This window comes from Nonomuraea sp. NPDC052129, from assembly GCF_040680095.1.
GTDB lineage: Bacteria > Actinomycetota > Actinomycetes > Streptosporangiales > Streptosporangiaceae > Nonomuraea.
In genome coordinates this window covers 1-46,212 of the sequence record NZ_JBFAVX010000056.1, presented here as the reverse complement: position 1 = coordinate 46,212, position 46,212 = coordinate 1, and the positions used below count along the sequence as shown (strand labels likewise).

General features: G+C 69.4%; 48 protein-coding genes. 28 read left to right on the top strand and 20 right to left on the bottom strand.

Annotation, left to right across the window (positions count from 1 at the left end; translation table 11 throughout):
• The first annotated feature begins 96 nt into the window (after positions 1 to 96).
• The 3 genes from AB0L53_RS57125 to AB0L53_RS57115 are packed head-to-tail and all read left to right on the top strand — an operon-like array spanning position 97 to position 3,420.
• A complete protein-coding gene (locus AB0L53_RS57125) occupies positions 97 to 1,035 on the top strand; it encodes a SagB/ThcOx family dehydrogenase (RefSeq protein WP_364014830.1) in 939 nt (312 codons plus the stop codon).
• Positions 1,032 to 2,063, top strand: coding sequence for a TOMM precursor leader peptide-binding protein (locus AB0L53_RS57120; RefSeq protein ID WP_364014828.1), 1,032 nt, complete (start codon positions 1,032 to 1,034; stop codon positions 2,061 to 2,063). The genes AB0L53_RS57125 and AB0L53_RS57120 overlap by 4 nt, the downstream gene beginning before the upstream one ends.
• Entirely contained in the window at positions 2,056 to 3,420 is a 1,365-nt protein-coding gene (locus AB0L53_RS57115) for a YcaO-like family protein (protein ID WP_364014825.1), read from the top strand. Before AB0L53_RS57120 ends, AB0L53_RS57115 begins: the two co-directional genes overlap by 8 nt.
• Before the next feature lie 119 nt (positions 3,421 to 3,539).
• Here the strand turns inward: AB0L53_RS57115 and bla are convergent, their stop codons facing one another.
• The 3 genes from bla to AB0L53_RS57100 all read right to left on the bottom strand — a co-directional run bounded on the left by bla (position 3,540) and on the right by AB0L53_RS57100 (position 7,460).
• Positions 3,540 to 4,484, bottom strand: a complete 945-nt coding sequence (gene bla / locus AB0L53_RS57110) for a class A beta-lactamase (RefSeq protein ID WP_364014823.1) — start codon at positions 4,482 to 4,484, stop codon at positions 3,540 to 3,542.
• Between the two features lie 107 nt (positions 4,485 to 4,591).
• Positions 4,592 to 6,640, bottom strand: coding sequence for a prolyl oligopeptidase family serine peptidase (locus AB0L53_RS57105; protein WP_364014820.1), 2,049 nt, complete (start codon positions 6,638 to 6,640; stop codon positions 4,592 to 4,594).
• A gap of 7 nt (positions 6,641 to 6,647) precedes the next feature.
• The gene (locus tag AB0L53_RS57100; RefSeq protein WP_364014817.1) at positions 6,648 to 7,460 is read right to left on the bottom strand and encodes a MerR family transcriptional regulator; all 813 of its coding nucleotides are present in this window, start codon (positions 7,458 to 7,460) and stop codon (positions 6,648 to 6,650) included.
• A 789-nt stretch (positions 7,461 to 8,249) separates the two neighbouring features.
• Between AB0L53_RS57100 and AB0L53_RS57095 the strand changes: the two genes are divergently transcribed.
• Positions 8,250 to 9,683: an MFS transporter gene (locus tag AB0L53_RS57095; protein ID WP_364014814.1), complete on the top strand. Its 1,434-nt coding sequence runs from the start codon at positions 8,250 to 8,252 to the stop codon at positions 9,681 to 9,683.
• A gap of 722 nt (positions 9,684 to 10,405) precedes the next feature.
• Here AB0L53_RS57095 and AB0L53_RS57090 read toward each other — a convergent pair.
• Together AB0L53_RS57090 and AB0L53_RS57085 are read right to left on the bottom strand one after the other, a co-directional pair.
• Entirely contained in the window at positions 10,406 to 11,431 is a 1,026-nt protein-coding gene (locus AB0L53_RS57090) for an aldo/keto reductase (protein ID WP_364014811.1), read from the bottom strand.
• Positions 11,432 to 11,455: 24 nt separating this feature from the next.
• On the bottom strand, positions 11,456 to 12,499 hold the full coding sequence (locus AB0L53_RS57085) for an NAD(P)-dependent alcohol dehydrogenase (RefSeq protein WP_364014808.1): 1,044 nt from the start codon (positions 12,497 to 12,499) through the stop codon (positions 11,456 to 11,458).
• A 319-nt stretch (positions 12,500 to 12,818) separates the two neighbouring features.
• Between AB0L53_RS57085 and AB0L53_RS57080 the strand changes: the two genes are divergently transcribed.
• The 4 genes from AB0L53_RS57080 to AB0L53_RS57065 all read left to right on the top strand — a co-directional run bounded on the left by AB0L53_RS57080 (position 12,819) and on the right by AB0L53_RS57065 (position 15,841).
• The gene (locus AB0L53_RS57080; protein ID WP_364014805.1) at positions 12,819 to 13,196 is read left to right on the top strand and encodes a DUF2255 family protein; all 378 of its coding nucleotides are present in this window, start codon (positions 12,819 to 12,821) and stop codon (positions 13,194 to 13,196) included.
• Between the two features lie 108 nt (positions 13,197 to 13,304).
• Positions 13,305 to 14,183: a TIGR03619 family F420-dependent LLM class oxidoreductase gene (locus tag AB0L53_RS57075; RefSeq protein WP_364014802.1), complete on the top strand. Its 879-nt coding sequence runs from the start codon at positions 13,305 to 13,307 to the stop codon at positions 14,181 to 14,183.
• 42 nt (positions 14,184 to 14,225) lie between these two features.
• A complete protein-coding gene (locus AB0L53_RS57070) occupies positions 14,226 to 15,017 on the top strand; it encodes an arginase family protein (protein ID WP_364014800.1) in 792 nt (263 codons plus the stop codon).
• A 134-nt stretch (positions 15,018 to 15,151) separates the two neighbouring features.
• A complete protein-coding gene (locus AB0L53_RS57065; protein ID WP_364014797.1) occupies positions 15,152 to 15,841 on the top strand; it encodes a type 1 glutamine amidotransferase domain-containing protein in 690 nt (229 codons plus the stop codon).
• Here AB0L53_RS57065 and AB0L53_RS57060 read toward each other — a convergent pair.
• Both AB0L53_RS57060 and AB0L53_RS57055 read right to left on the bottom strand, forming a co-directional pair.
• On the bottom strand, positions 15,838 to 15,987 hold the full coding sequence (locus AB0L53_RS57060) for a hypothetical protein (RefSeq protein ID WP_364014794.1): 150 nt from the start codon (positions 15,985 to 15,987) through the stop codon (positions 15,838 to 15,840). The genes AB0L53_RS57065 and AB0L53_RS57060 overlap by 4 nt on opposite strands.
• Complete coding sequence (locus tag AB0L53_RS57055; protein WP_364014791.1) at positions 15,984 to 16,529, bottom strand: SDR family NAD(P)-dependent oxidoreductase; 546 nt, start codon at positions 16,527 to 16,529, stop codon at positions 15,984 to 15,986. Before AB0L53_RS57055 ends, AB0L53_RS57060 begins: the two co-directional genes overlap by 4 nt.
• A 166-nt stretch (positions 16,530 to 16,695) precedes the next feature.
• Between AB0L53_RS57055 and AB0L53_RS57050 the strand changes: the two genes are divergently transcribed.
• A complete protein-coding gene (locus AB0L53_RS57050; RefSeq protein ID WP_364014788.1) occupies positions 16,696 to 16,977 on the top strand; it encodes a hypothetical protein in 282 nt (93 codons plus the stop codon).
• 35 nt (positions 16,978 to 17,012) lie between these two features.
• On the opposite strand, the gene AB0L53_RS57045 is transcribed toward AB0L53_RS57050, so the two are convergent.
• Entirely contained in the window at positions 17,013 to 17,417 is a 405-nt protein-coding gene (locus AB0L53_RS57045; protein ID WP_364014786.1) for a RidA family protein, read from the bottom strand.
• Between the two features lie 149 nt (positions 17,418 to 17,566).
• On the opposite strand from AB0L53_RS57045, the gene AB0L53_RS57040 reads away from it, so the two are divergent.
• Positions 17,567 to 17,947 (top strand): helix-turn-helix domain-containing protein, encoded by a 381-nt coding sequence (locus tag AB0L53_RS57040; protein WP_364014783.1) that lies wholly within the window; start codon positions 17,567 to 17,569, stop codon positions 17,945 to 17,947.
• 55 nt (positions 17,948 to 18,002) lie between these two features.
• Here the strand turns inward: AB0L53_RS57040 and AB0L53_RS57035 are convergent, their stop codons facing one another.
• On the bottom strand, positions 18,003 to 18,446 hold the full coding sequence (locus tag AB0L53_RS57035; RefSeq protein WP_364014780.1) for a helix-turn-helix domain-containing protein: 444 nt from the start codon (positions 18,444 to 18,446) through the stop codon (positions 18,003 to 18,005).
• A gap of 111 nt (positions 18,447 to 18,557) precedes the next feature.
• Between AB0L53_RS57035 and AB0L53_RS57030 the strand changes: the two genes are divergently transcribed.
• Both AB0L53_RS57030 and AB0L53_RS57025 read left to right on the top strand, forming a co-directional pair.
• On the top strand, positions 18,558 to 19,436 hold the full coding sequence (locus AB0L53_RS57030) for an aldo/keto reductase family oxidoreductase (RefSeq protein WP_364014777.1): 879 nt from the start codon (positions 18,558 to 18,560) through the stop codon (positions 19,434 to 19,436).
• Between the two features lie 52 nt (positions 19,437 to 19,488).
• A complete protein-coding gene (locus AB0L53_RS57025; protein ID WP_364014774.1) occupies positions 19,489 to 19,719 on the top strand; it encodes a hypothetical protein in 231 nt (76 codons plus the stop codon).
• On the opposite strand, the gene AB0L53_RS57020 is transcribed toward AB0L53_RS57025, so the two are convergent.
• The gene (locus AB0L53_RS57020) at positions 19,713 to 20,456 is read right to left on the bottom strand and encodes a TetR/AcrR family transcriptional regulator (protein WP_364014771.1); all 744 of its coding nucleotides are present in this window, start codon (positions 20,454 to 20,456) and stop codon (positions 19,713 to 19,715) included. The two genes, AB0L53_RS57025 and AB0L53_RS57020, sit on opposite strands and share 7 nt — an antisense overlap.
• Before the next feature lie 85 nt (positions 20,457 to 20,541).
• On the opposite strand from AB0L53_RS57020, the gene AB0L53_RS57015 reads away from it, so the two are divergent.
• From AB0L53_RS57015 to AB0L53_RS57000, 4 genes are all read left to right on the top strand, one after another.
• Positions 20,542 to 21,066, top strand: a complete 525-nt coding sequence (locus AB0L53_RS57015; RefSeq protein WP_364014768.1) for a DUF1707 domain-containing protein — start codon at positions 20,542 to 20,544, stop codon at positions 21,064 to 21,066.
• A gap of 229 nt (positions 21,067 to 21,295) precedes the next feature.
• Positions 21,296 to 22,900, top strand: coding sequence for a DHA2 family efflux MFS transporter permease subunit (locus AB0L53_RS57010; protein WP_364014765.1), 1,605 nt, complete (start codon positions 21,296 to 21,298; stop codon positions 22,898 to 22,900).
• Positions 22,901 to 22,970: 70 nt separating this feature from the next.
• Positions 22,971 to 23,573: a TetR/AcrR family transcriptional regulator gene (locus AB0L53_RS57005; protein WP_358201715.1), complete on the top strand. Its 603-nt coding sequence runs from the start codon at positions 22,971 to 22,973 to the stop codon at positions 23,571 to 23,573.
• Between the two features lie 93 nt (positions 23,574 to 23,666).
• Positions 23,667 to 24,884, top strand: a complete 1,218-nt coding sequence (locus AB0L53_RS57000) for a cytochrome P450 (protein ID WP_364014761.1) — start codon at positions 23,667 to 23,669, stop codon at positions 24,882 to 24,884.
• 183 nt (positions 24,885 to 25,067) lie between these two features.
• Here AB0L53_RS57000 and AB0L53_RS56995 read toward each other — a convergent pair whose 3' ends face one another.
• Together AB0L53_RS56995 and AB0L53_RS56990 are read right to left on the bottom strand one after the other, a co-directional pair.
• On the bottom strand, positions 25,068 to 25,580 hold the full coding sequence (locus AB0L53_RS56995; RefSeq protein WP_364014758.1) for a Tn3 family transposase: 513 nt from the start codon (positions 25,578 to 25,580) through the stop codon (positions 25,068 to 25,070).
• A 424-nt stretch (positions 25,581 to 26,004) separates the two neighbouring features.
• Entirely contained in the window at positions 26,005 to 27,087 is a 1,083-nt protein-coding gene (locus tag AB0L53_RS56990) for an alkene reductase (protein WP_364014755.1), read from the bottom strand.
• Between the two features lie 197 nt (positions 27,088 to 27,284).
• On the opposite strand from AB0L53_RS56990, the gene AB0L53_RS56985 reads away from it, so the two are divergent.
• Together AB0L53_RS56985 and AB0L53_RS56980 are read left to right on the top strand one after the other, a co-directional pair.
• Positions 27,285 to 27,878, top strand: a complete 594-nt coding sequence (locus tag AB0L53_RS56985; RefSeq protein WP_358201742.1) for a TetR/AcrR family transcriptional regulator — start codon at positions 27,285 to 27,287, stop codon at positions 27,876 to 27,878.
• A 252-nt stretch (positions 27,879 to 28,130) separates the two neighbouring features.
• Positions 28,131 to 28,559, top strand: a complete 429-nt coding sequence (locus tag AB0L53_RS56980; protein WP_364014752.1) for a hypothetical protein — start codon at positions 28,131 to 28,133, stop codon at positions 28,557 to 28,559.
• A 130-nt stretch (positions 28,560 to 28,689) separates the two neighbouring features.
• Here the strand turns inward: AB0L53_RS56980 and AB0L53_RS56975 are convergent, their stop codons facing one another.
• From AB0L53_RS56975 to AB0L53_RS56960, 4 genes are all read right to left on the bottom strand, one after another.
• Positions 28,690 to 28,974, bottom strand: coding sequence for a hypothetical protein (locus AB0L53_RS56975; protein WP_364014749.1), 285 nt, complete (start codon positions 28,972 to 28,974; stop codon positions 28,690 to 28,692).
• Between the two features lie 251 nt (positions 28,975 to 29,225).
• Complete coding sequence (locus tag AB0L53_RS56970) at positions 29,226 to 31,868, bottom strand: family 78 glycoside hydrolase catalytic domain (protein WP_364014746.1); 2,643 nt, start codon at positions 31,866 to 31,868, stop codon at positions 29,226 to 29,228.
• 81 nt (positions 31,869 to 31,949) lie between these two features.
• On the bottom strand, positions 31,950 to 32,513 hold the full coding sequence (locus AB0L53_RS56965; RefSeq protein ID WP_358201759.1) for a MarR family winged helix-turn-helix transcriptional regulator: 564 nt from the start codon (positions 32,511 to 32,513) through the stop codon (positions 31,950 to 31,952).
• Positions 32,514 to 32,593: 80 nt separating this feature from the next.
• The gene (locus AB0L53_RS56960; protein WP_364014743.1) at positions 32,594 to 33,901 is read right to left on the bottom strand and encodes an MFS transporter; all 1,308 of its coding nucleotides are present in this window, start codon (positions 33,899 to 33,901) and stop codon (positions 32,594 to 32,596) included.
• A 134-nt stretch (positions 33,902 to 34,035) separates the two neighbouring features.
• On the opposite strand from AB0L53_RS56960, the gene AB0L53_RS56955 reads away from it, so the two are divergent.
• From AB0L53_RS56955 to AB0L53_RS56930, 6 genes are all read left to right on the top strand, one after another.
• A complete protein-coding gene (locus AB0L53_RS56955; protein WP_364014740.1) occupies positions 34,036 to 34,782 on the top strand; it encodes an alpha/beta hydrolase fold domain-containing protein in 747 nt (248 codons plus the stop codon).
• Positions 34,783 to 34,956: 174 nt separating this feature from the next.
• Positions 34,957 to 35,568: a (4Fe-4S)-binding protein gene (locus AB0L53_RS56950; protein WP_364014833.1), complete on the top strand. Its 612-nt coding sequence runs from the start codon at positions 34,957 to 34,959 to the stop codon at positions 35,566 to 35,568.
• The gene (locus tag AB0L53_RS56945; RefSeq protein ID WP_364014737.1) at positions 35,565 to 35,726 is read left to right on the top strand and encodes a hypothetical protein; all 162 of its coding nucleotides are present in this window, start codon (positions 35,565 to 35,567) and stop codon (positions 35,724 to 35,726) included. Before AB0L53_RS56950 ends, AB0L53_RS56945 begins: the two co-directional genes overlap by 4 nt.
• 120 nt (positions 35,727 to 35,846) lie before the next feature.
• On the top strand, positions 35,847 to 36,269 hold the full coding sequence (locus AB0L53_RS56940) for a nuclear transport factor 2 family protein (RefSeq protein WP_364014734.1): 423 nt from the start codon (positions 35,847 to 35,849) through the stop codon (positions 36,267 to 36,269).
• A 31-nt stretch (positions 36,270 to 36,300) separates the two neighbouring features.
• Positions 36,301 to 37,179 (top strand): helix-turn-helix domain-containing protein, encoded by an 879-nt coding sequence (locus tag AB0L53_RS56935; protein ID WP_364014731.1) that lies wholly within the window; start codon positions 36,301 to 36,303, stop codon positions 37,177 to 37,179.
• A gap of 70 nt (positions 37,180 to 37,249) precedes the next feature.
• On the top strand, positions 37,250 to 37,645 hold the full coding sequence (locus tag AB0L53_RS56930; RefSeq protein ID WP_364014728.1) for a VOC family protein: 396 nt from the start codon (positions 37,250 to 37,252) through the stop codon (positions 37,643 to 37,645).
• A gap of 45 nt (positions 37,646 to 37,690) precedes the next feature.
• On the opposite strand, the gene AB0L53_RS56925 is transcribed toward AB0L53_RS56930, so the two are convergent.
• The 3 genes from AB0L53_RS56925 to AB0L53_RS56915 all read right to left on the bottom strand — a co-directional run bounded on the left by AB0L53_RS56925 (position 37,691) and on the right by AB0L53_RS56915 (position 40,469).
• Positions 37,691 to 38,086, bottom strand: a complete 396-nt coding sequence (locus tag AB0L53_RS56925) for an SgcJ/EcaC family oxidoreductase (RefSeq protein ID WP_364014725.1) — start codon at positions 38,084 to 38,086, stop codon at positions 37,691 to 37,693.
• A gap of 103 nt (positions 38,087 to 38,189) precedes the next feature.
• A complete protein-coding gene (locus AB0L53_RS56920) occupies positions 38,190 to 39,701 on the bottom strand; it encodes a carboxylesterase family protein (RefSeq protein WP_364014723.1) in 1,512 nt (503 codons plus the stop codon).
• Between the two features lie 144 nt (positions 39,702 to 39,845).
• A complete protein-coding gene (locus AB0L53_RS56915) occupies positions 39,846 to 40,469 on the bottom strand; it encodes a TetR/AcrR family transcriptional regulator (protein ID WP_364014720.1) in 624 nt (207 codons plus the stop codon).
• 54 nt (positions 40,470 to 40,523) lie between these two features.
• Here AB0L53_RS56915 and AB0L53_RS56910 point away from each other — a divergent pair, with 54 nt between their 5' ends.
• The 3 genes from AB0L53_RS56910 to AB0L53_RS56900 all read left to right on the top strand — a co-directional run bounded on the left by AB0L53_RS56910 (position 40,524) and on the right by AB0L53_RS56900 (position 44,869).
• Positions 40,524 to 40,886, top strand: a complete 363-nt coding sequence (locus AB0L53_RS56910; protein ID WP_364014717.1) for a GatB/YqeY domain-containing protein — start codon at positions 40,524 to 40,526, stop codon at positions 40,884 to 40,886.
• Positions 40,887 to 40,976: 90 nt separating this feature from the next.
• Positions 40,977 to 41,399 carry a cupin domain-containing protein gene (locus AB0L53_RS56905; RefSeq protein ID WP_364014715.1) on the top strand — a complete coding sequence of 141 codons (423 nt, stop codon included), beginning with the start codon at positions 40,977 to 40,979 and terminating at the stop codon, positions 41,397 to 41,399.
• A gap of 50 nt (positions 41,400 to 41,449) precedes the next feature.
• Positions 41,450 to 44,869: a hypothetical protein gene (locus AB0L53_RS56900; RefSeq protein WP_364014712.1), complete on the top strand. Its 3,420-nt coding sequence runs from the start codon at positions 41,450 to 41,452 to the stop codon at positions 44,867 to 44,869.
• Here AB0L53_RS56900 and AB0L53_RS56895 read toward each other — a convergent pair.
• Positions 44,805 to 45,641: a pentapeptide repeat-containing protein gene (locus AB0L53_RS56895; RefSeq protein ID WP_364014709.1), complete on the bottom strand. Its 837-nt coding sequence runs from the start codon at positions 45,639 to 45,641 to the stop codon at positions 44,805 to 44,807. The two genes, AB0L53_RS56900 and AB0L53_RS56895, sit on opposite strands and share 65 nt — an antisense overlap.
• A gap of 126 nt (positions 45,642 to 45,767) precedes the next feature.
• Between AB0L53_RS56895 and AB0L53_RS56890 the strand changes: the two genes are divergently transcribed.
• Positions 45,768 to 46,061 (top strand): hypothetical protein, encoded by a 294-nt coding sequence (locus AB0L53_RS56890; RefSeq protein ID WP_364014706.1) that lies wholly within the window; start codon positions 45,768 to 45,770, stop codon positions 46,059 to 46,061.
• Positions 46,062 to 46,212: the final 151 nt, after the last annotated feature.

The window sequence follows — 46,212 nt, the reverse complement described above, 5'->3', positions numbered from 1 at the left end:
CGAGGTGCCCCGTGTCCCGGTCCGGGGACCGGGACACGGCACCCGCCGGATCCGGCCATGACTCATCCGGCCCACCTCGTTCAAGGATCGGTGCAGATGGAGAACACGCCGGTGCTGCGCTCCGCGCTCGGCACCAATTTCTTCCGTGCGGTCAGCCCATGGCTGGACAGCACGGCTTTCCACACCAACCAGCTCCGGCACTCCCATCTCGGGATCTCCCGGTCGGCCTCGCCCGCCGAGGAGTTCCTGTACGCCAGCCGGCTCCGCCGCCACGACCGTGAGCTGCAGCGCTCGGTCGCCGACTACCTCACGACCGCGAGCATGGAGACGCTGAGCCACACCGATGAGGAGAGCATCCCCGCGGCATGCCGCGTAGAGCTGCCGGATCCGGCGCCGGCGCGGATGGCGCTGGATGAGGCGATCGCGGCCCGGCGCAGCACCCGCTCGTTCAGCGGGGCCCCGGTGACACTGCCCGAGACCGCCGCGCTGCTACGGGCCGCCGGAGCGTGCTTCGGCCACGAGGCGGGCCGGCCGCACCGAGCCGTCCCCAGCGGCGGCGGCCTGTACCCGGTCGAGCTGCACCTCGCCGCACGCGAGGTGACGGACCTGGAGCCGGGCCTGTACCGCTACGCCCCCCGCCTGGACTGCCTGGCCCGCCACGGTGGCCCTCAGCAACTGGCCGCGCTGCTGCGCTGCGGCCTGGACGAGCTGCCCGACCTACTGCCGATCGACCGCGCGGCGCTCGTCGTGCTGTTCGTCGGGCGCCCATGGCGCTCGATGCGCAAGTACGGCCCGCGCGGGCTGCGGTTCGTGCTGCACGAGGTCGGGGCGATGGCCCAGCATGTCCATCTCACCGCGGCCGCGCTCGGCCTGGCCGGCACGGACTGGTCGACCTACTACGACGAGGAGGCCCACGAAGTCCTCCGGGTCGACGGGCTGCGGACCGCCCTGTTGCATCTGATCGTCCTCGGCCGGCCGGGCGGCCGGCCACATCCGCAGAAGCAGAGCCGACCGCGTCAGCAGGAGAAGATGTGACACAGCCCGCATCACCCCGTATCAAGCGGTCGTTCTCAGTCATCGGGCATGATCCCGACACGGTCGAGCTCAGGCAGGGCGTGTGGAGCGCCACCTCGCACACCATCACCGACGAAGCCCGGCGCGGCTGGCTGTTCTCGGTGGTGAACGCTCTGGACGGCTCCCGGGAGGTGGCCGAGCTAGCCGCGCGGGCGAACATCGGTATGGAGGAGATATCCGCGCTCCTGGAGCAGTTGCGGACCCTCGACGTGATCGAGGACACCGCGACGAACGCACTCGACCACTACCTCGACCACTACGCCGACCTGCTCTCCGGGCCACCGCCACCCGCCCGTCCGGTACGGGTGATCGGCGACGGCGGTATGGCCGCCCGCGTCACGGAGCTGATCGCGGCCAGCGATCCGAAGCTCGACGTGACCGACTCCAGCGACGATCCCGTCCTTGAGGTGCTCAACGACGCCGACACCGGCTGGACCACGCATGGGCTGCGGCTGCACGAAGTCGCCGAGACGTTCGCCTCCTGGGAAGGCGGCATCACCGTGTGGGCCGGTGTCCGGGTGGATCCAGTGGCGGTGAGCCTGTTCAACAGGGTCGCCCTGGAAGTCGGCATGTCCTGGCTGCACGGCACGATCGATGGGCCGTTCCTGTTCGTCGGCCCGACCTTCCACCCGGGCCGCGGGCCCTGCTACACCTGTCTGGAAACGCGCATCACGATGAACCTCGCCGACGGCGCGGGCTACCGCCGATACAAGAACGCGCTCACCACCGCACAGGCGTCGGGCGGACGTCCACCGATGCTGCCCGCGCTGTCCTCGCTGCTCTGCTCCCATCTCGCCTTGGAAGCGATCAATCTCGCCCATACGGGCGCCTCCTTCACCCATGGCAAGATGCTGTGCGTCTACCTCCCCACATGGGAGACGACCGTCAGCGAGGTCCTGCAGATCCCCGGCTGTCCGGCCTGCTCGCCTGTCGCGCAGCGCGACGAACCCGAGCTCTACTTCCAGGCCAAGGAGTGGCTCAGTGGCTGACCAGGGTTCCACCGCGGGCCTCGTACCGCGGACCACACCGTTCGACGCAGGCACCCGGATGCTGGCCCGGCGCATGCTGAACCCCGTGTGCGGCCTGATACCGCGGCTGAAGTTCAGCGCCCGCTCACGTGGCGAACCACGCATCGCCATCGCCGGCGCCGAACTCACCGGCGTGCACGTCCTGTACGACGCCCGGCCGATCCCCGCCGAGCGTCACCACCTGGGCGGGGCCGGCATCCTGCTCGACGAGCCCCTCATCAAGTCACTCGGGGAGTCGGCCGAGCGTTACTGCCACCACTCCTTCCTCGCCCTGCACCGCGACCGGCTCCGCTTCGCCAGTCACCGCGCCATGAGCAGCGGTGGCCGCGGGATTCCGTCAGCTCAGTGCCTGTCGTTCTTCTCCGACGAGCAGCTCGGCCGCGACGGCTTCCTTTTCGAGCCCTTCGACCCCGACGCCCCGATGAGCTGGCTGCCCGCCGACTCGCTCACCTCGGACGACACCTACTGGATGCCCGCCCAGCTCACGCTGGTCGGCTACCTGCCGCGGCGCAAGGAGGGCGAGCCCTGGGTGAACGCCGCGGTGACCACCGGCACCGCGACCCACAGCGACCCGGGCAAAGCCCTGCTCGGCGCGCTGGAGGAGCTCATCCAGCTCGACTGCGTGATCGGGCACTGGTACGGCGGTCAGCCCTCCGTCAAGATCCTTCTTGACGGCCGCCTGCGGGCCCTCGCCCGGTTGATCGACCGCCACTGGTCGCCGGGCACGCCGCCCCCGGAGTTCCACCTCCTGCCCAGTCCCGACCTGCCCGGCTTCACCGTCGCCTGCGTCTACCGCGACGAACACCCCGGCAACGCGCCGGTCGTCGCGGGCCTGGGCAGCGACCAGCGCCTGGGCCACGCGATGTACAAGGCCCTCCTCGAAGCCGTCGCGGTGTTCCGCTACGCCAACTGGATGGCCGCCAAGGCCGCCATCGAGGACAGTGACGTCACCGACAAGGACCGCTTCTTCGATCTCGATGACAACGTTGCCTACTACACAGATCCGGCCAACGCCACGATCATCGACAAGCGCTTCGCCGTCCATGTGGAGGTCTCGGCGCGTGACCTGCCCCCCGACGCGGCCCCGGACCTCCGCAGCCGCGTGAAAGGGCTGGTGGCAGCCTTCGCCAAGACCGGAAAACAGCTCGGCTACCTCGACCTCACCACCCCGGACATCCGCCACCTCGGGCTCACGGTCTGCCGCGTCTGGTCCCCGGACACCCTCAGCCTGTGCCCGCCCAGCGCGCCGCCCCTGCTTCACAAGCGATTCGCCGACTACGGCGGCGCGACCAACCCCGAACCCCATCCCTACCCTTGATCACCCCATAACGGGAGGACTCGCGCGAGGTCACAGCCCCTGCGTGGCGTCTTCCCGGGCTGGCAGGCGCCGCGCGGGCGAGGCTGGAGAGCTCTGAGGAGCCCAGCGGAACGTCGGCGTCAGAGCTTGCCGAGTCCCCGGGCCAGGATGGTGGCGGTCTTCGCGATGGTCTTGTTGTCGGTGGGCAGGCCCGGGGTGCGGTTGGTGTAGATCGCCATGACGATGGGAGCGGCGCCCTGCTCGGAGCGGATCACGGCGATGTCGTTCCCGCCGCCGAATCCGTCGGAGTTGGTGCCGGTCTTGTCGGCGATCGTCCAGGTCTTGGGCAGGCCGGCCCGGATGCGCTCGGCGCCGGTCTTGTTGGCGAGCAGCCAGGCGTTGAACTGCTCCCGATCCTTGGCCTCCAGCGCATCGCCGATCGCGAGCACGCGGAGATCGCGGGCGATGGCCGCGGGCGTGGTGGTGTCGCGCTTGTCCTTGGGCCTCCAGTCGTTGAGCTCGGGGTGCCAGCGGTCCATCCGGGAGGTCGAGTCCTTCAGCGTACGGAAGTACTTCGTCAGCCCGGCGGGCCCGCCGATCAGCTTGAGCAGCAGGTTGGCCGCGGTGCCGTCGCTCTTGGTGATGGCCGCCTCGCACAGCTGGGCGACCGTCAGGCCGTCCTCGACGTGCTTCTCGGTGACCGGCGAATTGGGCGTCATGTCGGCGGCCGTCCACTTGATGAGCTTGTTCATCAGGCCGGGCTCGGAGGTGCGCGCCTTGTTCAGCACGGCCGCGCAGAGGGGCGCCTTGAAGGTGGACAGAAACGGAAAGCGCTCGCCCGCCCGGTACGTCACCGTCTTGCCGGTGGCGGTGTCGATGGCGTACGCCCCGATGCGGCCCTTGAAGGACACCTCCAGCGCCCGCAACTCCTTCCTGACCTGAGCCTCGCCCGAAACGGCCGGGGGCGCCGCGACGGTAGCGGCCGAGGCCGGGCCCGCGCCGAGAGCGCTGCCGGACAGGAGGGAGAGCGCCAACGAGGTCGCGGGGAGCGCTGCGGTGACGCGGCGGACGCGGAAGTGTCGCATGCCGAAATCCTTGCTTCTCATCTGTCAGAAGCTTGGAGCAAAGCAGATGTGATCATCCGCTGTCTAATAGCGATATCGATGATCTAGCGATATCGCATCCAATATCGCTACAGGTCAGGCACCAGACCCAGTTCCCGCATGACGAACGCCAGCCAGAAGCTCTGCTGCTGAACGATCGTGCTCCAACTCGTCCCCCCATGGCCCGCGTCGGACCAGACGCGCAGCAGGACAGGATGGGACGAGGTGGTGGCGGCCTGCGTTCTGGCGGCGAACTTGCGGGAGTGCCACGCCGGGCAGCGAGGATCGTTGGCCCCCGCGTCCAGCAGGATCGCCGGGTAGGCCGTACCCGGTTTCACGTTGTGGTACGGCGAGTAGGCCATGAGCACGGGGGCGTCGGCCGGGTCGTTGGGATTGCCGTACTCGGAGAGGGTCGCGGCGGTGCCCAGCGGGTCGCGGGCGACGCGCATCAGGTCCAGCTTCGGGGCGCCGCAGACCACCGCCCGCCACAGCTCCGGCCGCTGGGTCACGGCGGCGCCCGTGAGCAGCCCGCCGTTGGAGGCGCCCTGGACCGCCAGCCGGTCGGGCGTGGTGACCCCGTCGGCGATCAACCGCTCCGCGATGGCGTACAGGTCATTGAAGGTGTTCTGCTTGGCGTGCAGCCGCCCGGCCTCCCACCACTCCAGGCCGAACTCCCCGCCACCGCGCACATGGGCGTGCGCGTAGATCCCGCCCGCCTCCACGAACGCGGCCAGGGGGCCGAGGTACGACGCCAGCACGGCGACGTTGAACCCGCCGTACCCCTGGATCAGGGTCGGCTGTGGCCGCGAACGGTCCAGGTCGGCGCGGTGGACCAGGGTGCAGGGCGCGCGCGTGCCGTCGGCCGACGTGGCCCATACGCGAGTGGTGACCAGCCCGGTGAGGGTGTGGCCCGACCCCTGCAGGGCGGTCAGGGCCCCCGACTCCAGCTCGTAGTGGTACACCGTGGGGGACTGGGTGTAGGAGGTGTAGCCGAAGGTGATGGCGTCCTCGCAGCCCACGACCTGGTCCATCACCCCCAGGGCGACGACCCCCTGGGCGAGCGAGCTGACCGAGCCCTGGCCGGGCAGCGGGACCTCCCCGAGGTCCGCGCCGTCCAGGCCGAGGATCCGGATGCGCGAGACGGTGTCCACCAGCTCGCCGAGCACCAGCCGCTCGCCGACCAGGGTCACGCCGGTGAGCACGGCGTCGCCGCCCGGCACCAGCTCGGTCCAGGTGTCCGGGTCACCGGGGCTGTCCAGCGGGATGCGGACCAGGCGGCCTCGCGGGGCGCCCGCCGTGGTGACGGCCACGTAGGAGTCGTCGACGAGCACGCCCTTGTACAGGTGCTCGGCGTCGGTGATGAACTCGCGCCACTCCCAGGGGCGGTCCAGGCGGGCGATGAAGTGCGGCCGGGGCCGTAGATGGTCGACCTGGACCAGCGCCCAGCGCCCGTCCCGGGAGATCTTGGGGATGGCGAACATGTGGGGGATGTCCAGCGGCTCTGGCTGGGTGGGCGCCGGCTGTCCCAGCCGGTGGAAGAACAGCCGCCACCGTACCTGCGCCGCCCCCGATTCGTTGGCCATGTAGAAGAATCCGCTGCCGTCGGGGAGCCAGGCCACCAGCCCCGGCCGCTGCTGCGGTACGCCGTCCAGCAGCACCTTCCCGGTGTCGATCTCGATCACCTTGAGCGCCGGCAGCTCGCGGCCCCCGGCGTCCAGGGAGTACGCCAGCAGGCTGCCGTCAGGGGAGGGCTGCGGGCTCATGCGCAGTGGCGTACCGTCTGACAGCTCGTTGAGGTCGATCACCATGCGCCATGGACCTGTGGGGGCGTCGGCCGTCTCGAAGACCATCAGCTCCCGGCCGTCGGGGATGCGCCCGCGGAACCACCGCGGCCCGTATCGCACCGGAACCACCAGGTTGCGGGCGTCCATCTGCTCGACCAGCTCATCGACGCGGACCGCGAGCGCCTCATGGTGCGGCCAGCCGTGTACGTAGGAGCGAGCCAGCTCGTCCTGGGCCTTCTGCCAGGCCGCCACACCCTCGCCGTCGTCCTCCTCCAGCCACTGGTAGGGGTCGTCGAAGACCAGGCCGCCGACCTCGTTGTGCTCCGGCCGTATCGGTGCCTCGGGGTATCGCATTCTCGCGTCACTCTCCTGATTCGTGTTCGCGGGCCCAGATCACGGCCCGCTGGAGGTAGTCGAAGATGGCGGGCAGGCCGTCGGCGTCCAGCCACTCGATCTGGCGGCTGACCTCCTCGCTGACCCCGGCGCTGTTGTCGCGCCACCACGCCGTTCCGGCGATCTTGAGCCGTTCGTCGAGCTGCTGGTTGCCGCTCTGGAGCGCGGCCGCCATCGCCGTCCAGCGGGCGGTCACGGCCTGCACCTGAGGGTCGTCGACGGGCGTGCCCGCCAGCATGTGCTGATGGGCCTCCTTGAGCAGGACGAGCCACTCGGCCCGCAAGTCCCGCAGCGTGTCCTCGCCGAGTTGCATCCGGCGCTGGGCCAGGTGGTCTCGCAACTCCTGGGCGAAGTACGTCTCGTACACCGAGATCTCTTCGAGGGCGGTCATGAAGTGCTCGGAATCGGGCATGACCGACTGGTCGAGCAGCCCGAGGAGCCCGCCGATCTTCGTCTTGAGCTGCGCCATCCGGGCCGATTGCAGCTCCAGTTCGGCGAGCTGGGCGCCGAGCAGGTCGCGCATTGCCGCCAGGTCGTCGGCCGGTCGCCGAAGGACGTTCGCGATCTCCTCCAGCGACAGTCCCAGTCCGCGCAGGGCCCGCACGCGATACAGCTGCCGCAGATCGGCCTCGGTGTAGCGGCGGTGGCCCGACGCGGTCCGCTCGCCGGCCCGAACCAGGCCGATCTCGTCGTAGTGGTAGAGCGTACGGATGGTGACCCCGGTGGCCTTGGCCAGCTCTCCGATGGTCCATCGACGCTCGATACCGTCGTTTCCGGTCACGGAGTCGACGGTAGATCCTCCCGCCACGGGAGGTTCAAGCCAGAGCTCCCGCCCGTCTCATCGTGGCCGGTGGCCGTCGAGGCGGTGGGATGCGGCTACGCGAAGCAGGACGGCGGGGCATGTACGGGTGCCACCGGGAATGATCTTGGTCGTGGGTTTGATGAGCTCGGTGGCGTGGGCGTACCGGAGCTGGTGAAGGTCGGGGATCTGCCCGAGCGCGCGCAAGCCTTGGTTGGGGCCGGAGGAGGCGATGGGGCAGCCCAGGCAGTTGAGGTGCGCGTGGCCAGGCGGCGCTCCAGTTCGGCACGGTTGTGGCCGGAGGCTTGGGAGAGCTGGAAGGCTCCTTCCGTCGTATGCCGACACTTGTCGACCTGGTCGCGCTCGATGTCAACATCTGTTGGCCTACGCCTGTTGACACGGGAAGACTTTAAAAGAGTTATTCCACTACTGGACAAATCCAGCTCGTTATGGCCATGCGCCGATGAGCATGGAGACATCTATCTCATTGTGCGGAGCGCCATTTTATGGCCTCCCCATCGCTAACCCCACTGACCTGGGACGCGACATCTCGGAAGCAGTTTTTCGGCTTTTCGAGCGCCTGTTGCTTGCCATTAGGGTGCACATTCATGGAATCGACTTTCGATCGGCCGAAGAACTCGCGGGCCGCCACGCGTGCCGGTGAAGTGACCTCGGCGGAACTGACCGACGAGGCGATCCCCGCCTCGAGCGGGACGACAAGGTGTTCAAAAGCGTGAGACCAGTCATTAACTGCTTTTGTGAGGGATCTGCGTGAAAGCGTTGCTCACCCTGACCTGCGCAGGTCAGTTCATGGTGCTGCTCGACAACACGATCGTCGGCGCCGCCCTGCCCGACATGCAGCAGCGGCTCCACACCGGGCTGACCGGCCTGCAGTGGATCGTCGACGCCTACGTGCTGCTGGTGGCCATGCTGCTGCTGTCGGGCGGCGTCTTCGCCGACCGGTTCGGCCGCAGGCGGGTGTTCCTGGCCGGGGTGGTGGTGTTCACGGCCGCGTCGGTGGTGTGTTCGCTCGCGCCCTCGATCGGCTGGCTGATCGCCGGGCGGGTGCTGCAGGGCATTGGGGCCGCGGCGCTGAGCCCCGCCTCGCTGGCGTTGCTCGCCGCCGCGTATCCCGCCCCAAGGGAGCGCGTCAGAGCGATCGGGTTGTGGGCCGGGTTCAGCGGCATCGGCCTGGCCGCCGGACCGCTGGCGGGCGGGATCCTGGTGGAGGCCTTCGGCTGGCCCGCCATCTTCCTGGTCAACGTGCCCATCGGGGCGGTCCTGCTGCTGGCCGGGCTGCGCGTGCTGGGGGAATCCCGCAACCCGAGCGCGCCGCCGATCGACGTCCCCGGCACGGTCCTGTCCGTCGCGGGCGTGGGCGCTGTGACCTACGGCCTGATCGAGGGCGGTTCCCGAGGCTGGACCTCGCCGGTGATCCTGGGCGGCTTCGCCGCCGGGCTGGCGCTCCTGGCCGCGTTCGTCGTGGTCGAAGGTCGTGTGTCAACGCCGATACTGCCGCTGCGGCTGTTCCGTCAGCGGCTGTTCACGGTGTCCAACACGGCGATGGTCGTGGTCGGGTTCGCGCTGATGGGGTCGTCGTTCTTCTTCTCCCAGTTCTTCGTCTACGTCCAGGGCACTTCGATCCTGGTCGCCGGGCTGCGGACCCTGCCCGTCTCGCTGGCCATGGTGATCGTCAGCCCGTACGCGGGCCGGTTCGCGGCCAGGTACGGCTTCCGCGTCGTCGTCAGCAGCGGCCTGGCGCTGGCCGGGCTGGGGCTGCTGGCGCTGGGCTTCGTCCACGCCGATACCGGCTACGGGAACGTGTGGTGGCGGCTGGCGGTCGTCGGCATCGGATTCGCTCTCACCATGTCGCCGCTGACCGGGGCCTCCATCCAGGCGGTCAGCCCGCACGAGGGCGGCCTCGCCTCGGGCATCAGCAGCACCACCCGGCAGATCGGCGCGGTACTCGGCGTGGCTGTGCTCGGGGCGATCGTCCACACGCGGGAGTCCGGCGGCGCCTCCTTCGAATCCGGCCTCAACAGCGCCTTCCTCGCGGCGGGTGCCGTGACGCTGGCCTGCGCCGTATTCACCGGCCTGTGGCTGACCGCGGCCCGGACGCCGAGGGGCGTCCGGGCCGAACAGTCAGGAGGCCAAGCAGTCAGTGAGCCGCCGCTGACAGCTCCTCCCAGTCGGCCCACGTCTTGAGCCGCTCGGCGTAGGCCTGCTGGGTCATCCGCAGCCCTTCGGTGCCGAAGAATACCCGCAGCGGCGAGCGAGCCGCCGGTTATGGGGCGACGAGCACTTGGGACTCGAGGTCGAGTCGGGTGGCGGGGTTGGCGGCCGGCGGGGTCAGGTTGAGGGTCGTTGTGGCCGATGAGCTTGCCGCCGAACATCAGCCAGTCGGCGAAGTTGTGGAAGGACGTGTCCTGCACGCAGTAGCGGACGTAGAGCGAGTCGGCGAGCGTTCTGCCCCCGTAGCCTGACCAGCACACCATGCGCGAGGTGCGGCGATAGCCGAACGCGGCCCGTTTCTGCCGTATTCAGGTGCCACCCTATGTGGGGACGGTCGCGGGCGGCAGGTCTGCCAGACCGTCATGGTCGTCACGACCTCCTCGAAGTGCGTCCGCAGGCCGCGGTGGTCAGCCGCCGCGCCGGAGCGGCCCAGCGTGTCCAGTTGTAGGCGAACTGCGGGTAGACCCCGGTATGGGAGAGAACGGGCCACTGACTCGACCACGATGTGCCTGCCTCGGCCGCCCAGCCGTCGCTGGATGGCCTCGGTGAAGGCACCCGTCCCCGCGCCGAGCTCGACCATCACCGGCTCGCCGCGCGACGCTCCGAGCGGTCATGCGGGGATTGTATGTAGGCAATGTCGGGTTGAAGTGAACGACTCAGGTAGGTCAGGCGAACGACAGGGTGGCAGCACGGGGCTACCGGCGTCGTGCCGCAGGCTGCAGGGCCGGGCTGGCCCATCCGTTGTCGGCGGGGTTGATCGTCACCCCGGGCAGCACGATCTCGTCGATGCGGTCCAGTACGTCATCCGGCAGCTTGACGTCGGCGGCGGGCAGCTGCGATTCGAGATGCTCCATGGTCCGCGGGCCGATGATCGCCGAGGTCACCGCGGGGTGGCGCAGGACGAAGGCGATCGCCATCTCGATCAGCGGGATCCCCGCCTTGTCGGCCAGCTCCGCGAGCTGCTCGGCGGCCTCCAGCTTGCGCTGGTTCTCCGGCATCGACAGGTCGTACCGGTCGGCGAGCCGCTGGCGCGCCACGGAGAACGGCCTCGACTCCGAGCCCTTGCGGTAGCGCCCGGTGAGCCAGCCGCCGGCCAGCGGGCTGTACGGAATCACGCCCATCCCATACCTCGCGCACGTGGGCAGCGTGTCGGCCTCGATCCCGCGCACGAGGATGGAGTACGGCGGCTGCTCGCACGTGAAGCGCTCACGGCCGCGCTCGCTCGCGGTCCACTGGGCCTCCACGATCGCCGAGACCGGCCAGGTCGAGTGACCGACATAGCGGACCTTGCCGGCGCGGACGAGGTCGGTGAGGGCGCCGAGCGTCTCGTCGATGGCGGTGTCCGGGTCGTAGCGGTGGATCTGGTAGAGGTCGATCCAGTCGGTGCCCAGCCGCCGCAGCGAGTTCTCGACCTCGCGGATGATCCAGCGGCGCGAGTTGCCGCGCTGGTTGGGGTCCTCGCCCATCGGCATGTGCGCCTTGGTCGCGAGTACGACATCGTCGCGCCGGCCACCGGCCAGCGCCTTGCCGACGATGACCTCGGACTCGCCGGCCGAGTAGATGTCGGCGGTGTCGATGAAGTTGATCCCGGCGTCCAGTGCCCGGTTGATGATCCGGATGCTCTCATCGTGATCCTTCGTGCCCCACTCGCCGAACATCATGGCGCCCAGGCACAGCTTGCTGACCGAGACGCCGGTGCGTCCCAGTTGGCAGTACTCCATGAAGTACTCCTTCTCGAAAGTGGCTCAGGCCAGGGTCGAGATGTCGATCACGAACCGGTACCGCACGTCGGAGGCCAGGACGCGCTCGTACGCCTCGTTGATCTTGTCGGCCGAGATGACCTCGATCTCGGCCCCGAGGTGGTGCTGGGCGCAGAAGTCGAGCATCTCCTGGGTTTCGCGGATGCCGCCGATCGCCGAACCGGCGAACGACCGGCGGCTCATGATGAGGGGAAACACGTTGAACGCCAGTGGTTCGGCCGGAGCGCCGACGTTGACCATCGTGCCGTCCACGGCCAGCAGCGACAGGTAGGCGTCAAGGTCGATCTTCGCGCTGATGGTGTTCACGATGAGGTCGAAGGAGCCGGCGAGCTGCTCGAACGTCTCCGGGTCGCTCGTGGCGTAATAGTGGTCCGCGCCCAGGCGCAGGCCGTCCTCCCTCTTCTTCAGCGACTGCGACAGGACGGTCACCTCGGCGCCCAGCGCGTGCGCGAGCTTGACGGCCATGTGACCGAGCCCGCCGAGCCCGACGACCGCCACCTTCTTGCCAGGGCCGGCGCCCCAGCGGCGCAGCGGCGAGTACGTCGTGATGCCGGCGCACAGCAGCGGCGCGGCGGAGTCGAGCTCGATACCTTCGGGGATCCGCACGACGAAGTCCTCGGTCACCACGATGTGGGTGGAGTAGCCGCCCTGGGTGATCCGTCCGTCCTTGTCGGTGGAGCCGTAGGTGAGCGTGTTGCCCTTGAGGCAGTACTGCTCCTCGCCCTTGCGGCAGCTGGAGCACTCACCGCAGGAGTCGACCATGCAGCCGACGCCGACCCGGTCTCCGACGGCGTACTGGGTGACCTCCGGGCCGACCGCGGCGACGATTCCGGCGATCTCGTGACCGGGGGCGACGGGATAGGGGGCTGTGCCCCATTCGCCGCGTACGAAGTGGATGTCGGAGTGGCAGATACCGCAGTACTTGATCTCGATGAGGACGTCGCGCGGGCCGACGTCGCGACGCTCGACCCTCGCCGGGGCGAGCGGCTCGGTCGCGGACGTGGCGGAGTAGGAGTTGACGGTGAGCATGTTCTTCTCCGTGCTGAAGCTTCTATGACTGCTTCTACGACTGCTTCTATGACTGACGGCGGCGCGTGGCGAGGCCGCCGAAGCGAGCGTGTTCTGAGCTCTTCTGAAGCCGTCCTGAGCAGGGAAAACGTCTCTTTCCCTCATCCACTGTGCCACCGCCGCGTGCCGCGCGGCAGGGCGGGGTGTGCCGGGGAGCGGTGTTCAGGGGTGTGACAGGGCCCCCCAGGCGCCGGGTCGGCGGCGCGGGTTTGGGTATCGACGATGCGGCCGCGGCACTCGAGACTGCGGCGATCACCGATATGACGAAGGAGACAAGCCGATGACTACGTGGACGAGCGACGAGCTCAGCAGGATCGAAGCGGCCGACGAGTTGCGGATCGAGCCCCGGCGCGGCGACGGCACGCTGGGCAAGCCGGTGCCGATCTGGGTCGTCCGCCATGGCGACCACCTCTATGTCCGCTCCTACAAGGCGGGCGCGGGTGCCTGGTTCCGCACGGTCCAGGAGACCCACGAAGGCCATATCCGGGCCGGCGGCGTCGACAAGGACGTCACCATCGAGGCGGAAACCGATCCTGACATCGACAACCAGATCGACGCCGCCTACCGCGCCAAGTACGGCCGCTACGGTCCGACGTACATCGACGCCATGGTGGCGCCCGAGGTGCGAGCCACGACCCGCAAGCTCGAGCCTCGCTGAACCTTGCGGCCCCCAGTCTTGCCTTGACGCTAGCGGCAACGTTCTAGCGTGTCGGCGACAGGCGGGGGGCGCATGCCGATCCTCCGTGCGCCGATCGGAGGAATGACGATGAAGTTCGGGATCAGCTACAACACGGCCTATTTTGGCGTCGACCCCGAAAGGATCATGGCCTTCGCCCGGCATGCCGAGGACAGCGGCTTCGAGTCGCTGTACCTGCCGGAGCACATCGCGCTGTACCCCGGTGCCACGGTCGGGACCATGGAGCTCCCGCCGTCGCTGCCTTACGCCGATCCACTCGACTGCCTGAGCTTCGTCGCCGCGGCCACGGAGCGGATCCAGCTCGGAACGGGTGTGCTGCTGCTGCCGTACCACCACCCGGTGGTCCTCGCCAAGCGCCTGGCGACGATCGACGTGCTGTCCAAGGGGCGGATGCGGCTGCTGACCGTGGGGCTCGGCTCCCTGCCCGGCGAGGCGCGGGCGGTGGGGGTCGACTTCAGTACCCGGGGCCGGCGCGCCGACGAGGCGATCGATGTCATGCGCCTGCTCTGGGCCGGTGGCGAGGACGGCGTCAGCTTCGCGGGGGAGTTCTTCGCCTTCGACGACCTATGCCAATTCCCCAAGCCCGTCGGTGTCACCCACCTGCCGATCCACATCGGCGGATCGAGCCGGGCGGCCGCCCGCCGCGCCGGGCGACGCGGCGACGGCTACTTCCCCGGCGGCGCGCTCGGCCCGGACGAGCGCGCCCTGCAGTTGGACCTCGCCCGCTCGACCGCCGTCGAGGCAGGGCGTAGCCCGGGAGCGCTGGAGTACACGCGATGGGGGTCGATCGACATGGCCGACGAGCAGGTCGAAGCCCTCGCCGCGCAAGGCGTGACCCGCCTCGTCGTGAACCCCACCGCCCCCGACCTGGACCGGCAACGCGATCAGATGTCCGCGTTCGCCCAGCGCTTCGCCCTCCTCGACACCTCCCTCAGCGGTCCGGCTTGATTCTGCTGGACCTTTGATCCCGACGCCTCGTAACGTCGCCGCATGACGACAGTGCTCTGCGTACCTCAATGGCAAGGATCGGCGTCGAGCGACGCGCCGCGGCTGATGGCCGGTGCCCGCCGCGCCGCCGAGCTCGTTCCCGCCGACGCGGTGGTGACCGTGCCCGTGATGGAAACCGGCGGGGACAAGGGCGCCGGGGTCCGCGCGTACGACGCGCTCGTGGAGAATCAGCGGCTGACGCGGAAGGCACTGACCGGCATCGACGACCGGGTGATCACCGTCGGCGGCGACTGCGCGGTCGACATCCCGCCGATCGCCGCCGCTCACGCCCGCTACGGGGACGCTTTGACGGTGCTCTGGATCGACGCGCACCCCGACGTCTACAGCCCGCGGACCCTGCCATCGGGCGCCTTCCACGGGATGGTGGTACGCGCGCTGCTCGGAGACGGGCCGGCCGGCCTCACACCGCCGCGGCCGCTGGCACCACGGCAGGTGATCATCGCGGGGGAGCGGGCGGGCGACGTGTCCGAGCACGAGTACCTCGCGAAGACCGGCCTGCGCAGGTACGGCGTCGACGACCTGGAGCGCGTGCTCGACGGTCTGCGCGGTCCCGTGTACGTGCATATCGACCTCGACGTCCTGGAGCCCACCGCCTTCGGCTCGACCTGCTATCCCGAGCCGAACGGCGTACAGCCGCTGCGACTGATCGACCTCGTCTCCCAGGTGGACGACATCATCGGCGCGGCCATCACCGAGCACGCGCCGGCCGGCGACGCCGCCGACCCCGGCGAGGCCGAGACGATCCGCCGGCTGGGCGCCGCGCTGACGCGCTGACGGTCGCGTAGGCGACGGGACGCCTGTGGTGCGACGTCCACCCCGCCACATGGCCTCGATAACACTCGACATAGGCTGCGTCCAGGAAGGGCCTGAGCCAACCGCAGCAGATGCAGACGGGGGGCGGTTGCCCGATGGCGAAGCTACTTTTCGTGATGACCGGCACGGCGTACTGGACGCTCAAGGACGGCACCAGGCATGCGACGGGCTACTGGGCCGAGGAGTTCGCGGCCCCGTACAAGGCGCTCACCGAGGCCGGCCACGAGGTCGTGGTCGCCACTCCCAACGGGGTGGTACCGACCGTGGACATGATGAGCCTGCGCCCCGAGATGGCGGGTAGCGCGCAGATCGCTCTCGATCTGGAGGCGATCATCCGTTCAGCGGAGGTGATGCGGCGGCCGATCCACTTGGCGGACGCCCGCCTGGAGGATTACGACGCCGTCTACTGCCCGGGCGGCCACGGCCCCATGGAAGACCTGTACATCGACGCGGACGCCGGCCGGCTGCTGACCGCGGCGCTCGCCTCCGGCAATCCCCTCGCGATCGTCTGCCACGCCCCGGCCGCGATGCTGGCCACCAGGATCCACGGCGTGTCGCCCTTCGCCGGCTTCCAGATCACCGCGTTCACCAACGAGGAAGAGAACGCGGTCGGGCTCGCCTCGAAGGCCCGCTGGTTGCTGGAGGACGAGCTCATCGACCTGGGCGTCGACTTCACCAAGGGCGAGATGTGGAAGCCCTACACGGTGGTTGACCGCAACCTGTTCACCGGGCAGAACCCCGCGTCGGCGGCCGTCCTGGCCGAACGGCTGCTCAAGGTCCTTTAGCGGGCTGCCTTGCCGATCATGTCGAGGGACACCTGCCAGAGGCGGGCGGCGGCGTCGGGGTCGACGGCGTAGGCCGCGAAGCCGCGCCGGAGTCCGGGTGTGTGCGGGACGGCTGGTTGGCAGTCCTCGAAGTACTGTCCGGTCACGCCTTCGACTCGTCGTAAGGGTGGCGCTCGAAGTTGATGTCGTCCCAGATGATGTCCCCATTGACGTGGCCCACGGAGCTCACGACGACGACCCGCGCGCGCCCGGCGGCCTCAAGGGCGTCGTGCAGTCCGGAAGTAAGGGCGAAATGGCCAAGATGATTGGTGGCGAACTGCATCTCCCAGCCCTCGGCGGTACGCCGCTCGGGGGTGGCCATGATGCCGGCGTTGTCGACCAGGATGTCGAGCGGGCCTCGCCAGGAGGCAGCGAAGGCGTCGATCGAGTCGCGGACCGATAGGTCCATAAAGGCCACTTGTACCCGCGCATTGCCAGTGGACGCCACGATGTCGGCGGCGACCTTCTCGCCTGCGGCGGTGTCGCGGACCGCGAGGGTGACGTCGGCGCCGGCCTTGGCGAGCGCCCGCGCGGTCTCCACGCCGATTCCCGACGACGCTCCCGTCACGATGGCCTTCTTGGCGGACAGGTCGACGCCGTCGACGGTTTCCTCAGCGGTCGTGGCCGGCCCGAAGGCAATGGTGAGCATTGTTATGTTCCTTCACGTAGGATTAACCGGACCCGGCTCCGGTTTCGCCGGCGGTACAGGAAGCGATCCATGGACACAGAGGACCCCAGGTAACCCCGAGCCAACCGTGAACAGCTCCTTAAGACCATGACATCCCGCTGAGGGTGGGGCGCCGACGCGCGCCGCGTTGGCCGTCGAACAGTTGCAGCGCTGGTTCGCCCACGCCCGGCTCCGCTCCTGCGGGCAGGGGCTGCCCGTGGGGTTGCCGGCCAACGTCTGGCAGTGTGAGCTCATCGTCGCGGGGCCGGATGGCGAGCACGCCGCCGCCCTACGGTGGACGCACCAGGGTACGGCCTCCGTCACCGTTCCCGGTGCCGGGAGCGTATGGCGGCTCGACGGCTCCAGCAGTCCGGTCCGGCCGGGCGATGCTGTCCAGATCACCGAACGGCCCATCCTCATCACGTACTGACCGGCCGGAAATTCCGGTGAGCGATGACGAAGCCCTTAGTCGATGATCGCGGTGACCTCGGCTTCAACGAGGATGCCGGGCTCGAAGAGGATGTCGACCCCGATCAGCGCGGCGGGCGGCGTAGCGAGATCGAACTCGCGGGCCGCCTGGTCGATTCCCGCGTTGAAGGCGTCGTACATCTCTCTCTTCCAGCCCGCGGCGTACCACGTGAAGCGGACGACGTCGTGGAACGTCGCTCCTGCCGCGTCGAGCGCCTTGGCGACGTTGCGGTAGACCTGGGCGACCTGTCCGGCGAGGTCGCCCGGTGCCACGAGCTCGCCGTTCTCGTCCCAGGCGACCTGTCCCGCGATGTGGATCTGCCTGCTACCCGTCGCCACCGCGACGTGGTGGTAGAGCGGGATTCGGACATGCTTGTCAGGGTTGATGAGTGAGACGGTCATGAGTTTCCAATCAGTCTTTTCGTTCGGTCGCGTGAGCGCGAAGGCAACGGACGAGTTGACCTTCCTCTGGTCTCTTGCGGTTACTCAGAAACTATAGGAGAGTGTGCGCTGACGTGGAAGAACGAACTTTTTAGTGACTGGGGAACCAGATGGTGACCAAGCAGCTCAGGGACTCGTCCGACGAAGCCGATCTGCGGCGAGCGGACTCCCTCGCGCGGGAGATCTTCTCGGATGTCGCCAACAAGTGGGCGTTGCTGATCATCGAGGCTCTCGGCCAGCGCACCCTGCGCTTCAGCGAGTTGCGGGACGAGGTCGAGGGCATCAGCCACAAGATGCTCACCCAGAACCTGCGCATGCTGGAGCGCAACGGCCTGGCGGAGCGGAAGGTGCACCCCACAGTGCCGCCACGGGTCGAGTACACCCTTACCGAGCCGGGCCAAGCGTTGCGAGCGACGGTCGACTTGATCTGCGACTGGACCCACCAGTACTTCGGTCACATCGAAGCCGCCCGCCGCGGCTTCCACGCCTGACAGTTCACGTAGCTCGCGCCGGGCCGAGGCCGTCCGCTCGCGGCGTGGCCCCGGTTCAGGCGACGTGGGTGTCGTACGTCGCGCGGTTGGCGAGCACATCGTCCATGTGCGTCTCGGCCCAGGCCTTGAGGCCGCGCATCATTTCCTGCAGCGAGAGACCGAGTTCGGTCAGCTCGTAGGTGACCGTCACTGGCACGGTCGGCGTCACCGTGCGGGTGATGAGGCCGTCCCGCTCCAAGGAGCGCAGCGTCTGAGTGAGCATCTTCTGGCTGACGCCGGCCAGCAGGCGGGACAGCTCCGAGTAGCGCATCGACCTGGGCTCACCGGCGCAGTCGGCACCGAACTGATGCGGGCCGTCGCTGCCCAGCGCGGCCAGGATCAGCGCCACCCACTTGTCGGAGATCCGATCGAGCAGCTTGCGGCTAGGACACGCCGCCAGGAAAGCGTCATATTCCGCCTTGGCCTGTGCCTTCTTCTGGGCCACGGTCTTGGTTGCCATCGACCGCTCCTCACCCGTGGGCGACTTACGCACTTTGAGGTGCCTACTTCCTATCAGGAAGTTACATCCCCATATATAGACAAGGAGCCGTTAACCACGAAAGGCAGAGATATGAGCACGCTCCCCACTTCACCCCCCGGCGGAACCGGAACCCTGGGTGACCTGACCGTCACCCGATTCGGCTACGGCGCCATGCAGCTCACCGGCCCCGGAGTCATGGGGCCGCCTGCCGACCACGACAGCGCACTCGCCGTCCTCCGCGAGGCCGTCGACATCGGAATCACCCACATCGACACCAGCGACGCCTACGGGCCGCACGTCACCAACCAACTGATCCGCGAAGCGCTGCACCCATACCCCGAATCGCTGCACATCGTGACCAAGGTCGGCGCGATCCGCGACCAGCAGGGCGGCTGGCCCCCGGCCCGACAGCCCGACGAGCTGCGCCGCTCCGTCCACGAGAACCTGGAGACCCTCGGCCTCGAAGTGCTCGACCTGGTCAACCTCCGGCTCGGCAACGCCGAGGGACCCCAATCCGGCTCGCTCGCCGAGCCGTTCGAGACGCTCGTGGAGCTCCAGCGGCAGGGCCTGATCCGGCATCTCGGAGTGAGCAACGCGACCGCGGAGCAGGTCGCCGAGGCACGGGCGATCGCGCCGATCGTGTGCGTGCAGAACATGTACAACCTCGCCTACCGCCAAGACGACGACCTGATCGACACGCTCGCCGAAGCGGGCATCGCCTACGTGCCCTTCTTCCCCCTCGGCGGCTTCAGCCCGCTTCAGTCCGCGGCGCTCTCGACCGTGGCCACCCGGTTGGACACGACGCCGAAGGCTGTCGCCCTGGCCTGGTTGCTGCGGCGATCGCCGAACATCCTGCTGATTCCTGGCACCTCGTCGCCGGCGCACCTGCGCGAGAACGTCGCCGGCGCGGGAGTCTCACTCTCCGACGGGGAGCTCGCCGAGCTGGACAAGCCGGCGGCCGAGGGCTAGGCCGGCGACACGGCGATGAAGGGGGAGTGGGGGAGACAGTGAGCAGGTAGTAGTGCGCGCCCAGGTCCGCCCCGAACACCGCCGTGATCGCTATGGCCGCGACCAGGCTGCGATTGGCGAACATACGCAGCGGCATGAGCGGATCGCGGCTACGGGATTCGATCATCGCGAACGCCACGAGCAGCGCGGCGGACTTGATCCGCTCGCGCGACGTCCTGGACGAAGTGATCGACACAGCCTCAGGCCAGACGACGACATGGTGATCGAGCCCAGCTACTACTGACGCGTCTCCGGAGGCTCGGCCGTTGACGGGAGGGCCGCGGCGATGCAGTCGAGGACGCGCTCCAGCCCGTAGCGGAACCGCTCGTCACGGCTCAGGTGCGTCTGGCGGGCCTGCGTCGCGATCTTGGTGAAGATCGGGTACTGGCCGCTCTTGAGCAGCTGCTCAACGTACGGGTAGGTCCGCGCCAGCCACTGCGACTCGGTGAGCCCGCTGCGGCGGACCTCCTCGGCCCAGCTGACCTCGTCGCGGACGGCGCTGTCGATGTAGCCGTTCAGAATGGCCATGAGGCCGAGGTTCTCGTCGATGGGGATGTGGGCGTCGAGGGCGCCCATCACCCGTTCGATCAGGCGCAGCTGGTTGGGGCCGAAGCCGGGGAGCGAGCGGTGCACGGTGGCGATCCACGGGTGCCGCAGCCACATTGCCCGCATCCCGTCGGCGTAGCGGGTCAGGTCCGCACGCCAGTCGCCGGAGGGCATGCCCTCGACGTCGATCTCGCCCTGCAGCCGGTCGGCTACGAGCTCGATCAGGTCATCGCGGCTCGGGACGTAGCGGTAGAGGGACATCGCGCCCGCGCCGATGTCGGCGGCGATCCGCCGCATGGTGGCGGCCTCCAGCCCCTCGGTGTCAGCGATCCGGATCGCCGCCTCGGTGATCTGGGCACGGCTGTAGGCCGGCTTCGGCCCGCGAGCCGGGCGCTCAGGCCGCATCCAGATGTTCACGTACTCGGCGTCGGTCACCGTTCCACCCCCAACTTGCGTACATAGTACCCAGTGACTTAACCTGGCCGTCGCAACTGCGTACAAAGTACCCAATGGAGGGATCATGGATCCGATCGTGGTCAGCGAAGACGACCGCGACACGGCCGTGCGGCGCCTTCAGGAGGCGTACACCGAAGGGCACCTCTCGTACGAGGAACTGGACGAACGCCTCCACCAGGTGCTCACCGCCAACACGCACAGCGAACTCGGGTCGGCTCTGGCCGCGCTCCCGGAGGAGGACGCGGGCGCCACGTCCACGATCGCCGCCGTCAGCGGGCGGATCCAGCGGCGCGGCGCATGGCGCGTACCTCGGACCCTCAAGGTCGAGTCCGCACTCGGAAGGGTGCGCCTGGACCTGTCCCGGGCGGTCATCGACCACCCGGTGGTCGACATCGAGTTGCACCTCGGCACCGGCGGCGCCGAGATCACGGTGCCTCGCGACGCGATCGTCGACGTCGAGGGGCTGCGTTTCGGGTGGAAGGCCCCGCTCTACAAGACCCGGCGGCGCGTACGCCCCGGCGGGCCACGAATCCGGATCTTCGGGGCCATGGGGACAGGACGGTTGAAGATCCGCCACGCGCGGCGCTAAGCTGCGAACCGACTTCTCACCGTTGGGCTTTCCGCCCCGCTTACCAGCTTCACCCGGGTCCCGATGACACGGGGAAGGTGGAAGTCGCTCACCACATCCTGGACAAGGGTGTTCTGCATGGTGGCGACGCGCGGCGGCCCTTCTGGTCTCTTCCGAGGTTAGAGCCGATCTGACATCAGTGGCGCGTGTCATCACCCAGCAGACGGTTGCCCTCAGAGAGGTCTCCGGAATGCCGGAAATCGAATCCACCGAACAACCAGTCACGCGGCGTCCGTGGCTGGTTCTCGCGATCATGTGCGTCGGCTTCTTCATGTCGTTGCTCGACGGATCCATCGTCAACGTCGCCATCCCCACACTGATCCATGGCATCGACGCCTCCTACGACCAGGTGCTGTGGGTCATCGACGGCTACCTGCTCGTCTTCTCGGTGCTGCTGATCACCACCGGGCGGCTGGGGGACATCTTCGGATACCGCCGGCTGTACGTGATCGGCATCAGCACCTTCACCATCGCCTCGGCAATGTGCGGGCTGGCCGACTCATCGCCCCAGTTGCTGGCTGCCCGGCTGCTGCAGGGACTGGGCGGGGCGCTGCTGTTCCCGCAGGTCATCTCGTCGATCCTGACGATCTTCCCGCCACGGCTGCGCGGCCGCGCGTTCGGGCTGTTCGGGTCGATCGTCGGCTTCGCCCCGATCGTCGGACCAGTCATCGGCGGCTTCCTGCTCGCCCACCTCAACTGGCGATGGATCTTCTTCATCAACGTCCCGATCGGGATGATCACCGCCGTGCTGGCGCTGACCTTCGCGCCGCCCATGCGCGCGGGCCGTCAGCATCGGCTCGACCTGGTCGGCGTCGCGCTGGCCACTGCCGGGCTGAGCGGCATCGTGTTCGGCCTGATCGAGGGGGAACGCTACGGCTGGGGCACCATCTCCGGGCCGATCAGCATCGCCTCGGTCATCGTCGCGGGCGTCGCGTCGCTGGCGATGTTCGTCCTGTGGCAGCACCGGCAACAGGACGGGCCGCTGATGCCGCTGGCCCTGTTCGGCGCGCGCAACTTCGCGGTCGGTAACTGGGTCGGGTTCGTCTTCCAGCTCGGCATGATCGGCATCATGTTCGTGGTGGTGCTGTACCTGCAGATGGCGCGCGGGTACTCCGCGTTGGAGACCGGCCTGGTGGTGCTGCCGAGCGCCGTGCTCACCGCGGTCGGTTCAGCGTATGCCGGGCGGCTGTCGGACAGGTTCGGCGGCAAGTACATCCTGACGGCGGGCCTGACGCTGCTGGCCGTCGGACTGCTGGTACTGGTCGCCATGGCCGGACCCGCCGGCGGCGCGTGGAGCCTGCAACCCGGATTGACCATCATCGGGATCGCCGGCGGTGCCACGTTCGTACCCCTGCTGCAGGCCACCATGGACGGTGTCGATCCCCGGCTGGCCGGGGCGGCCTCCGGCGTGTCCAGCACCACCCGGCAGATCGGTGGCGTCCTCGGCACCGCCGTGCTGGGCGTCCTGCTGTCGGCCCGCCTCTCCTCGACCCTGCGCGACGAGGCCGAGAAGCGCGCCGGTCAGCTGCCGGAGAACCTGCGCGCCCGGTTCATCGACGACAGCGCCGCCGCCGCGCACAACTACAGCCCGCCCACGCCGCCCGGCGGCCTGGGCCCCGCCACGAGGAGCCTGTACGAACGCGTCACCGCCGACACGTTCGCCACCGGCTTCGTCCACGCCATGCAGACCACCCTGGTGATGTGCGCCGTGGTCCTGGTGGTCGCCGTCCTCTCCTGTCTCCTGTTCAGCCCGCGTAAGGAGCCGGCGACCGAGCCCGCTCAGCAGTTGACCTAGCGCTCGTTCGGGCATATATATCGAGAGGTAAACATATGTAGTAGACCCGATATCAGACGGGAGCACCCCGGTGGCGCGTACCCAGGATCAGCGGCGAGCCGAGACCCGGGCCCGGCTGATCGACGCGGCCGCTGACCTGTTCGCCCGCAAGGGGTTCCACGCGGTGTCCGCCGAGGCGGTGGCCGATGCGGCCGATCGCACGACCGGCGCGCTGTACAACCACTTCGGCGGCAAGGAAGGGCTGCTGCTCGCGCTGCTGGAGGTGTGGAAGGACCAGACCGCGGCCGAGCTGCTCGCCGGGTTCGAGGAGGTCACCGAACTCGACGAGCGGCTGGCCGCCCTGTTCGAAGCGCTGACACGTAAAGACGAGGATCGCGGTGCGTCATGGCTCCTGCTCGAGCTGGAGCTGTGGCTGCACGGCGCGCGCGATCCCGTCATCGCCGAGCCACTGGCCAGACGTTATGCCGACATCCGTGCCCGGCTCGCCGGCGGGCTGTCCGACTGGGCCGAGACGGCCGGCGTGCCGCTGCGCCGATCGCCGGAGCGGACGGCCACGGCCGTGCTCGGGGTGCTGATCGGCTGCGCGGTCCAGCACCGGCTCGATCCCGCCGCGGTCGAGGAGCGGGCCGTCGTGGAGAGCCTGCGCGACCTGCTCGGACTGCCCGACCCCTGAGCCCTTCGACGTCCCGGGCCCCCGGGCCGTCCCGACCGCTCGACCTGCTCGACCTGCTCGACTCTCCTAGATTCTCGCGCCGAAAGGGAGCCCATGCGGATCAACCTGCTCGAAGAGACGTGGGAACGCGAAGTTCCCCACGACCAGTTCGCCTACCTGCGCCAGAACGCGCCCGTCCACTGGCACGACGTCCCCGACGACACCGGCTTCTGGGCCGTCACGAAATATCAAGACATAAAGGCGATCAGTCGGGACGTACAAACCTGGTCGACCGAGATCGGGACCGCGTTCATCCGTACCCAGACGCCGGAGTTCATCGAGATCGCCAGCATGATGCTGCTGAACATGGACCCGCCCAAGCAGACCCGCTACCGCCGGCTGGTCAGCGCGGGCTTCACGCCCAGGACGATCGCCCGGCTGCGGGGCACCATCCAACGGCGCGCCGAGAAGATCGCGGAAGCCGTACGGGAGCGGGACGGCGAGGTCGAGTTCGTGACCGACGTGGCCGAATACCTGCCGCTGCAGATGATCTGCGACCTGATCGGCGTCCCCGAGGAGGACCACCACCTGATCTTCGAGTGGTCCAACCGCATGGTCGGCTTCCAGGATCCCGACTTCCGTACGACGCCCGAGGACGGCGAGATCGCCGGGGCGGAGATCTTCTCCTACTGTGACGGCCTGGTCGACGACCGCCGCCGTAACCCGCGTGACGACATCCTCACCGCGCTGGTGGAGGGGGAGGTCGACGGCGACAGGCTGACCAGGGAAGAGATCGACTCCTTCTTCGTGATCCTTTGCGTCGCCGGGAACGAGACCACCCGCAACCTCATCGCCCACGCCATGAACGCCCTCATCCTCCACCCGGACAGCTACCGCGACCTGGCGGCCGGCCTCGACGACGAAGCCCTGTGGCGCAGCGCCACCGAGGAGTTCCTGCGCTGGGGCTCTTCGATCCACAACTTCCGGCGTACGGCCACGCGCGACACCGAACTCCGCGGCCAGAAGATCGCCGAAGGGGAGAAGGTGGTGACGTTCTACATGTCCGGCAACCATGACGAGGACGTTTTCGCCGACCCGTACACCTTCGACATCCGCCGCAGCCCCAACGACCACATGACGTTCGGCGGCGGTGGGCCGCACTTCTGCCTGGGCGCCAACCTGGCCCGGCTGCAGATCAACTGCATGATCAGGGAGTTGCTGCGCCGCTTCCCCGAGGCGGAGCACGCGGGGCCGGTCAAGCGGATGCGGTCGGATTTCATCAACGGCATCAAGCACATGCCGGTGCGCTTCTCCATGGCCGGGACGAAGTAGGGGTTCCGGACCGTACGGCCCTCGAATAGGAGCGGTACGACGAACCGGGGTTAGTGTCACATCTGTTGACAGTAGGTGCCTGACCAGGCGATTCTTGCCGGGTGGCTGAGTTCGAGGGTGTGGCGTTCATCCGGTCGGATGTTGAGCGGTTGTGCGGGGAGTTGGCAGGGCTGGCGCCGGCGGTCAGGTTGCGGCGGCTCGCTGAGCTGCGGGTGATGTTGGATCAGGTGGTCGAAGCCGAGGGGGGCTGAGTCGGGCGATGTCGGCGGCGGAGCCCTTCTTGCCTTCGGCGCGGATGGCTTCGATGGCGCGGGCGATATAGACCGTGTTCCACAGGATCACGACGTTTGTCATGAATCCCAAGGCCCCTAGTTGATCTTCCATGCCTTCCTTGTATCGCTGCCGGAGTTCGCCCTTCTGGCCGTGGAAGATCTTGCGGGCGAGGGTGTGGCGGGATTCCTGCCGGTTGAGCTGGGTGTTGACGCGGCGGCGTAGGAGTTCGTCGTCGAAGTAGGAGGCCAGGTAGGCGGAGCGGTCGAGTTTGCCGAGCTCCATCAGCGCTCGACCGATGGGGGTGGGGGTGCCGCCGTCGGCGAGGTAGCGGAACAGTTCGGCGGGCCGGACGGCGCCGGTGCGCAGGGATCCGGCGACGCGCAGCAGTTCGTCCCACTGGTCGGCGATGAGGCCGGTGTTCACCCGGGTCCAGCGGTGAGATCCGCTTGCCCTCGGGCACCACCACGAGGGAGGAAGTTGACCGGCACCACGAACCCCAGAACTCATCGAACAAGACCGCACGTCACGGCCATTTCAGGCCAAAGTCTGACAGTGTGAAGATCGCGGGAGCGCCGCTGGCGACGGGGCCCGCGATACTGATCATGAATTGTGATGTTCGGGCTCTCCGGTCGGTCGGCCGGGAGATGGACCGCGAGGCCGCCGCCGCGCCCGTGCCCAGCGCGGACGTCGAGGCCGGTACGACAACCCGCGCCGTACGGGCCGCTGCCCGATGCGGGCCGTCGGGGAGCTCCACCGGCAGTCCGGCCGGAGCCGCGCCGCAGAGGCGGGCCCTTGCCCCGGCACGCGCCGGGGCCAGGGCCTGCGCAGGCAGCGGGCTATGCGCTGCTCAGGGCTGGTGGTTGGAGTAGGTGATATATCCCTGGTCGCCGCCGTGGTAGATGGTGTCGGCATCGGCCTGGGCCAGGGGGGCCTCGGCGCGGAAGCGCTCGACGAGGTCGGGGTTGGCCAGGTAGTTGCGGCCGAAGCTGACGAGGTCGGCCCCCTGGGCGAGCCAGTACTCGCCCTCGGGCTTACCGGAGGGCTGCGGGTTGACGACGGTCGAGGGGTTGACGATGAAGGCGCTGGGCCACAGCTTGCGCATGGCCAGCAGTACGTCTGCCTCGGTGGCGGCGACCGTGTGGAGGTAGGCGATGCCGAGCGGTGCCAGGGCGCTGGTCAGGGCGGTATAGAGGTCGGGGACGTCGTTCTCCTCGATGTCCCACAGCTGGCTTCCGGGGGAGAGGCGGATGCCGACCTTGTCGGCGCCGATGGCCTGGGCCGTGGCCTCGGCGGTTTCGACGGCGAAGCGGATGCGGCCGTTGATCGAGCCGCCGTAGGCGTCGGTGCGCCGGTTGGCGTTGGAGGACAGGAACTGGTGGATGAGGTAGCCGTTCGCGCCGTGGAGTTCGACGCCGTCGAAGCCGGCCTCGACGGCGTTGCGGGCGGCGTCCACGAACACCGCGATCTCGTCCGCCACTTCGCTGGTGGTCAGCTCATGCGGTTCGGGGGCGGGCTGCATGCCGGCAGGGTCGCCGAAGCGGGTGGCGAAGATCGGGGTGCCGACGCCGAGAGCCGAGGGGGCGACGGGCACCGTGCCGGTGACGTTCGGGTGGCTGACCCGGCCTGAGTGCATGAGCTGCGCGAAGATCCGTCCGCCGTTCACGTGAACCGCGTCGGTGACCTGCTTCCACGCGGCGGCCTGTTCGGGAGTGTGCAGGCCCGGGGTGTTGACCGTCGACTGGCTTCGTGCGCTGGGCTGGATGCCTTCCGAAATCAGCAGGCCGGCGGTGGCGCGCTGGGCGTAGTAGGTCGCGACGGACTCGGTGGCCAGGCCGTCGGCGGTGGCACGGGAGCGGGTCATGGGGGCCATCACGACGCGGTTGGGCAGCGACAGGCCGCCCAGATGGAAGGGATCGAACAAGGAAGGCATGCGGAACTCCTGCGAAGTCTGACGGTCGGAAGCCCTGGGCTTCCGGAAGAGCAAGCGAGCGAGACGCTCGAGGGCGCCCACCCAGCCACTTCTGTACCGATCGATATAATGTACCGAGCGGTATATTAATTGAGGGGTGGCGCGCCGTCAAGCGGATCTATACTCGGCGGTACAGAAGACCGGGCAGGTGGGAAGGTATGAAGAGCGGACGACCCCGCGAGTTCGACATGGATGCGGCACTGGTCAGCGCTTTGAAGGTGTTCTGGGCCAAGGGCTACGAGGGCGCCTCGATGACGGATCTGACCACCGCCATGGGCATCAACAGGCCGAGCCTGTACGCCGCCTTCGGCAACAAGGAAGACCTCTTCATGAAGGCCCTCGACCTGTACGCGCAGAGCTTCCACTCCGCGGCCTCGGAGTTCGCCGAGGAACAAACGGCACGCGGCGCCGTCGAGGCGTTCCTGCGGTCGACCGCAGTACTGTGCACCGGTCCCTCCACCCCCCACGGCTGCCTGCTCGTCCAGGGCGCACTCGCCGTCGGAGACGCCAGCGAGCCCGTCCGCCGGGCACTCGCCGCCCGCAGAGCCGCCATCCTCGACGCCATCGGGCAGCGCCTGCGGCAAGGAGTCGACGACGGCGACCTGCCGGCCGACACGGATGTCGCCGACCTGGCGCGCTACGTGATGGTCACCAGCAACGGCATCGCCGTCCAGGCCGCTGGCGGCGCCACCCGCGACGAACTCCTTCGATCCATCGCCGTCGCCATGCACGCCTGGCCCGCAGCCCGGTGACCCTGCCGACCGTCATGGCTGCTCCCTGGAACACCTCATCGCGCTGTCCAAGCAGCGGGGGTCAGAGAGATTTGGAACGGAATCCGGCGTTAGCGGGGTTCTCCCAGGTCAGTGAACCCCTGCCGTTGCGGTCTTCGGGACGTGGTTGACGCCGGATTCCGTTCCATCGCACAGACGGTCAGCGCGACAAATGATCATGGTGCGGGAGGCCGGCCCCGGGGCTCGATGTGGTGAAGGTGCGGCGGGCGGCCGGTGCCGGTCTGGGACGATCTGTGGCATGGCGCGTGGCGATGGTGGCGGCAGGGATGGCCGGGGCGAGCCGAGACCGGCGAGCGCTGGCAGGCCCAGGGCCTGAACGCGGCCACGGCCGCGAAGGTCGACCAGTACGTGGCCGCGGTGAAGGCGTTCGCGGCGAGCAACACGGTCATCCTGGCGCTGGCCGATGAGCTGGCCGCGGGCACGATCAACAAGACGCTGGCCAAGTCGGACCTGGAACTGGGTGTGGAGACCTTGGCGGGCGCGCTGGCCCGGCAGGCGAACTCGTTCCCGGACGCGTCGCCGGTGCGGGTCCGCCACCCACTGACAGCAGCCGACACGGATGAGACGTCGTGGCCGTGGGTGACGGGGCTGGTGGTGGGCATGGTCGCCCCGGGCGAATGGGACATCGGTGGTGACCGATGACCGCCTGGTGGAAGGGCTGGACGCTGGCGGCAACCCGGTGTACCCGGTCTGCCGCCGCGCGGCCGAGGCGATCCGCCTGCGATAGCTCCCCGCATCCAGCCGTCCCCTGGGCCTTGACGGGCCTGGCCGGTCAGGTCGCGGTCTGCTGGTCGTGGTCGCGCAGCATGCGCAGGACGGTCGCGGCCGAGGGGTGACGGCCCTTCTTCTTGCCGCTGGTGATGACGAGCCGGGCGGCGATGTCGCGCAGGCTGAGGTCCTGGCCGCGCAGGTGCAGGGCCATGGACAGCATGTTCTCGTCGGTGACCGCGGCGCCGCCGATGGCCTTGCCGCGGGCGCGGGCGGATTCGTGGCCTTCCAGGGTCCGGTCGCGGATGTACTCGCGCGACAGGCAGGAGGACGCCTGCGGGGGGCGCATGCCAGGCGGTGGCAACCGGGCCGGCGGCCATGCCGGCGAAGCGACCCCTGCCGCAGACAGGTACTGCGGAGCGTGCCATGTCGACCCCGCACCCTTCGAAGCGCCACTGCGGATCATAAGCCGCCCCATCATGGCCGAGGCCGAGGTCGGGCCATGATGGTAACGCTCGTCCGAAGGTCGCAGTCTGCTCTGTCCGGCCCCGATGCGGTGACCTGGGACCGCCGTGCATCGCCGCTGGCGCATGCCAGTTGTCAGAGCCGGTGGGTGCCGGCGCCCAGGCGGCGAACGTCGCCTTCGTGGTGAACTTCGGCTTGCGTGCCCGGCGGCACGGTGACCTCGAGCACGGTGGTCGCGTCGGTGACGTGCCAGCTCGCCGCGATCGTCCCGTAGCCGGTCTCCAATGTCCCTCCGGCGGACGTGAGCCCGCCTCCCGGCGTGGGCGCCACAGCGAAGCGCCGATAGCCGGGCTCGAGAGGGCGGATGCCGACCACGTGCTCGAACAGCCATCCGGCAACGGACCCGAACGCGTAGTGGTTGTGGGACATCCGGGCGGCGCCTTTCCGGTCGTGACCCTCCCACGTTTCCCAGATGGTCGTGGCGCCTCGCTCGATCTGGTGCAGCCAGGAGGGAGGCGATGACTGCAGCAGCACGCGGTAGGCCAGGTCGCTGCGCCCGACCTCCACCAGGACCGACAACAGCATCGGGGTGCTGAGGAAACCGGTCGCCAGGTGCCCGCCGTTGTCCTCGATGAGCGCGGCCAGCCGTGTGGCGGCGCGGTCTTGTTCGGCGGGTTCGAGCAGGCCGAACGCCAGTGCGCGGACGTAGTCGTCCTGTCTGCCGGCGCCGATGCGGGCCCCGCCCTCGCGGACGAAAGCGGCGCGGTAGGCGCTTCGCGCGTGCTCCGCGAGTTCCCCATAGCGTTCTGCGTCGCTTGCGTGGTCCAGTTGCTGGGCGATGCGGGCGAGAAGGTGGCAGGAGTGGGCGAAGTAGGCCGTGGCGACTTCGGCGGGCGGGCGTATCTTGTTGCGTATCATCTGTGTGATCATGTTCTCGCCGGGCCGCAGCCACTCTCCGAAGTGCATTCCCGTGTCGACGACGTAGCGCTCCAGCCGGCCGGCGCGCCGGCCGAATCGGCGCACGAGTCCCGAGGATTCTGCCGCGATGCGGGCGATGTTCTCCACCCAGGCGCGCATGGATGGGTACTGGCGTCGCAGGATCTCGGGGTCGTCGTAGTAGGTGTGCACTGTCCAGGGGAGCATGACGGCGGTGTCGCCCCAGCCGGCGGCCGAGCGGAAGGCGTACTGCTGGTCTTTCCCGCCGCTGAACTGCGACCATTCGCGGGGGATGACGGTGGGCACTCCTCCGTCCGGGAACTGTTCGGCGGCGAGGTTACGCAGATAGCGGCGGAGGTACGGGTCGGCGTCGACCATCACGGACGCGGTCGGGCCGAAGATCTGGATGTCGCCGGTCCATCCCGAACGTTCCCGGGTTGGGCAGTCAGTGGCCGTATCGAGGAAGTTGGAGCGGAGCGACCATTCCACGTTCGACCACAAGCGGTTCAGTCGCTCGTCCGAGCTCGCGAAGGTGGCCGTCGAGCGCAGGGGGGTGGAAAGGACGATCCCTTCGACGTCCTCGACGCGGAAGGCCTCGTCGTCGGTGAGGGGCTCGATCGCGAGGTACCGGAAGCCGTGAACGGTGAACCACGGCGTGTAGTCGGCCGCCGTCTCGCCGAGGGTCACCTCGTCACGCTGGAACCACTCCTTGGAGCGGCCGAAGAGGTCCAGATAGTGGACGTCGAGTTCTCCGTCAGGGGTGAGGACCTCGCTGTAGGACAGCCGCACCATCGTGCCCGGCGCTCCGGACAGCCGTACGCGGGCCACGCCCGCGAAGTTCTGCGCGAAGTCGACCAGGATGACGCCTTGGGGAGTCTTCGTGATGCGGCCGGGCAGGCGTCCGACCTCGCCGACGCGCTCGACCTCCTCGCCGATGAGTCGGCGGTCGTGGTGCGCAAGCTCGACGGCCGGGCAGGCGTCGAGCGGGAGCGAGATCCCCGGCTGGTAGGCGAGCCGGAGATCGACGCGTTCTCCGTGCTTGTGATCGGCGGTGCGGACGGGACCGGCGCCGACCGTCCATGTCGTGTCGGAACCGAGCGTGACGCTGGTGCCGTCGGCGAGTTCCGCTTCGATCTGCACGAGGGTGGCGAGCCGGTCCCCGAAGACCGCTCCTCGCGACTGGAACCCGTTGCGGCCGCGGTAGCGCCCGTCGGCGACGATCACGTCGAAGACGTTCTCGCCCGCGCGTAGGGCGTCGGTGATGTCGTAGACCTGATACTCGACGTACTGGTCGAGCGGTGTCCACCGGGGGACGAGCGCGTGCCCGGTGATGTCCGTCCCGTTGACGAACAGCCGGTACCAGCCCAGGGCCGTGGCGTATGCGCGGGCCCGCACGACTTGGGGCGGCAGCGTCGCGGCGCCGCGGAAGTACAGGGTGCGTCGTGAGTCGGTCGGCTGGTCGTCGGTGATCCAGATGGCCGACCAGTCCTCATCCTGCAGGCCGGTCTCGAACGTCGCCGGGTCGGACCAGTCGCTGGCGCGGCCGTCGTCGCCCACGCGCACCTTCCAGACATACCGTGTCTTCGCCCGAAGCGCGGGGCCCTCGTACGGCACGCCGAAAGGGCGCTCACCGGTAACCCGGCCTGAGGTCCAGACCTTCTCGCCGGCGGAGTCGGCGACCTCCAGCTCGTACCACTGCTGGGCAAGGTCGCCCGGCCCCCAGGAGAACTCGGGGCGGGCCGAGTCCAGCCCGATGGGGTCCACCCGGCGACCGGTGCGGAGATCAGACGGCCGCGAGGCGGCGGTGGCCCGGATATCCCCGGCATTGGCTGGCGATGCCATGACTTCTCCATCGAGGCGAGCGGCGGCTGCCGGCTGGTCAGCTGATCGCGAGCCTAGCAACAATTGTCCTAGGGACAATAGTCAAGGTGATGGGGTATCGAGAGAGACGCCAGCCGCAGAAGAGAGGGGGTGGTTCGGCAGGGCGTCCAGCGATCTGGCGAGCTTGACGAGCAGCTGGCCCAGGATGGCGATCTCTTCCGGTGACCAGTGCTCGACGGCGGGCATGTGCAGCGCCTCGGTGGCGGCCAGGATCCGCCGGGCGACGCTTCTTCCGTGGTCGGTCAGCGCGACCACGACGGCCCGGTCGTCGGCGGGGTCGGCGGCGCGGAAGACCAATTCGCTCGCCTCCAGGCGGGCGACCACCTTGCTGATGTTCGACCGTCCGGTGTCGATGGCGTCGGCCAGGTCGGTGGGGCGCGCGACTCCGCGGTAGATCAGCTGGTTGACCAGGAGGAACGCCGCCAGGTCCCCTGGCAGCGGGAAGTCGCAGGCGGACATGAGCTGCTCACGGAACCGGGTGGAGGTGCCCCAGGTCGTGAGGGCGAACAGCGCGGAGGAGAGGTCAGGTCCTTCCGCGCCGACAAGGGGGCTGAGGTCCTCCGCCCGGAGGACCTCGGGCGGAGTCAGTTTGGTGGGTCTGGGCAACCGGGCTCTCCTGCTCGTGGTCCTGTCCCACCGAACTCTAGAGGGTCGGTCCCGAGGGCAGGGCCTCACGAGTCCTCGGCTCAGGTGGCGTGGCCGGAGGCGGGAAGGTACGTTCCGGCCAGGGTCGGATCTTGGGGCGCCGTGCCGGATCCGAACTCGTCATGGGCGTCCCTGGTCCGGAACACGAGCCACGCCCAGCCACAGCCGGCCAGGCCCAGAGCGGCAAGGATCCCGTACAGAACGCTGGGTCCAGCGGCCAGGAGCATAGGGGTAACGCCGGCGACGAGCGCGGCCGCGAAGCGGGCGACCGCGATGATCAGGCCCTGCGCGGTCGTGCGCAGCAGGGTGGGGAAGGACCGCTGCGCCCAGACCTTCATGATGCCTTCGAACGCGAATGCCGTGCCCACCGCGGTGAAGACGATGCTAACCAGATACGTCACGACGTTCACGCCGAAGATCGCGATGGTCAGCGGGCTGAGCACCTGAAAGACCGCGCCGATGGTGAAGTAGCGGAAGCGCACGGGCTTGTCGGCGATCCGCATGAACCACAGGTAGCCGAAGATGGAGATCGGCAGCACGGGAAGACCGACCAGCGCGGCGGTCTGCAGGGAGACGCCGCCGTAGTTCACCAGCACGTAGTTGCCGTACTGGCCGGTGGTGTTCGCGATCAGGTTCGTCAGGGTGTAGAAGCCGGTCAGGGCCATGAACGGCGCGGCGTAGGGCGTCCGGAGCAGTTCGCGAACGCGCGTCCGGTCGCTACGAACCGCCGCGACGCCGCGCGAGCGCCCGGCGCGGGCAGCCATCCAGTCCTCGGATTCGGGGATGGTGAGCCGGCCGAGCAGGACCAGCAGCGCCACCACGGCCAGATGGCCGAAGATGATGCGCACGCCGGCCATGCCCTGGGCTGCGACGGCCGACCCCAGCAGCGAAGCGGCGACCGCACCAGCCAGCCACAGCAGGTTGGAGAACCCGAGCAGGCGGCCCCGATTCTTGTCTGTCGCCGCTTCCGAAATCGTGGACAGCGACACGGGAAGATCCGCCCCGGCGCCCAGGCCCAGGAGGACCGCACCGGCGAGCAGGACAGCGAAGGAGGGCGCGACCATCAAGGCTACGAGGGCAACGATGTTCATTACCATCGTGACGGTGAAGACCGGCCGGCGGCCGAATCGATCTCCCAGGCCGCCGCCGAAGATCGCGCCCACGGCGACGCCGAAGGTCAGCGCCCCGGAGGCGAGTCCGACCTGGAGCTCGTTCAGTTCGAGGGCGCTTTGGAACACGATGATGGCGATGCCGAAGCTCACGATGGCGGCGGCGTCGATGTAGGAGGCCATTCCGGACACGATGCCCACCCACCAGGGGCGGGGAGGGCGGGGGGATGCGGAGGACATGCTTCACCTTTGGCAGGCGGGGCGGGTCAAACCCGATTAGCGGCACCGTACTCAACTATTGTCCTGAAGCCAATACACCGGGATATGCTCGCCTCTCTGAGGGCGCACGACTCGCCGGAACCGAGGGAGACGCAGTGGATGACAAGCTGGTTCTGGCGCGCGGCTCGTGGAAGTACGCCGCCATGGGCCGGATGCTCCGCATCATGGGCGCCGTGGCACCCAGAAGGGTGGACCGGATCATGTCCAACCCGCGAGGGACGGCGACTCCTCGCTTCCCTGACCTGCTGCGCTTACTCGAAGCAGCCGGCGGGATCATGTCACCCACTGCCCAGTACCCGGCCGAGTTCCTCTCCATCCCGACGCAGAACGTCACGATCCCTGGCCCGGACGGTGTCGTCCGCGGGCGCGTTTATCGTCCGCACACGACTCCCGAGGAACGCCTGCGTGACACTCCCGGGTCGCGGCTTCCCCGGACGGTCGTCCTGGCTTATCCGCTCCTGCACAGCGAGGCGTTGCCCTGGGACGATGCGGAGATTGACCGGATCCGGACCGGCGCGGCGGGAAACTTCTTCGAACCGCAGGACCTCACCGATATGGCCCACAACTACGCCGGCCGCCGATCCGTGCTCGACGATCCCTACGCGTTCCCGCCCAACGGAGACCTGTCCGGGCTGCCGCCCTTCTTCATCATCACCGCCGAGTACGACTCCATCCGAGCATCGGGCGAGCACTTCGCGCGCGCCCTCCGCGCCGCCGCAGGCACAGCCGTGCTCACCATGCAGAGCGAAACAGCCCACGGCATTCTCGCTGAACCGTTCTCCAGCAAAGCCGCCGAGGCCCTGCAGCTGATCCGCTCATGGATCGCCAAGCCGGCCGCATGACCGCGTCCCATCTCATTGAATCCCCTGAGCACAAGGAGCACCCATGCCTTTCCCCTTTCCGGATGTTTCCGGCCGCCCCCTTGCGGATCTCATCTCACTGCGCGGCCGTCGTGACCGGCGCAGCCCAGGGGCTCGGCAGGGCGATCGCCGCACGTCTCGAGGGTCACCAACTGGCTGGGCGAGCCCATCCAGACGTTCCCGCAGATGGCGCTGTGCCGATGCGGCCAGTCCGCCACCAAACCGCTGTGCGACGGCAGCCATGCCCGCATCGGGTCCAGCGGTGCCAAGGACCCGGCCAGGACGCCTGACCGGCTCGACTCCTACGAAGACGTGCAGGTCACCGTCCAGGACAACCGCGGCGTTTGCGCCCACTCCGGGCTCTGCACCGATCGGCTGCCCACGGTGTTCCGGGTGGGCGAGGAACCGTTCGTGACGCCCAGCGGCGGCCGGGCCGACGAGATCGTCCGGGCCGTACGCGCCCGCCCCTCCGGTGCGCTCCGCGCCACGATCGACGGTCACCAGGTTCCCGACCCGCGGCGCGAACCCGGGATCGAGGTGTCCAAGGACGGCCCGTACCGGATCACCGGCGGCATCCCGCTCGGCGGCGACGCCTCCCGGGAGCACTACAGCCTGTGCCGGTGTGCGAGGCCAAGCCCGGCTCCCGCGTCTCCGCCCTGGCGCCACTCGCGCGACCGGCGCAGGTGCGGCTTCCTGCACCTGGTGAGCCGGTCGGTTTCGCCGACCACATCAAGCCGCTGTTCCGGGAAGTGGACCGCAAATCGATGAGTTTCGCCTTCGACCTGTGGTCGCGGGAGGACGTCGCCCAGCACGCCGACGCGATCCTGCACCGGCTCCGCCAGGGCACCATGCCGCACGACGGTGCCTGGTCCGCCGAGCAGGTCGATCTCTTCGCCCGATGGATCACCGAAGGAACCACGTCGTAAACCGGGAGCCCATGCCGTGCGCGCTGCCGGGGACACGCCGCCCTCCTCCAGCGTCTGCGGCAGGCGCGGCGAAGAGGCGTCGGTTGCTAAGTGGGGAGTTCCCCATTTAGTCTGACCGGCATGACACTGAGCACCGACGACCGCGCGGCCATCACAGAGCTGATCTCCCTGCACGGGCATGTGTTCGACGACGGCGAGTTCGACCGGCTGGACGAGCTGTTCACCCCCGACGTCGTCTACGACGCCACTGACTACGGCGTCGGATCGCTGGAGGGCGTGGCGGCGATCCTGGACGCCGCGCTCACGCTGGGCGCGCGAAACCCCGTGGCCCATCACGTGACCAACGTCGTGCTCACCGAACTCGCCGACGGCAGGGTGCGCGCCCGGTCCAAGGCGATCTCCATCATGGCGGGCGGCACCTGCGGAAGCGCGACCTACGACGACGTCATCTCCTACGGCGACCAGGGGTGGCGGATCAGCCACCGCAAGATCATCGCGCGGCGAGCGCCCCTCGGGGGTTTCGGTAGCGATAGCGGCCAGTAGCCGTGGAGCTTGTCCGCCGTAGTGTGACAAAGTGACCGTTCCTGCCGATCAGATCTCCACCGCCTTGGCGCCGTTCGTCGCGACACTGGCCGCGTATGATCTCGGGCCGGGCTCGGGTGGCGTTCATCGCGGGCTTCCCTCATCCACGGTGTCGATCACGATCCCCGAGGAGGACCCGCTGGAGATCGCCTGGGTCGGGCGGCCCGGCTCGCGCAGACGGCTCCGGGCCGTGGTGGCCGGACTCCATCTGAGCGCGGCCGAGCTGCGGCAAGAGGAGTGCACGCGCGGCGTGTGGTTGACGCTCAGCCCACTGGGTGCCGGCGCGCTGCTGGGACTTCCCTCGTCGGCGCTGGCCGGGGACATCGCCGATCTCGCCGACGTCGTCCCGGCGATGGCGGACCTGCCGGAGCGCTTGGCGGCCTGCCGGTCCTGGCCGCAACGTCGCGCCCTCGTCGAACGCTCGCTGCTCACCGGCCTGGCCCGGCACGGCGAACGCGCCAACAGCCACGAGCTGCGGGCCACTCTCGCGGTCCTGTCCGGGACCACCCGGGTGCAGGAGGCGGCTCGGCTGCTCGGGTGCTCCCGGCGGCACCTGAGCAGCACGGTTCATACCGAGTTCGGGGTGACGCCGAAGGAGTACCAACGGCTCGTCCGCTTCGAGGCCGCCCGGGGCCGACTCGTGGCCGCCGCCGGTGGGGGAGGGGACGGTCTGGCGGCGGTGGCCGCCGCGTCGGGATTCGCCGATCAAGCGCACCTCACCCGGGAGTGGCGGGCCATGGCCGGGTGCACGCCCACCGAGTGGCTGCGCGCCGAAGGCCTGGCCGTTCGGGGTTCGCCGGCCCGCGACCGGCCACCGGGCGAGGAGCGTGCGTCGAACCGGCTGCCGGGCGAGGAGCGCGCGTCCAGGTGACGACCGATGCGGGCGCGTTCGTTCCCATATGTTCAAGACCCCTATGCCCGCCCGACCTCACCATGGGCACATGACGCCAGATATCCGCATCACCCCTCGTCTCATCGTGCCCGACCCGGACCGCGCGTCGGCGTTCTACCAGGACGCCCTGGGCGCCGAGCAAGTGTTCCGCGCTCCGCAGGGCGACGATGGACGGCCCGCCGTCGTCGACCACCGCATCGGTGGTTCGTCCTTCCGCGTCTCGCCGGCAATCACCTCGTGGGGCTGGCTCTCACCAAGCGACCTCGGCGGCTCCGCGGTACTCCTGGAGATCGAGGTCGGCGACCCGGACGCGGTCGGCGAACGCATGGTCGCCCACGGCGCCGAGGTGCTCGTGCCGATCGAGAACCGGCCCTACGGCAAGCGCTCGGGCCGCGTCCGTGACCCATTCGGCCATCTGTGGATCATCACCGGCGAGCTTCGCTGAGGCTTCCCCGGAGAGGCCTTCGCGGCGGTCTGCGCGAATCACCGCTCATGCGCCCGCACTGTGATCGGCGAGGGGGAACGAGTGGTGCTCGTGCGCCACGACCCATCGCCCGTCCTTCTTGCGCAGGCCGAGCGTCAGCCGCAGCCGGTGCCGCGCCACGTCCTCGGGCATGCCGCAGCGAAGCAGGGCGTGGGCGAAGGCGACGTCGTCACCGGCGGTGACCTCCAGCGTCTCGATCTCGAACATCGCTCCTTGCGCCTGCCACTCGAAGAACGGCGGCCACGCCTTCCTGTACGTCTCGATGCCGCGCACCTCCCCGGGCACGTCGTACATCACGATGTCCTCAGCGTGGTCGGCGACAACGGCCGCCAGCTCACCACGGTGCACGGCCTCGGCCCAGGCCTCGATCAGGCCGCGGATCCGCTCTTCGTTGATCGACATGGAGGGTGTCCTTCCGGTCCAGATGTATCCGTCAGGACTACGATCCGAGCCATCGGCGAAAATCATCGGCGCGAGCCCGAACATGCGCGGACGAAGGCGAGGTTCAGGGCATTCGTCCCCAGAAGTCGAGGCTGTGGTCGGCCACGTAGTCCGTGCCGCCGATCCGTTCGGGCGCCAGGGATTGAACGTAACCGGTGCTGACGTCGGGCCAGTCCGGCAGGTCCGCGCGGGCGGGATCACCGTGGCGGGCGAAGGCCGTCCAGTACTGGTTCATCCGGTTGGCGAACTCACGTTGTGCCGCCGACAGCGACGTACCGCCGCCGGGAAAGTCGAATTGGTACGCCAGGGCGCTGGAATGCTGGGCGCCGGTCGGAAACCCTGGGAGAGGCACGAGCGATGGGGCGGCCCGATCGGCGAACTCGTAGAACCAGGTGCCGGTGTGCGCGGCGAAGGCGCGGCCCAGCTCCCAGGCCGGTAGTGCCCAGGCCCGGTCCGTGGCGATCTGGGCCCAGGCGAGGCTCGGTGTCGGGAAGCCGTCGAGAGGGTAGCGGGCGGCGACCAGATCGGCCGAGTCACCGAACGCCTCGGCCACCAGTCGCGGGTAGCTCTCAGCTGTGACCGGGTTGCCGACGAGGTCGGCGAAGAGCCCGACGAAGAACCGCGCCTCGTCGCGCATGGCGCCCAGCATCAGCGGTATCCGGTGAAAGCGTCCAGCGGGTATCGCCGTCGAGGGCGACTCGGGCAGGGTGGTCCCGCCGAAGGCGGGCCGGATGAAGGAGTCCGACGCCTGGAGCAGGTCTGTCACCGGGACCCGCCGGAGCTGCGCGAGCGCCGACTCGGGATCACTGCCCGGCGTGACCCAACCCCGCTCGGCCGCGACCGCGTCGCCGAACTGCTCCAGTTCTGCCATCGGGGACCACCTCGGCGGGAGCGCCGGAACACCGGGAATGAAGGTGTGTGCCGGCGTCGTGCCCAGTACTGAGAACGCGCTCTGCAGGATCGCTCGGTGGAACAACCCCGCCGACGCGGGTGACACGAGGTGCGCGGCGATCATGAGGGCCCCGTACGACTCTCCGACCAGGGTCACATTCGCCGGGTCGCCGCCGAACCGCGCGATTTCCCGCCGCACCCAGCGAAGTACCGCCTGCTGATCCTGCAGCCCGAAGGTGCCGCCGTCGGCGAGACCCGGGTGGCCGAAGCACCCGAACACGCCGAGCCGGAAGTTCGGTGCCACGACGACCACGTCGCCGGCTACGGCCAGCCGCTGAGCATCGTAGGCAGCGGCATTGCCGTTCGTCCCGCCGCCGCCGTGCAGCCATACCAGCACCGGCCGCCCGGCGCCCTGGGCGGCCTCCGGCACGGTGATGTCGAGCGTCAGACAGTCCTCGTCCACGGAGGTGACGTCCGCGAACGACTGGGCCAGCTGTGGCGCCGGGTTTCCGGGCACGGTCGCGTCCCGGATCCCGGTCCATGGCTCGACCGGCGCGGGCGGCCGCCATCGCCGGTCTCCGATCGGGGCCGCGGCATAAGGAATCCCCCGGAACGAGAGATGGCCGTCAAGCCGGCGGCCACGGACGGCACCGCTGCTCAGCCGTACGGTCACGTGCTGGGTCATGGTGCGCACCCTGCGGTCAGTGTGCGCGTCGCGAGTTCCCGGTCAAGTGGCGCCGTCCCACCGGACCTCCGTAGCAATATGCTCATATTGCTACGATAACAGCATGACCATATTGCGGGGCAAAAGGGACGCGGCCTACCGCAGTCAGGAGAGTGAGCGATCGTGACGCCCGGCGAACACCGTGGCGACGACCGGGCGCAATACGTCGCGCGCCGAGAACGCGTCCGCACCCGAGAGCGCGACCTGATCGGCCAGGCCTTGCAAGGTCGCGAGGATCATGCGAGCGGCGAGCACGGCGTCCACGCCGGAATCGACCTCACCGCGCTTCCTGCCATCCTCGACCGCCATCGTGACGTATCCGAGCAGGTCACCGCCCGCACGCCGGGCGACCTCGGCGAGACCGGGGTGATACGGCGCCTGAGCCGAAAGGCACTGCCGGACGCGATACTCGATCTCCCGCTCCTCGTCCAGCGGCAACAGCTCGACAAGACTGTCGAGCAGCACCTGCGAGACCTGGAGGCCGGCATCCGAACCCTCGCGGACGCGCATCCCCACCCGCTCGCTCATGCGACGCACGGCGTCGTCGTAGGCGAAACGGAGCAGTTCGTCCTTGCCGGCGAAGTAGTGCTGGATGAGCCCGACCGAAACCCCGGCCTCTGCCGCCACGCGCGAGAACGAGACGCCGGCCAACCCCTCCGCGGCGAGCAAACGCTGGAATGCCCGTGCGATCTGGACACGACGCTGGTCATGATCGGCAACCCGCGGCACCCCGCTATCGTACAGCCGTATTGTTACCCTCACCCCGGATCAGGAGTTCGGCACATGCGCGCCAACCTGCGCGACGACCTGAAAACCGCCCTCAAGACCCGCGACCGCATCGCGATCACCGCGCTCCGGTCCGCTCTGGCAGCGATCGAGAACGCCGAAGCCGTCGCGGTCGACCCCCCGCCGCCCGGCGCCCCCGAGCACAACGAGCACTTCGCAGGATCGACCACCGGCCTGGGCGCCGCCGACGTGGAACGTCGTCTCCTCACCGAGGCCGATCTGCTGTCGATCGTCGAGAAGGAAATGCGGGAGCGCTCGGTCGCCGCGCAGGAGTACGAGCGGCTGGGCCGCGACGACCACGCCGAGCGGCTCCGCGCGGAGGCCGAGGTGCTGAGCCGGTACCTGGAGCCGACCGTCTGAACACACCACAACCGCCCCATAGGGCTGTCACAAATGGGGCGGCCGTCTTGTCCTCACTCCGGACAATCCCCGTTTGGATGGAGGAACATCGTGAGCGCACACCTGCCCCCAGGCGTTGAGGTGATCGCGACCCTGTCGGAGGCGGCGGCCCGGATCCCGGCCGGCGCCGAGGCCAGGACCGTCCGGATCACCCTGCCGCCCGGCGACCCCGGCGCGCCGCCACACCGGCACCCCGGGCCGATCTTCGGCTACGTGACCCAGGGCGAGATCCTCTTCGAGCTGGAGGGGCAGCCGCCCCGGGTGCTGAAGGCCGGTGACGCCCTGTTCGAGCCCGGGGGCGACGTGATCCACCTCCAGGGCGCCAACAACCTTCAGGACGCGCAGTCGCAGATGGTGGTGACCATGTTCGCGCTGCCGGGCACCCCGATTCTGACCGTGGTCAGCGCGGAGGAGCTGGCCGAACGACGACACCTACGGGTTACCCCAACCATGAGGGCCACCAGCATCTCCTGATATACGAAGAGTCCATCTCTCATCACGTTGGGTGACGGTAGATTTCCCGTGTGGCGAACGCAGCGGATTCTCGTGAGGCCGAGTTCGGAGCCGAGCCGCGGCGGCGGGTCGAGACGGGCCGTTCGCGGTCCCGGCCCGCGGCCGGCTGCCCCTATCCGGGGCTGACGTCCTTCCGCACCGGGGACGCGCGCTTGTTCTTCGGCCGCGAGCGGGCCGTGGCCGATCTGGTGGCCCTGCTCGCCGACCCCGAGACGGCGGGTCATCCGGCGATCGTGATCGGCCCGTCGGGAGTGGGCAAGTCCTCGCTGCTGCGCGCCGGTCTGGCCCCGGCCGTGCTGCGGGGCGCGCTCCCCGGTCGCCGGCCCGGCCGGCCGAGTGTGGCGTACCTGACGCCGACCGCCCAGCCGATGCGCGAACTGGGCGGCGTCGACTCCCGCACGCTGGTGATCGTCGACCAGTTCGAGGAGCTGTTCACGCTGTGCGGCGACGAGGCCGCGCGGCAGGCGTTCATCGCCGAGCTGTGCCACCGGGCGGCGGCCGGCCTCGCGGTGGTCCTGGGCGTACGCGCCGATTTCTACGGCCAGTGCGTGGCCCACCCGCCGCTGCTGGCGGCGCTGCGGGCGCGTTGCCTGCCGCTCGGCCCGATGGCGGCCGGGCAGCTGCGGCAGGCGATCAGCGAGCCGGCCGCCGTGGCGCAGCTGGACATCGAAGCCGGCCTGGTCGAGCTGCTGCTGCGCGATGTGGGCGCCCGGACCAGCGGCGCCTGCGACGCCGGGGCGCTGCCCCTGCTGTCCCATGCGCTGCGGGCGACCTGGCAGAAGCGGACCGGCACTCTGCTCACCGTCGCGGGCTATGAGCGTACGGGCGGCATCCGGGGGGCGATCGAGGTCACGGCGGAGCAGGCGTACGCGGAGCTCGACCCGGCGCAGCAGCAGGTGGCCCGGCACATGCTGCTGCGCCTGATCCAGGTCGGCGACGGGACGGCCGACACCCGCCGTCGGCTCGCCCGCCAGGCACTGACCGACGACGGGGACGAGGCCGTCCTGGAGGCGTTCATCCGGGCCCGGCTGCTGACGGCCAACGCCGCATGGGTGGAGATCAGCCACGAGGTCCTGTTCGACACCTGGCCCCGGCTGAAAGGCTGGATCGACGCCGACCGGGCGGGGCTGCGGATCCGGCGGCAGCTCGCCGACGCCGCCGAGGCGTGGGAACGCGCGGGCCGCGACGACGGCCTGCTGCTGCGCGGTCCCCAGCTGACCATGCTGCGCGAATGGGCCGACGCGGCACTCGCCGTCAACCTCACCCCCGCCGAGTGCGCCTTCCTGAGCGCCAGCCGGCAATGCGGTGAGGCCGAGCAGGTGGAGACGGTGCGGCGTAACCGCCGGCTACGCCGCCTGGTCCGCTGCCTCGGAATCACGCTGGCGCTGACCGCGGTCGGCACGGTGGTGGCGGTCAAGCAGGCGGCGGAGGCGCACCGGCAGGAACGGAGCTCCCTGGCCGGGCGGCTGTCAGTCGAGGCGGCCCGGCTGGCCGGCCACCGGCCGGAGGTGTCGGCGCTGCTCGCCGCGGCGGCCGTCGAGCAGGACCGCACTCCGCAGTCGCTCGGCGCGCTGATGAGCACGCAGGCGGGAGGGTTCGCCGGGCGCCTGGCCGGGCACGGGGCGGCGCTGTGGGGAGCGTCCTTCAGCGCCGACGGCTCGACGCTCGCCACGGTCGACCACGGTGGCCGCGCCCTGCTGTGGGACGCCCGCCGCCGGACCGTGACCCATACGCTGGAAGACCTCTCCGCCCGCTTCACCGCCATCGCCGTCAGCCCGGACGGGCGCCTGGTCGCCGGGGCGGGCGAGGACAGGCGGCTGCGAATGTGGGACGCCGGGACCGGCAAGAGACTGGCGACGCGCGAGTTGCCGGGCGGCACGGCGATGGGCGGTCTCTCCTTCGATCAGAAGGGCGCGATCCTGGCCGTGGCCGGGACCGGGGTCGTGTTGTGGCGGGTGAGCGACCTGCGGGCGTTGCCGGCTCCGCCGTGGGGGTCGGACGCGATCGAAGGTGCCGCGTTCAGCCCCGATGGCACGCTGCTGGCCGCCGCCGGCCACGACGGGAAGCTGCGGCTCTGGCGCACCGACGGCGCGAGCGGGCCGCCGCCGGCTCTCCCAGCGGGCGCGCACGCGTTGCACGACGTCGCCTTCAGCCCGGACGGCACGCGGCTGGTCGCCGCCGGTGACGACGGTGCCGTACGACTCTGGCGTACCTCCGACTGGCACCCGTCGGGCGTGCTCACCGGGCATCGCGGCGCCGTGTGGGATCTCGACTTCCGCGGCGACGGCCAGCTGCTCGCCACAGCGGGTGAGGACCAGCGGATCCTGCTGTGGGACGTGGCGGCGGGCCGCCGGGTCGCCGAGCTGACCGGCCACAGCGCCGCCGTGCACGCGGTCGCCTTCCCCCGCAGCGGGACGCTGCTGGTCAGCGCCGCCGCCGACACGACCGGGGCCATCTGGGACACCGCGGGCTGGGAGATCCGCGGCTGTCCCGAGCCGGAGACGGTCGCGGCGGCATGGGGACCCTGGGGGCTGGTGACGGGTGCCGCCGACGGCGTGGTTCGCTTCGGCGGACCCGCCGCCGCGACTGGGCAGTGCGAGCAGCTGTCCCTGCCCTACCCACGCATCCGCGCGCTGGCCAGGGGCGGGAAGGATGGAGACCTGCTGGTGGCCGGTGGTGACAGGGGGCGGATTCGGGTGTGGAGTCTCCGGCGCCGCACCGAGCTCTACCGGCTCGACTCCGGAGCCGGCGACCAGCACGGTGTCGCCGTCGATCCCGAAGGTGACCTCGTGGCGGGCGGCTATGGCAACGAAATCCTGGTGTGGCACATCACCGCGGGTCAAGCCACCAGAGTGGACAAGTGGACGGCGAGCGGGACGGTGGGCACGCTCGCGTTCGACCCCGGCGCGGGGACGCTGACCACAGGCGAGGACCGGGCCGTCTACGTACGGCGACTGGGTGATCCCGCCTCGCGGCGGCTCCTCATGGTTGCCACCGCGCCGATCACAGCGCTCGCCTACAGCGCGGACGGCACTATGCTGGCGATCGGCTCCGACGACGGAACGGTGCGGCTCTGGCAGGTCCAGGGGCGCCGCGAGCTGTTCGCCCTGTCCACCCGTCAGGGCTCCGTCCGGGCACTGGGCTTCGCCTCCGGCCATGGCCGCCTGGCCGTCACCGGAGCGCTCGGCACGGTGCGCTGGTGGGATCTGGACGAAGGGGCGTCGCTGCGCCACGCCTGCGACATCGCCGCCGTGCCCCAACCGCAGGAGTGGGCACGGCTCGTACCGAATATGAAACCCCTGCCGCCCTGCGCCTTCAGTTCTTCAGGCGCTCCGGTGTCAGCGCCGCACGCGTCGCCGGGGCGCGTCATCGGCGCGGCCGGGCACCCCGTCGTGGCCGCTCCGAAGCCGACCAGTGGGCCGGGCGCGTGAGCGCGGACGACAGCTTGGTGGCGCTGTCGCCTCTGGCCGCGTTGAGCTGCGGCTGGGTGAGGAAGATGCTGCCCGTGAGATCGGCGCCGGCCAGCTCGGCGCCCCTGAGGTCGGCGCCGATCAGGTCGGCCAGCCGCAGGTCCGCGCCGCGCAGATCGGCGCCGATGAGGTAGGCCCCGCGTAGGTCGGCGCCTCGGAGGTCGGTGCCCTTGAGCTTGGCGCCGATGAGGTCGGCGCCCCTGCGGTTCTTCCGGCGCGGGGTCTCGCCCCGGACCAGCTCGCTCGTACGCAGCAGCAGGGTGTTGACGCTCTGCCGGTGCGCGGGCACGTCCACGAGCAGGAGGGTGTCGGCGTCGGCACGGCTGAGCCGCCCGGTCTCGTCGAGCGCGGCGCGGAGGTCGTCGTGGAGCTCGCGGGCCGGGTCGAAGGTCAGCGCCTCGGTGAGGTACCACAGCAACTCGTGGAGCTGGCGCACCACCGGGAACACCGCGAACATCCGCGTCGCCGTCTCAGGAGCCCGCCGCCAGTCCTGCCCGGCGAAGGTGACCTGGGAGACCTTCTGCCCCGCGCCGAAGCAGTCATAGACCGTGCAGCCCGGGAACCCGCGCTCCCTGAGATCGCGGTGGATGCCGCAGCGGAAGTCCGCCTCCAGGTTGGGGCACGGCCGTCCGGCGTCCTTGTCGATCGCGAAGTCGGCCGAGGCGGCGAAAGGCAGCGCCACGCAGCACAGCCCGAAGCAGCTCTCGCAGTCGGCCTTCAGGGATTCGGACAAGAGCAGAGGTCTCCTTCTGGGGCACCGAGTCTCCGAACATTACCCCAGCTCGTCGCGCAGGGCGCCAAGGTCCGTGCCGTCAGCCGTTCGCCGGAGAGCGCCGGGCTGCCCGACGGCGTGGAGGTCGTGGCGCGACCGGACGTCTTCGACGGTGTCAGCGCGCTGTTCCTCCACCCGCGCGCCGTGGCCAGCGGCCCCGTCGAACTGCTGGATCTGGCCCGGCGGCACGGGGTACGGCGGGTGGTGGCGCTGTCGGCCGGCAACGTCGACGACGACCTGGCGGAGCAGCCGTCCCGCTTCCGAGGCGACAGGAACTTCATAGGTGACAGGAACAAGGAGGCCGAGCAGGCCGCCGTCGGCAGCGGTCTGGAGTGGGTGAGCGTCTTGAATTCTCTGTGGTTCTCTGAAGGAATCAGGTAACTCGGACGGGCGTGGCCTGGCCTGGGCTGTTCCCGTGCTCGGTGTGCATGAGCACTGGGGTGGCTTTGGCGTGGTGGAAGCCGGTCCGATGGTGAGAATTCCTGACATGCCCTGTCCGGTGCGGCTGGTGCCGTCCCGGCTTGGGTGCATG

Excerpts from the sequence above, each read along its gene's own strand:
- AB0L53_RS56990 (WP_364014755.1), bottom strand. The coding sequence starts at position 27,087 with ATGCCTTCCTTGTTCGATCCCTTCCATCTGGGCGGCCTGTCGCTGCCC.
- AB0L53_RS56975 (WP_364014749.1), bottom strand. The coding sequence starts at position 28,974 with ATGCGCCCCCCGCAGGCGTCCTCCTGCCTGTCGCGCGAGTACATCCGC.
- AB0L53_RS57045 (WP_364014786.1), bottom strand. The coding sequence starts at position 17,417 with ATGACCGTCTCACTCATCAACCCTGACAAGCATGTCCGAATCCCGCTC.
- AB0L53_RS57010 (WP_364014765.1), top strand. The coding sequence starts at position 21,296 with ATGCCGGAAATCGAATCCACCGAACAACCAGTCACGCGGCGTCCGTGG.
- AB0L53_RS56945 (WP_364014737.1), top strand. The coding sequence starts at position 35,565 with ATGAGTTTCGCCTTCGACCTGTGGTCGCGGGAGGACGTCGCCCAGCAC.
- AB0L53_RS56920 (WP_364014723.1), bottom strand. The coding sequence starts at position 39,701 with ATGACCCAGCACGTGACCGTACGGCTGAGCAGCGGTGCCGTCCGTGGC.
- AB0L53_RS57080 (WP_364014805.1), top strand. The coding sequence starts at position 12,819 with ATGACTACGTGGACGAGCGACGAGCTCAGCAGGATCGAAGCGGCCGAC.
- AB0L53_RS57065 (WP_364014797.1), top strand. The coding sequence starts at position 15,152 with ATGGCGAAGCTACTTTTCGTGATGACCGGCACGGCGTACTGGACGCTC.
- AB0L53_RS57090 (WP_364014811.1), bottom strand. The coding sequence starts at position 11,431 with ATGGAGTACTGCCAACTGGGACGCACCGGCGTCTCGGTCAGCAAGCTG.
- AB0L53_RS56970 (WP_364014746.1), bottom strand. The coding sequence starts at position 31,868 with ATGGCATCGCCAGCCAATGCCGGGGATATCCGGGCCACCGCCGCCTCG.
- bla (WP_364014823.1), bottom strand. The coding sequence starts at position 4,484 with ATGCGACACTTCCGCGTCCGCCGCGTCACCGCAGCGCTCCCCGCGACC.
- AB0L53_RS57085 (WP_364014808.1), bottom strand. The coding sequence starts at position 12,499 with ATGCTCACCGTCAACTCCTACTCCGCCACGTCCGCGACCGAGCCGCTC.
- AB0L53_RS56985 (WP_358201742.1), top strand. The coding sequence starts at position 27,285 with ATGAAGAGCGGACGACCCCGCGAGTTCGACATGGATGCGGCACTGGTC.
- AB0L53_RS56940 (WP_364014734.1), top strand. The coding sequence starts at position 35,847 with ATGACACTGAGCACCGACGACCGCGCGGCCATCACAGAGCTGATCTCC.
- AB0L53_RS56930 (WP_364014728.1), top strand. The coding sequence starts at position 37,250 with ATGACGCCAGATATCCGCATCACCCCTCGTCTCATCGTGCCCGACCCG.
- AB0L53_RS56960 (WP_364014743.1), bottom strand. The coding sequence starts at position 33,901 with ATGTCCTCCGCATCCCCCCGCCCTCCCCGCCCCTGGTGGGTGGGCATC.
- AB0L53_RS57035 (WP_364014780.1), bottom strand. The coding sequence starts at position 18,446 with ATGGCAACCAAGACCGTGGCCCAGAAGAAGGCACAGGCCAAGGCGGAA.
- AB0L53_RS56925 (WP_364014725.1), bottom strand. The coding sequence starts at position 38,086 with ATGTCGATCAACGAAGAGCGGATCCGCGGCCTGATCGAGGCCTGGGCC.
- AB0L53_RS57105 (WP_364014820.1), bottom strand. The coding sequence starts at position 6,640 with ATGCGATACCCCGAGGCACCGATACGGCCGGAGCACAACGAGGTCGGC.
- AB0L53_RS57070 (WP_364014800.1), top strand. The coding sequence starts at position 14,226 with ATGACGACAGTGCTCTGCGTACCTCAATGGCAAGGATCGGCGTCGAGC.
- AB0L53_RS57075 (WP_364014802.1), top strand. The coding sequence starts at position 13,305 with ATGAAGTTCGGGATCAGCTACAACACGGCCTATTTTGGCGTCGACCCC.
- AB0L53_RS57015 (WP_364014768.1), top strand. The coding sequence starts at position 20,542 with ATGGATCCGATCGTGGTCAGCGAAGACGACCGCGACACGGCCGTGCGG.
- AB0L53_RS57125 (WP_364014830.1), top strand. The coding sequence starts at position 97 with ATGGAGAACACGCCGGTGCTGCGCTCCGCGCTCGGCACCAATTTCTTC.
- AB0L53_RS57055 (WP_364014791.1), bottom strand. The coding sequence starts at position 16,529 with ATGCTCACCATTGCCTTCGGGCCGGCCACGACCGCTGAGGAAACCGTC.
- AB0L53_RS57000 (WP_364014761.1), top strand. The coding sequence starts at position 23,667 with ATGCGGATCAACCTGCTCGAAGAGACGTGGGAACGCGAAGTTCCCCAC.
- AB0L53_RS57030 (WP_364014777.1), top strand. The coding sequence starts at position 18,558 with ATGAGCACGCTCCCCACTTCACCCCCCGGCGGAACCGGAACCCTGGGT.
- AB0L53_RS56910 (WP_364014717.1), top strand. The coding sequence starts at position 40,524 with ATGCGCGCCAACCTGCGCGACGACCTGAAAACCGCCCTCAAGACCCGC.
- AB0L53_RS57040 (WP_364014783.1), top strand. The coding sequence starts at position 17,567 with ATGGTGACCAAGCAGCTCAGGGACTCGTCCGACGAAGCCGATCTGCGG.